The following is a 57671-nucleotide window of genomic DNA, read 5'->3' as shown; positions in this document are numbered from 1 at the left end:
TAAGTACTCATCTCAGAAGATGTCATTGTTGCTTGGTCAAAGTTCGCTTCTGTATAAATTTCAAGATTTTGAGAACTGAAAAGTGCATTATAATCTAATTCTCTACCTCCTGAAAGATAATAGGTTTTAGGAATTAATTGCCAAGCATTACTCGCAGCCGGATCTCTTCTGTATACTAAAACCACATCTGTACTTTCTATATTGATAGGAACTGTAAAAGAATATCCGTTCGCATTAGTAAAACTTCCTGTAACATCTCTCATTTTTGGATAGGTATCACCGTCACCGACAGTATTATCATTATTATCACAGCTGAATATAAATAAGCTTACAAAAGCCATTATTAAAATTGGAAGAAATTTTTTCATTTTATAAAAGTTTAGTTGTTTATTATTTATAAAGCGTATTCAAATCATATACCAAAAATTTCAAAAACTTTGTTTTCATCATTTTTTTAATTGTATTTTTGTTCTTATTCAAAAAATTATGAAGAAACTTATTTACAGTTCACTTTTCATTTTCATATTCTCAAGCTCAAAACTATCTGCTCAATACCAGCCTAAAAACATTTCCAAAGACGATTTGAAAAAGGCAAACCAATGGGTAGATAAAACCTATAAAAACTTATCTCAGGACGAAAAACTTGGGCAGCTTTTTATCGTGGCACTTTACACCAACCGAGGTGAAAATGAAATTGAAAAAGTAAGGAGTATTGTCACCAATGATAAGATCGGAGGATTGATTCTGATGCAGGACGATGCGGCAAGAGAAATCACTTTGGTAAATGAATTTCAGCAAAAATCAAAAGTCCCTTTAATGATCGGGATGGATGCAGAATGGGGATTGTACCAGAGAATCGCTGCGGCGCACAAATTTCCGTGGGCAATGACTTTAGGAGCTATTCAGGATAAAAGTTTAATTGAAAAAATGTCGGCTAAAATTGCGGAAGACTGTCACCGGATGGGCATCAACTGGGATTTTGCGCCTGTTGTGGATGTAAACACCAATCCCAACAACCCGATTATCGGAAACAGAAGCTTCGGCTCGGAAGTCAGCAATGTGGTAAATTCTGCATCGGCTTATGCAAACGGACTTCAGAACAATTCTATTTTAGCGGCAATTAAACATTTTCCTGGACACGGAGATACAAGCACAGATTCGCACACCGATCTTCCGGTGGTAACACACAATCTTGAAAGGCTGAACAATGTAGAACTTGCCCCTTTTAAAACCCTTATGAATAAAGGAATCGGAGGAGTAATGGTGGCACATTTATATGTTCCTGCTCTGGAACCTAACAAAGGAATTCCGGCTTCAGTTTCTAAAAACATCATCACCGGTATTTTAAAAAATAAATTCGGCTACAAAGGCTTAATTATTACCGATGCTTTAAATATGGGCGCTGTTGCCAACAAATACAAACCCGGAGAACTGGATGCAATGGCTTTTAAAGCTGGAAACGATATCATGTTGTTTTCACAGGGAGTTACAGAAGGGAAAAAACTAATTCAGAAAGCTATTGAAAGCGGCGAAATTTCACAATCACGAGTGGAGGAAAGTGTGAAAAAGATCCTTTTAACCAAATATTTTTTAGGACTTGATAAATACACCCCTAAAAATCCTGAAAACATTAATTCAGATTTAAATAATGATTCTCATAAAACTTTAGTTCAGAATCTCTATTCAAATGCACTCACTTTGCTGAAGGATGAAAAAAAACTGCTTCCATTAACCGGAAAACAAATATATTATGTTCCATTGGAAGAATCTCCCTATCAGACATTTGCCAATCGATTAGGTTCAAATATCATCATTAAAAAAGCTGATGAAATTGCTACTATCCCGGCAAATTCCACAGTGATTGTCGGTTTCCATAAAGATAATTCCACGGCTTACAAACCTTATAAAATTTCAGACGCTTCAAAGAAAGTGTTATCCGACCTTACGAAAAATCAGAATGTCATTCTTAACGTTTTCGGAAGCGCTTACGCGTTGAAAGATATTGACATTTCAAAGGTTTCAACCGTTCTGGTTTCGTACGAAAACAATGAAGACTCAATGAATGCGACAGCCGATGCATTAAACGGAAAAACAAAAATCCAGGGCAGGCTTCCTGTTCTGGTAAATGATACTTTGAAGGCAGGAATGGGAATGGATTTAAATAATTCACAAAAATAAATGCAATAAAAAAACACATGATGTCAAAAATTATTCAACTTTTAGCTTTTATCGTTATTTCAGTTTCATTCAACACAAAAGCGCAGCAATTTGATGCTACTTTGTATTTTTTGGATGGAAGCAAAAGAACCGGAAAAGCAGATATGGTATCTAACGAAGAAACTAAACTGGCTTTTATAGAAAATGGCTCTAAAAAAAAGGAGAAGATTAAAATAAATTTGCTGGATAAAGTAGAATACATCAATCCGAAAAACAATGAGACAGTAACTGCGGAATTAAATGAATATATTTATTTCTTTTTATCGGATAAACCTAAAACCACTTTTTGCTGGATGAAAAAAATAAATTCAGGTGAAATTTCAACGTATGTTGCTTACGCCTACGATGGTGGGGTTAATAACGGATATCATTACTCCGTAACGCCTTCTTCTCATGAATATTTCTTCTTTCAGTATAAAAATGAAAAACCGCAGGTCATCTATATTAACAATAGTATTCCGACTCTTAATAAAAAGCAAATGTTAAGAAGACAGGTTAGAAATTTCTTCAAAGATAAATGTCCGCAACTTGTAAGTGATTTTGAAGCAGAAAAAATAGTAATTAAAAATAATAATCCGGAAGTATTACGCCAGTATTATGAAAAAAATTGCAGTACAAACAATTAAAAAATACCACCAAAATAAATGAAAATAGGCATACTTTGCTATCCCACCTACGGAGGAAGCGGAATTGTAGCAACAGAACTCGGAATGTCGCTTGCCAACAAAGGCTATGAAGTCCACTTCATCAGCAGCGCACTTCCTGCGAGATTAGATATTACCAATCCGAATATTTTCTTTCACAGGGTAAATGTTCAGACTTATCCGCTTTTCCAGTATCAGCCTTATGATATTGCGCTGAGCTCGATGATTTACCGTGTAGTGAATCTCTACAAACTGGATCTGCTTCATGCACACTACGCGATTCCTTACGCTTACGCAGCTTTTACAGCCAAACAGATGCTGAAGGAAGACGACAACGATATTCCCTTGGTTACAACGCTTCACGGGACAGATATTACATTGGTCGGGCAGCATCCAAGCTACAAACACGCTGTAGAATTCTCCATCAACCAGTCGGATGCGATCACTTCGGTGTCGGAAAGTCTGAAAAGAGATACGCTCCAGTTCTTTAAGATTAAAAAAGAAATTCAGGTGATTACGAATTTTATCGATAATTCTGAGTTTGACGAGTGCAACGAATGCCAGAGAACACAGTTTGCCAATCCGGACGAAAAAATCCTAATCCACGTATCGAACCTGCGTCCTGTAAAACGTGTGGAAGAAGTATTGCAGATTTTCAAGAATGTTCAGAAAAAGGTAAAATCCAAGCTTATCATCATCGGAGAAGGTCCGGATATGGAGAAAGTAAACCAGTTCCTGGAAGATAACCCGGATCTGATTTCGAAAATCCGTCTTTTGGGTAAAGTAAATGATCTTTACAGAATTCTTCAGCTTTCGGATGTATTCTTACTGCCTTCTGAACAGGAAAGTTTCGGTCTTGCCGCACTGGAAGCAATGGCAGCCAATACTCCGGTCATCAGCTCGAATGCGGGAGGAATTCCGGAAGTAAATATTCAGGGAGAAACAGGTTTTCTTGCCGAGATCGGAAATGTGGAGGCGATGAGCAACTACACCATTAAGTTACTAAGCAACGACGAACTTCTGGCGCAGATGAAAGTCAATGCCAAAGAACAGGCAATAAAATTCGACCTTAAAAATATTCTTCCGATCTACGAAGAAATGTACAGAACCACCATCGAAAATTTCAAAAGTGAGCTTACCAAAGCATAGCATTATATAAAGAAAGTTTTGACTTACCAAAACCTAACAGATTTTAAAAACTTGTTAGATTTATACCATAAAACATAACGGCTGCATTCAAAAGGATGCAGCTTTTTTATACATCGAGTTTTGGAAGATTAATATTTTTCATGCAAATAATTATTTTCTCTGAAAGGATTTATGACTTTTGAATTATTTATAAAATAATTTTCTTATTTAATTGATTTTCAAATATTTAACATTTATGAATCATTTTTATTCTATATTTGTATTAAACACCCATGACCGAAAAACTCTTACAATATCTCTGGAACTATAAAGTGTTCAAGCATTTCGACTTCAAAGATCTTGAAGGCAATCCTATTGAAATTTTAGACTTCGGGAAATGGAATACAGATTCCGGTCCGGATTTTCTGGCGGCGAAGGTGAAGATCAATGAAATTACTTTTGCAGGAAATATTGAACTTCATGTAAAATCTTCCGACTGGATCTTTCACAACCATTCACACGATCCAAACTATCAGAATATAATTCTTCATGTCGTTTTTCAGAACGATTGTGAAATTGAGGAACTGAAAAATAAAAATATTCCCACCTTGGAATTAAAAGATCATATCGACGAAAATATCCTGTGGAAATATGAAAAACTGATCGGCGGAACGCAGTTTATTCCCTGCGAAAATATTTTTGATCCCGATAAAATTCCGGTTCACTTTCATGAAGAAAATGTTCTTAAAAAACTGGCGGAGAAATCTTTAGAATTTGAGAAGAATTTAGCTCAGTTTAAAAATAATTTTGAGGCCGTTTTGTTTCATTCTTTAGCCTATTCTTTCGGATTAAAGGTGAATGCATTTATTTTCAGGCAAATTGCGGAAAGCATAGATTTTACCATCATTAATAAGATCCGGCAAAACGAAACCCAACTGGAAGCTTTATTTTTTGGTGTTTCCGGCTGGCTGGAAAATCCGGAGGATGAAACGATGAAAATCTGGAAGCGGGAATTTGATTTTATCAAGGCAAAATTCAACATTTCCAATCTTAAGTTTCACCCTAAATTTCTCAGATTAAGACCACCCAATTTTCCTACGCTCCGTTTGTCGCAGTTGGCGAATCTCTATTTCACGCATCAGAACTTATTTTCAAAAATCATCCATGTTAAAAATACAGAAGAGCTTTTCGAAATTTTTAGTGATATCAAAGCTTCGGAATACTGGGATGATCATTATAATTTCGGGAAAATATCATCGGTAAATCAGACCAAAGTTGTATCGCGGGATTTTATTGAATTAATTATTTTAAACACCATTTTGCCTTTAAAATATACTTATCATCAATATCACCAAGAAGAAATTGCAGACGAAATTCTGCTTTTTTACAAAAACCTTCCGTCCGAAAAAAATTCAGTTATTGCTGACTGGAAAAAGCTGGGCTTGAAGTGTAAAACAGCACTGGAATCACAAAGTCTGATTTATCATTTTAAAAATTCCTGTGAAGAAAAAAATTGCTTAAATTGCGGTATTGGATTTAAAATTTTAAAAGAATCTTCAAATGCTTGATAATATCCGCCATAAAATGGAAAGAGAATGGTTTGGCGTTCTTACAAGAACGGGCGCAAAACTCGGAATTCCTGTTTCTAAACTGAGAGTATTTTTCATCTACTCTACTTTTGCAACGGCAGGATTTTTCTTTTTAATTTATCTGGGACTGGCATTCACACTTTGGGTAAAGGATATTTTTATCACCAGAAGACCCAATGTTTTTGATTTATAGATATGGAATTTTTACAGATCACTTCTACAGAAGATTACAGGGTTAAGGAAATTTTTGAGGCATACTGCAAAACGTTTCCCGCAGACGAAAGAAGAGACTGGGACAAATTGTCTCCGCTGTTCTCACACCCTAAAGTGAAAATAATTTCTGTACTTCACGAAGCTAAAAATATAGGCTACCTCATCATCTGGGAACTCAGCAATTTTGCTTTTGTGGAACATTTTGAAGTGTTTGAGGAATTCAGAAGCCAGAAACTGGGATCTCACATTACCCGTTATCTTTTTGAAAATTATCCAAGAATTGTTCTGGAGATAGAACACGGGCATTTAACCGAAGATACGAAAAGACGCTATTCTTTTTATCAGAAAAACGGTTTCAGCCTGATTGATGAAATGTATGTTCAGCCAAGTTACGGCGAAGGAAAAAAACCTTTAAATCTATGGCTCCTTGCTAATTATCAACCTGAAAATCTAAAGGAAGTAAAAGACGAAATCTACGATATTGTTTATCATTAAAATATAAAATCCGAAGTTTCAAATGCTTCGGATTTTTTTTCAGTTAAAAACTAATTTACCTGATATTCCAGCTTTATGGTAATACTTGCTTCCTTATCTTTTGAAGCGGTATTGAAGGTTCCGCCATAAGAATAATCTTCATTGGAATTCGGAGCCGTGATCTGGATAACTCCCATCGTTGCTTTTTTCAGATTTCCCAGACTGCTTCCTGAATTTTCAGCAATTTTTTCTGCACGTTCTTTAGCATCTTTTGTGGCAGAGGCAATCATTTCCTGTTTTACCGTTGCTAATTTGGTATAAAAATAATTTGGCGAAGACGATGTAAATTCTATTCCTCTGTTGATGATTTCCGTAATATTTCTTGAAAGATTTTCAATTTTTGCGACTTCTTTACTTTCAATCGATACAGTCTGGGTAAGGTTGTATCCGGTAAATTCATTCTGAACATTGTTCCCATTATTATCTGTATAATTCTTAAACTGTTTCTGGATGTCCACAGAAGAAAAAACAATCTCATTTTGCTTTACTCCTTTTGATAATAAATAATCGTTGATGGTTTTTCGATCTGAAGCCAGTTCATCATAAGCCGATTTCAGGTCAAAATTATTCTTAGAAAAACTTCCCGACCACGTAATAAGATCAGAAGTAAATTGTTTGGTTCCCAAACCCGTAACAGAAATGGTATTTTCAGATTTGTTTCTGTTTTTAATCGCATTTCCTAAAAGTCCGAGACCGATAACGAAACCTAATGCTGCAATGGCAATCGAAAGAATGTTTTTATTCATAAAAATTTGTGAATTTGTTTGTTACAATAATTTTCCGCTTATCCTTAATTAATCATAATGCTAATTTTAACACAAAGTTCTCAAGTTTTTTTAAATATTAGCCGCTTTTTAAGTTCACAAAGGCGTATCACTCAACAAAGAACCCAAAGTTTTTTTCATGATGAAAAATTGCGGACAGCCATAATAATTTTAATGTCTGTTTACTAAACTATTGCATCAATTCTCATTCCAAATTTTAAGATTTTTTTAACATTTATTAAGGTATTTTGCTTTCTTTAATTCTTTTAACAAAAACAGGCATTGCGTCGTCCATTCTGGATAAAGCTCCGGTTAAATTTTTGGCTCTTACAAAAGTTCGCGTTTGTGGTTTATTCACAAATGCAAATTCTATAAATTCCGAAATCCGCTCCGCAGGAATGCCTTCTTTCGTAAAATATTCGTCTTCCACCCTGTTTCTTACCCACAAAATATCTTCCTGAAGATCATCATACCGATATTGACGCTTCATCCTTCTTGCGTCTCCACTGATGAGATCATACAATCCCTGAACATTAAGGCTTCCCAAAAGGATCGGAATTAAAACCTGCTTCACTTCTGCCGGTTTTTCTCGCATTTTTCCTACGGGTTGCGGCAATCCTACCGCATCTTCCACAATTTGCCCTTTATCTGTTTTCGCCACCGCTTTTGAATCTTTATCGAGATCTCCGGTAATTTTAGCCACTTCCACCTCTTCAATGTCTTCCGCAATTCTTGTCAGCTTAATATTCAGCTCTTTGTTTAAACCATATAGTGCTTTTATGGAAGATCTTTCAAAACCGTTTCTTACAAAACGGATTTCGTCATCCGGAGAAGCGATCTCAATAGAAAACGTTCCGTCATTGGCAGTATACGTTTTTTTGTCAGCAGAAACATTCATTACCGTAACGGAGGGTAAATTGATGCCATCTTCATCCGTAATCCTTCCCGAAATTTTCTGTTGTGAAAAGACATTCACAAACATAAAAAACAGAATAATAACTAATCTGAGGTTCATAAGATCATTTATTTTTGAGGCTGCGGCGATTTGTACGCTGAAATTCTTCCCAACACAGCATTTTTAAACCGATTCATATCTGCTTCAGTACAATAGCCGTATTTCAGGATATTTTTTCTTTCAAAACCTGTTCTTAAAATATAAAGGATGAAATGCTGGATCTGTGGTTTAGGAATTTGAAGCCCCTGAAAAAAGGTATCTCCTAAAGAATTTTGCAGATAATTCATCAGATCCACATCGTCCCATTTGTTTTTCACTTTCCCGAAACTGTAAATTCCTTTGGTTACAGGCTGTACAAATTCTCCCGGTCTGGCTGCCAAAACTCCCGGAGCCGACTTTTGTGACATATATTTTGCCAGATCGTTCTTCAGTTTTTCAACTTTTCTTGGCGGATTAAGATTTTTTGCATCGATTTTAATATCTCCCGTTATGTTTTTTTTAATTTCCACTTCTGCAATCAGTTCTGCCGCCCTTATCATTGTTACATTAACCGGAGAAGTAATATTTTCCTGATTAATTTTACTGTTTATACGTTCATAGCCCGATTTTACAAAACGAAGCTCGTCTCCTGCCCTTCCCGAAATCATAAAATGCCCGTCACGATTGGTCAGAACCCGTTCATCAGTTCGGATATTGATTACCGTAACTTCTGGCATCTCATTTTTATCTTCAGAAGTTACTTTTCCGAAAATATAATTCTGAGCATTACAGTTGATGAAAAATAGAGAAGCTAAGACAAAGAATAGTTTTATTTTCACAGGTTATTTTTTATAAAGCAAAACTAAAGTTATTTTTAAACTAAACAACAAGTTTAACCACAGTTAACGTGTTTTAGGATTTCTTTTAGAATTTTATTTTTAAAACTGTTAAATAGCAGTCTGAAATTGTTAAAATTTCACTTAAAAAATAGCTAACTTGCACTTTGAATTCCACTGAAATGCAAAATTCTTATACGGTAATTAATGCTTCGGCAGGTTCGGGGAAAACCTATGCTTTGGTGCAGAGGCTTTTAATGATCTGTCTTCGGTATCCTAATCAGCAGCAGTCGATCAGGAATATTCTTGCGTTGACATTTACCAACAAGGCAGCGAATGAGATGAAGGAAAGAATTCTGACGTGGCTCGGAAATTTTTCGAACGATAATTTTGCAGAAAATCCGGATTTAAAAAATATTCAGAAGGCATTTGAGGAAGAAGGTCTGAAAATAACGATCGATGAACTGCATCACCGCGCAAAAAAAATGCTGGATTATGTGCTTCATAATTATTCTACTCTGAATATCGGAACGATTGACCGTTTTAATTCCCGTCTGGTAAGAAGTTTTTCTTATGAACTGGGACTCGCCAAAAATTTCAATCTGGAAATTGAAGCGGAACCTTTTCTGATTGAAGCGGTTGATAAAATGCTCGATCAGATTGGCGAAAACGAAGTGATCTCCAACTCTTTCATGGATTATGTGGAGTACAGTCTCGAAAATAATGAAAGAATAAACCTGAATAAAAGTCTTTACGGCTCGGCAAAAGAGTTCGTGAAAGATATTCATTACGAACATCTTAAAAACAATAAGGATTTCGACAGCACGAATTACGAGAACATCAAAGATACACTCCGAAAAGAAATTGCCCAGAACAAAAAACAGGCGATTGAATTGGCTACACGATCCATCGAATTATTCAGATCAAGGAATATTGAAATTGAAGATTTTGCACAGGGAAAAAACGGAATCGGAGGATTTTTTACGAAAGTATTAGACTTTTATCATCAGAAAAGACCGGGATTTCCTTTTCCTACGACTGCGGAAGAATCTGTTGTGAATAACTACCGGAAAGGAGCTTCGGCAAAATCAAAAAACAAGGAAGCTGAAATTCTTGAAATTCTCGATCAGCTTCTTGATTACAGAATGCAGCTTATTCGGCTGTACATAGAAACCCAGAAAAAAGAGAAAATTTTATCCGCGCTTCTGCCTTTAAAGGTAAATAAAGATATTCAGGATGAGCTGAAGAAAATTGAGGAAGAAAACGACCTTGTTTTGCTTTCTAAATTTAATATTTTAATTAACGAAAACCTTCGGAATGAGCCTTCGGCTTTTATTTATGAAAAAGTAGGCTCCCAGTTTCAGCACTATTTTTTTGATGAATTTCAGGATACTTCAGAATTGCAGTGGCAAAATTTTATTCCTTTGAGAGATCATGCCATTTCATCAGAAAATACTTCTTTTACGTTGGTTGGAGACCCGAAACAGAGTATTTATCGTTTTCGTGGAGGGGAAAGTAAACTGATGCTCGATATCATCAACAAAAAGGAATTTTCCCCTAAACAGGCAGATTTATTGGTTTTAAAAGACAATTGGCGAAGTGCAAAAAATATTGTTCACTTTAATAACGAACTGTATAAATTTCATTCTGAATCTTTATCGGAAGAGCATAAAAACATTTTCGGAACTGATGCCGAACAAAATCCGAAATCGTCGATCGAAGGACGTGTAAAAGTAAATCTGATAGAAAATCTTACGAATGAGGATTTTTACAACGATACGTCTGAAAGCATGAGGAAAGATATTCAGGAGATTCTGGATAACGGCTTTAAATTTTCAGACATTACGATTCTATGCCGTGGAAATTTTGATATTTTCAGCTATTCTCAAAAACTGGGAAATCTGAAGGTAAATTACAAAGGAGAGGAAACGAATATTAAAACGATTTCCGATAAAGGTCTTACCTTAGAATTATCCAACACGCTTAAAGCCGTTGTTGAATTCCTGCGATGGGAAAGCAATCCTAAGAATAAGCCGAATCTGATCATGATGATGTATTACCTGAACAAACTGGGAAGAATTCAGATGGCAGATTTCACCCTGGAAATGAAGGAAATTTTAGGAATTGAAACGCACGAAGAAACGTTACACTTTATTCAGGAAAAATACGCTCTGAAGCTTAAGCAGGACAATTTCCCGAGATTCAATCTGTACAACTTTGTTGAATATTACATTAATGAATTTTCTGTTGAAAATAAAGAGACTGATTTTCTGCTGAACTTTCTCGAGATGCTTTTCAATTTTACACAAAATGCAGGAGCGAGTACGAAAGAATTTCTGAAATATTGGGATGAGGAGGCTTCTGCATATACGATTCAGGCTTCGGAAAATATTGATGCGATCCAGATTATGACGATCCACAAAGCAAAAGGGTTGGAGTTCCCGATTGTTTTTATCCCGATGATTAATAAAAATCGTGATGCTGAGTTCACCAATTGGTTTGAAACGAGCAATGACAGTGCTTTAAAGTCGGTTAATATTAATCAGTTCAGTAAAAATCTTGAGGTGTATGATGAGGAAATCCAGTATTTCAACTTACAGAATTCTTACAAAAACTTTGTAGACAGGTTGTGTCTGCAGTACGTTGCGACAACGCGGCCTGTAGAACAATTGTACTTTTATATCCAAAAAGCAAATAAAACGTCTAACAATCTGGAATTGCTGGAGTTTTTACAGTCTAAAAATCCTGAAAATCTGGATGAGTTTGATTTGTATAAAGTAAATCCTGAGATGCTGAAAAAACATTCAAAGGACAAAACCTCCCATTTTGAAACGAAGGATATTCAGAATTTAAAAAACATCAACGAAAAAAATACATCGATTAAGATTGCCACTCCGTCAAAAAATTATCAGGTACGGGTTGAAAAAGTAAGAATCGGGCTTTTTGTCCATGAATTACTCTCGCAGATTAATACGGCAAAAGACATCAGAAAAGTTCTGGAATGCTACGTTCTGGATGGTCAGATAACCATTGAGGAAAGCGCAGAAATTGAGAGAAAGTTAGAAGAAATTATAAAAAATAACTCTGAATTTTTTGATGAAAAATGGCAGGTTATCAATGAAAAAGATATCATGATTTCCGAAAACGGTGAAAGCAGCGTGTATCGTCCGGATAGAATTTTAAAGAGTCCTGAAGGCTACGTCATTGTAGATTTTAAAACAGGTGAAGAATCTGAGAAAAATGACAGACAGATTGCCCATTATAAAAATATTCTGGAAAAGCTGGGTAGAAAGGTTTTGAAAACGCAGCTTATTTATTTGTAATGATAAATTGGATCAGAAAATATCATGCTTATTTTTGGATTATTCTTATTGCAGGCTTACTGCTTTACGATAATAATGAAAGAAAACTGTATGCAAAGTTATACAAGAAAGAAGGCATCTGTACCTCAGCCATAATAAATGATGTTAAAGGATACGGAAGAGGCACCGGTTATGATTTTAAATACACTTTCAGAATTAAGAATAAAACGTATCATTCTAAAACCGATATCGGAAATCTAAATATTCATCAGGCAGAAAAACTCAAGAACAAAACTTTTATGGTGGTGTTTTTAAAAAGAAATCCACATATTAACAGAGTATATGTAAAGATTCCTGTTCCTGAAAATTTCGGTCAACTGGAATATAAAAATGTTCTTCTCAAAAAGCCCGGAATAGAAAATATACTGGAAGAAATTCCTTCTTCCAGCTGGTTTTGGGAAAATTACTTTTAAAACAAGTTTCGGCGGTACCTTCGGTGCCGCCGAAACTTGTTTTACGATCTATTTTTCTTAAGTATAAATTAACACTTATTCTGTTTTTCATCACACTTAATCAATATCTTATGACAGTTAATTACTATAACTGGCAGTTTAAACCCAATTCATTTACCTTTAATAAAATCTTAATAAAATCCATTTTAAAGCACTGACTATTAGTGCTTTAAAAATTAAATTCTTATTAATATCAAATACATGAATTATGCCAGAAATTCTATTCAAACCACCTTAGATTAAAAACCTGATCATTAAAAAAAATTTTAACCATTAAACAAAGTATTATGAAAATTAGAATATTTACATTCATCTTATCGCTCTTCATGATCCTGAGCATAAGCGCACAAACAGCTTCTAAGTATTTTTATTACTACAAAGGGAAAAAATATTTCCTTCAATTAGACAAATCATCAATTGCCATTTCAACTACCAATACAGATGTTGTAAGAAATTTTAAAACAACCACCCCGATTGTTGAAAATTTTACCAAAAATTCTCTTTTGAATGACGGAAAAAAAGTGGCACGCGACAAAAAAAGCTATTATGTAGAAATTGAATCCGACGCCAATATTTCAGACGAACAATACATTGCCAATATCGCTGAAAAAAACAAAAATCCCAATGTACTGGTTGCATCCCCTTGTTTTATAAGCGGTGAAAAACAAAAAATGGGAATGTCTAATAATTTCTATGTAAAACTGAAATCAAAAAATGACCTCAAACTTCTGAATGAACTAGCACAGAAAAACAACGTGGAAGTATTAGGTTATAACGAATATATGCCACTTTGGTTTACGATTTCATGTTCTAAAAATTCCACTCTTCCTACGGCAATAGAAATGTCCGCTTTATTTTACGAAACAGGATCTTTTGAAGCTTCGGAACCGGAATTTATGTATCACAATCTGGAAGCTACGGCAGATCCTTCTTATCCCAATCAGTGGTCACTGAAAAATACAGGACAGTTTGGGGCTTCTTATGCGGGAATTGATATAAAAGCTGAATCGGCATGGACTTTATCCACCGGAGCCAACGTGAAAACAGCAATCTTTGATCATGGTTTCGAAATGAATCATCCGGATCTTGCCGCGAATGTTTTCGGATCAGGATATGATGCGCAGACCAATACTTCACCTTCTGTGGTAAGAGGAAGTCATGGTACCGCCTGTGCAGGAATTGCCGGAGCCGTTCAAAACAACAATTTAGGAATCAGCGGCGTGGCTCCCAATACAAAATTAATTTCTATCAGTATCAATCTTACTTTTTCCGATACTCCTCAACAATTGGCTAATGGTTTCAACTGGGCAACAGCAAATGGCGTAGATGTAATCAGCAATTCATGGGGAGGATATGCACCTTCCACCATCATCGAAAACGGAATTACCAACGCTTTGGTAAACGGCAGAGGCGGAAAAGGGATGGTTGTGGTTTTTGCTGCAGGTAATGAAAACAATACCACTATCAGATATCCTGGAAGCTGGAATCCACAGATATTGGTGGTTGGAGCATTAAGTCCTTGTGGTGAAAGAAAAAATCCGGGCTCATGTGACGGAGAAGGATGGGGAAGCTGCTATGGAAGTCAGCTCGACATTATGGCTCCCGGTGTGAAAATGCCTACCACAGACAGACAGGGAAGCAATGGTTATAATGCTTCAGACTATACCCCTAATTTTAACGGAACATCTTCTGCATGTCCTGTTATTGCCGGTGTAGCTGCCTTAATCTTATCTGCAAACCCTTGTTTAACCGCTCAACAGGTAAGAGATATTATAGAACAGACTGCTCAAAAGGTAAGAACAGATCTTTATGCTTATGCCTCCACTTCAGGAAGACCAAACGGAACATGGAATAGCCAGATGGGATATGGATTGGTAAATGCTTATGCGGCAGTTCAAAGAGCTAAATCAACATTCAGTCTTGCTGCATTCGACAGTTCTGCGGATATCGGTCTGGAACCTAACCCTTCTGCAACGACATGGGCAAATATTTATCAGAGTCCTGATATCTGGAACAGACGTACCAACAGTTCTCTATTAAACTTTACCCATCAGGATCCGGGATATCTTGGACCAGGATTTAACGTGATGAGATTCAGAGTTCGAAATATCGGCTGTACAACTTCTGCCCCAAGTTTTGCAAGATTATACTGGACGATGGGATCTACCGGCGAAACATGGCCAAACTCATGGAACGGAATACAGTTAATTAACGGTTTTTCGGCAGGTGGAGAACTTACTACTCCGTATACAGGATTTAATGCCTCGAATACGTATGCAACAGGTCAGGGATTCAGAATTCCGGCTCTGGCTCCGGGACAAACTTACATTATTGATGCCAAATGGAATCCGGTAGATCCTGCAATTTATGGAGGTCTTACCGATAATCAGGTTTGTTTCTTAGGCAGAATTGTATCTCCGGGAGATCCGATGTACAACGAAAATCCGGGTCCGAATGCTCCTATTCAGCCAAATGTTACCAATAACAATAACGTTGTAACCCGAAATACAAGACTGGTAAGCTTAAGCGGAACTTTCCCTAAAAAATCAGGATTCTTCTTCGGAAATTATTTTGATTTTGAAAAGAATTTTGATGTTAAATTCAATTTGGTAAAAGATTCTAACGTACCTTTCAAAAGCGTAGGAAATATTGTAGTAAAACTAAATGATATATCTTGGGAAAGATGGGAAAACGGAGGAAAAGTAATGGAAGGAATGCAGGTGCTGAATTACAATGAACATGAATTTATCATCACAGATCTTCAGAACGCTTCCCTTAAAAATATCAGGCTGAAAGCAGGAGAATATTTCCCTGTTGCGCTTAGTTTCCAACAGGAAAACACAAGCATTACCTCACCGGAAAGCTATGATTTTGCCGCTACTCAAACCATTACAGGAAGTCCTGATGAGTTGTACGGAAGTGTTTGTCATTTCCTGATTACCATCAACCAGAAAGAACCTTCAGACGGAGAGCAGTTCTGCGACGACAAATGCAGACAGGCAAAAGCTCAGTCTGCCATTTTACAGGACGTGAAATTATCTCCAAATCCGGCTTCTTCCAATGCTACTTTAGAATTTAATCTGGCTGAAGATGCAAAAGTAAATATCGTATTGGCAGATTATAACGGAAAAACACTTAAAACGATTTCAGAATCCGAATCTTTAAGAAAAGGAATCAGCAGAAAAGTATTTTCTATTAACGATCTTCCGAATGGAGTTTACGTAGTAAGTATTCTCGCTAATTCTGAGAAAAAATCTATCCATCTGATAGTAAAACATTAAGAATTAAATATAATTATCAATAAAAAAGAGCAGAAATTTCTGCTCTTTTCGTTTTTTATGCTGTAAAATAAATATTAAGCTGTTGTATCCGGTGCAAAAACTCTTTGCGCCAATTCCTGATCAAAGAGATATAAAGCGGATGGATTATCGCTTACCATTTTAATTTTCGTAACCAACTGAGATGCGCTTGCTTCTTCTTCTACCTGTTCGTTGATGAACCACTGCAGAAAAGAAGTTGTTGCAAAATCACCTTCGTCATTTGCATTTTTCACGATATTAAAAATACTTTTGGTTACTTTTTTCTCATGTTCCAAAGCTTTTTCAAAAATGTCGATTGCGTTTGCAAATTCGTGGGGTGGCTTTGCGATTTCACCAATGATGATTTCTCCGCCTACATCATTTAAATAGTCGAACATCTTATCCGCATGCATTAATTCTTCTTTGCTCTGTACACGAAAATAATTGGCAATCCCATCCAGATCTTTACTGGAAAACCATGCAGACATAGAAAGATAATATTGTGCAGCGTATTGTTCGTGGGCTATTTGTTCGTTAATTAATTTTGCAATTCTTTCGCTAACCATAATTCGTAAATTTTCAGTCAAAATTAGGGAATAAAACCCCGAAATCAAAAGTTTTAATAGAATTTAATGAAAAAGGACGGGATAAATCCCGTCCTCTTACACATTAAAAAATCAAAATTATAAACTACTTAATTTGCATCCGGAGCCGCCGTGTTCATTGGTTTATGCATTCTTCCACCTTTCATTCCTCTTTCTTTCATTGCCACTTTTCTCTCTTCCATTTTTGCTTTTCTGTCCGCCTGCCATTTATCATATTGCTGAGGAGTAAGAATCTGTTTCATATCAGCATCCATCTGTGCTCTTTTCGCCTTCATCTCTTCCATTTTAGCCTTTCTCTGATCTTTGTTTTTCTCAAAATCAGCTTTCATTTCAGCTTTTCTTTTTTCGTGAAGTGCTTTAATTTTATCTACCTGAGCCTGATTTAAATTTAAATCTTTCTGCATCTGCGCCATATGTTCCTGTTCTCTCTGCTGAAATTTTTCTTTCATTTCCGCTCTTTTAGCCTGTCTGTCCTGAGGTGTCGGAGTTATCTGCTGTGCCATTGCAAAACTTCCCATTCCGATAAATGCTATTGCTAAAACTAACTTTTTCATTTTTTTAAATCTTTAATTAATTGTTATACATCTTTTTGATTATTAGTTAAAAAGAAAGTTAAAAGATAAACATCATAAAAAATGTTAAATTTTAATATAAAATATTTAATGATAAATTAAAAAAAAGAGCAGATCATAAATATCTGCCCTCACACCACTTAAATATAATATATGAAAATTAATTTTTTGCAAATCCGGTTCGGAATCCGCCGTTTCCTCTGCTTTCTCCTCCCCCTCTGTTCTGTTGTTCTCTTGGAGCAGTGTTTTCATTTCTTCGGAATCCGCCGTTGTTTCTGAAACCTCCTCCATTGTTTTCTATTCTCGGAGCTTCTTCTCTTCTTACTTCTCCTCCTCTGAAGCCGCCACCTCTGGTTCCGCTGTTTTCCGTTCTGTCGTTTCTGAAACCTCCGCTGCTTCTTGTTCCCCCCGCTTCATTACCACTACGGAAACCTCCGTTATTTCTTACTCCGTTATCGTTTCTAAAAACCGGATTATTGTTTCTGTTTTCGGTCTGATTGCGGAAACCACCGTTATTACCGTCTCTTACACCTCCACGGAAACCATTGTTCGGCCTGTCGCTTCCTCTTACAATATTAAAGGTCGGATTATCATATCTGCGGAATCTGGCTCTGTCTACTCTGTAAATATTGATATTTACATTTCTGTAACGCGGCATCGGTCTGCAAATTCCTGCATAATGCGTTCTTCGGTAATTCTGAAAATAGACTATCGGACTGTATCCTCTGTAATAATTATTCTGGAATACCACGAAAACTCTCGGTCCCATAATTCTTTCCAAAGCATAGAATCTGTCATAATACCATCTGTCCGGATTGTATCTGTAGAAATTATTCCATGTGGAGAAACTTACATACAGATTATTCAGCCTTAAGATCTGGTCGATCTGCCAACGATTCAGCCTGTTTTGGGCAAAAAAGCCATTCCAGTTGATGCTTATAATGCTGTTCCTGTAATCATTGTAATTGGTCTGGTAATAATCCTGTGGATAATAATCCTGCGGATAATTGTAGTAATAATCGTCCGGGAAATAATTCTGATCGTCTTCATCACTGTAATATCCTCCGTCATTCTGATAATAGCCGTCATCTTCCCAACCATTATTCGGATACTGCTGAGCAAACGATAAAGTCGCCATGCCCAAAGCAAAACTGATTAATATTTTTTTCATTTCTATAGTCGTTAATTGGTTAATATAGTCGAATTTTCTCTTCTATCTTTTGGATATAAATAAAAAAAAGAAGTTAAATCTTTCGATCCAACTTCTTTTAATTTATTATTAACTAATTGATAATCAAATGTTAAATTTATATTCTTCCACTGTCTTTAATCCAATAAGCGATTTTTTGGTTAAAATCTTTCTGCTCTTTCAGGTCTTCCAGATTAAGATGCATCCTGTATCTCCAGTAATGTGGAAAAACTGCGGGATTGTTGATTCTTTCATTATCCATTTTAGGATTGCTAAGATTTTTATCCGTTGCTAAAAACTCCTGAATCGGGAAAATGGCTAACATTGAGTCATTATAAAGATGCTGTTTCATTATAATTTCGGCTAAATGAGGATCCAGTTCTTCCGGAGCTTTTCCATACTGTACCAACTGCTGATTGAAATACTTTTGTGTAAGCGCCGGATCTTCTTTCCACCACTGTCTCAACGTTGAGCTGTCGTGTGAGGAAGCGGTCACCACATTCAGATAACCTGCATCTTTTGGATTATAAAAAGGTATATTATCCGAAGGCATTCTCTGAACTTTTAATGCAATAATTGCCAGTTCATCCATCACAACAGGAACACAATCCGGAACAAGACCTAAATCTTCCCCGCAGATCAGCATTTCTGTAGCATTAAGAATCATCGGAAGTTTCTCCATCGCTTTTTCATACCAAAGATGATCCTGTCTTTTGAAGAAATAGTCGTGATACAGATCGTAGATCGATTTTTTCTCCCAATCCGAAAGATATTTGTAAGATTCTGTGTTGTACACATTAAATCTCGGATGATAAACAACCTGTCCGTTTCGTTCCTCAATTAAAAATAAAACATTGGCACAAAGAGAAATCAACTGATCTTCAATGGGACCTTGTGGATTTTTCTTAAAAAAGTCGGCTAATTTACGCTGTGTATTGAATTCTTCTTTAAATGAATAGGTTCCGTTCTGATTATTATTGATAAATTCAAGCGCTTTTCCGCTGTTTTCGCCTAAATATTTCCAGAGAATATGATCATTGATAAATGGCTTACAGTATCTGTCAAAATTAAAAGGAATATGTCGTGCACTGAATTCTTCCAGCGTAATAGGAACGGCAGGATAAAAATATCCTAAAATTCCCTGAGTTGCAGAAACCGGCATTCTCCAGATTCTGAAAAACCCTAAAATATGGTCGATTCTCATCGCATCAAAATACTGTTCCAATGCTTTGAACCTGTTTTTCCACCACTTGTAATCATCAGCTTTCATGGCTTCCCAATTGTAGGTAGGGAATTCCCAGTTCTGCCCCAATTCTGTGAACTGATCCGGCGGTGCTCCTGCCTGAAAATCCATTCCGAAAAGTTCAGGTTCTGTCCATGCTTCCACAGAATGTCTGTAGATTCCAATCGGCAGATCCCCTTTTACGGAAATTCCGAGGTTATGCGTATAATCAATCGCATCCTTTAATTGCTTATGAAGCTGATACTGAACCCATGCATGAAGCATAGAAGCATCATAATCTTTACTTTTTGCTGAAAAAAATGCAGAAACCTTTCCTGCAATATATTTTTTATGCGTTTTCCATTCGTTGAAATTCGGAGTCTTGTATTTGTCCCTCAGTACACAGAATGCTGCATAAGGAAGAAGCCAGCTCTCGTTGTCTTTGATGAATTTCCTGAAGTTTCTGTCCTTGTAAATCTTTTCTTTATCTTCATTGAAAACGGCTTTCAGATATTTCCATTTTCCGGAAATCATCTTTTCGTAATCGATTAATTCTAATGAATTTAGCTCTGACTTTTCAGCCTGATAATCTTCAATTAAATCTTTAGGTAACGCAAAATCAAGATTTTCAAGGGAAATATACTGCGGATGAAGCGCATATACAGAAACTGCTGCATAAGGATAAGAATCTGTCCATGAATAATTTGCCGTTGTATCGTTAATCGGCAGAATCTGGATAATTCCGAGATTGGTTTCTTTTGCCCAGTCCGCGAGTTTTTTCATATCGGAAAATTCGCCAACACCGAAGCCGTCTTCCGTTCTCAGAGAGAAGACAGGAACAGCAACTCCTGCATCGTGATACATCTGATACAGTTTGAATTTAAAATAATGATCCGAAACAATCTGTAAAACGTCCTTCGACTGATTAGGCAGAGCAAATCTGTTTTCGCCTGTTTCCACATCGATTACTTTCCCTTTACCGGCATCGTAAAGACAGTATTTATATTGAATAAATTCGTTTTCAGGAATTTCCAGAGAAGTTTCCCAAATGCCGAAATCGGTCTGAGACAGATGGATCGCCTTTTCGTAGTCCCAATTTCCTAATGAAGCCGTACTTCCGAATACAACAATTTTCCAGTCCGGATTATAAATCGGAGCTTCTATTCTGAATAAATGCGTATGCTTTTTCAGCACAGAAACTTTTTCCGGCTTGAATGTATTCAGCTTGTTATAGAGAATTTTATTATTGAGGTAGTTTTCAGGGAAATTTTTGTTATTCCATTCGTCAAAAACCACAAATTCCTTGTAATTGTGCGGAAAAGTAAGATGATGCGGAACAAACTCCTCGCGAAGAATATTTCCTCTTTCATCGATAAGCTGATAGTGATATGATATGGTTTTGGAAAAGTAATCCACCTCACACTTCCACAATCCGTTTTCTCCGTAAAACATAGCATGAGTCTGATGTACAGAGCCTTCATCTTTGATCATCAATTGCAGATTCTCTCCGACTTTCGCACTGTAACCTACATTAAAGTATAGCTTCATTTATATTTTTTTATAAAAATACATTATAATCCTGAAAAATAAAACTTATTGAATATCAAATATTCATTAAAAAAAACCTTTTCAAAATGTCTGAAAAGGTTTCTAAGCTTTATACAAAGTTAAAGATTATTCTGTAACTAAAATTTTCTTGTTTAATAATACTTTTCCGGATTCGTCGGTAATGTTTACCAGATAAGCTCCGCTGATCAGATTTTTAAGATAAACCTGTTGATTTAATGAACTGTCTTTTACAGATAAATTCTGTTTCATCACATTTTTTCCTGACAAATCAAAAACATTCAGTGTAATGTTTCCTTTTACGGCTTTGTCATTTACATTCACATTAATATACTTTTCATCCACTCTTGTCGGATAAATATCCAGATTGGCATAAGCATTATTAGAAATGGTTTTATCATTCGCAAAATATTTACTTGCCAAATCATAAATATGCAGATTCTGCTCTCCTCCAAGCGGTTTTGCCTGTAAAGTAGTAAGATCCACTTCATAAAGAGAAGCTCCTTTTGCACTTGCAATCACCACTTTCCCTTTTGAATTTACGGCAGATCCGTTTACTGAATAATTTTCAGGAATTCCGGCAATTTTTCCTATGAATTTAGCCTTCATTTCCTTTGGAGAAAGTTTGAAAACATTTCCCGAAGCCGAAAAAACATAGAAATTATTTTCTGCATCGGCAATCATATCTCCTCCGAAACCTGTTTCAATAGTAGTGAAAGAATTTTTTCCGTTGGAAGCATCATCTTTAATGATCCCCAAATCGTTAACCACATATTGATTTCCTTTTCTGCTGATCTGCAAAAACTGTGTTCCGGAATTGTTGATCGCGTAAATATTTCCGTCATAACCTGTTGTCATTCTCGTTACATGAGAATTGATGTCACACGAAGTAACTCTTGCAACATTGTTTTCCACCAGAGTAATTTCTTTCGTTTTTGCATTTAAAACGTAAATATTGGAAGAAAACATTGGCATATAGATCAGATTATTATTGTAAGAATCATAAGCCAGCGTTGCCATATTTACAGCCTGCGCGTTATTGTAGGTATTCTTATCCTCGGTTACAGCGCCGTTCCTGCTCTGTGAGAAAACTCTTGCAGAAGAATCTGCATTAAAGATCTGTTCTCCGGAAGTTCCGCTTGTTCCGTCGATGGCACGAAAATCATTGAAAACAATACTCTGAGTATCTTTTCCGACCAAAGCAAAAAAATCCTGCTGTGCCGAAGCATTTGCGCCCATCAACAACAGAAATAAAGGGAATAAATGTTTTTTCATAGTCTATCCATTTAAATTTTTAATCATTTTATTATGACTAAGTTACGTAATTTTTGGATTGAATATGAAAAAAAATTAAGATTGAGATTTAAATCTAAGAATTAGTTTTTAACGCAAAGTCGCAAGTTTTTTTGAAAATGTCTGAGCATATTTTCGTTCGCGAAGGCGTTTGACTTCGTCGAATCTTCGATTTCACAGCGAAGTTATTTACAAAATTTGTCATGCTGAAAGCATCTCTACAATTATATTTGGTAGATTTCTCCTTCGTCAAAATGACAGTATTATGTATAAAAAAACTCCCGCAGATTTTGCGGATTTAGCAGATAAATTGGTTTAAAATCTTCGTAATCTGTACAATATGCGGGAGATAAAAAAAATTAAAACTTTTAATTCAAAATTTCTGAAAATACCTTTCGTTCGCAAAGGCGTTTGAATACGTTGAATCTTTGATTTCACTCAGCAAAATCATTCACAAAATTTGTCATGCTGAAAGCATCTCTACAATTATATTTGGTAGATTTCTCCTTCGTCGAAATGATAGAAGAGTATATAAAAAACTCCCGCAGATTTTGCGGATTTAGCAGATAAATTTGTTTAAAATCTGCGTAATCTGTACAATATGCGGGAGATAAAAAAGTTTAAAACTTTTAATTCAAAATGTCTGAAAATACCTTTCGTTCGCAAAGGCGTTTGAATACGTTGAATCTTTGATTTCACTCAGCGAAATTATTCACAAAGTTTGTCATGCTGAAAGCATTTCTGCGATTATATTTGATAGATTTCTCCTTCGTCGAAATGACAGTATTATGTATAAAAAAACTCCCGCAGATTTTACAGATTTGGCGGATGATTCTGTAAAAAATCTGCGCAATCTGTAAAATCTGCGGGAGATATATTAAAAGCCCTGAAGCTTTATTTTAATTCAAAACATAAGAAGTTCCGTCTCTTCCGTCTTTCAGTTCGATGCCTTCAGCAAGAAGCTTATCGCGGATCTGATCGGAAAGTTCGAAATTTTTTGATTTTCTTGCCTGATTTCTCAACTCGATTAAAACTTTCAGGGTCTGATCCAGTTTTTCATTGTTGTTCTCCTCAATCGTCTGAAGTCCCAAAACGTCGAAAACCAAAGCATTTAAAGTAGATTTCAGTTCCTCTAAATCTTTCGTTGAGATTGTTTCCTTTCCATCATTTAAAGCAAAGATATATTTTACCGCTTCAAATAAATGTGCAATTAAAACCGGAGAATTGAAATCGTCCGTTAATGCATCATACGCTTTATTTTTCCATTCTTCAAGACTGAAACCGGATTGTTTTTCGCCATTAGGAGTGATGCTGTCCAGTACTTTAATGGCTTCCATCAATCTCGTGTATCCTTTTTCACTCGCAATCATGGCATCATTTGAAATGTCTAAAACACTTCTGTAATGTGCCTGCAAAAAGCAGAAACGAACGATGGAAGGATGGAAAGGTTTTTCAAAGAAATCGTTTTCTCCTGTCACCAACTGCATCGGCAAAATATAATTTCCTGTGGATTTGCTCATACGCTGAGAATTCATCGTCAACATATTGGCGTGCATCCAGTAATTTACCGGAGAAGCATCATTGCAGGCTTTTCCCTGTGCGATTTCACATTCATGGTGCGGAAATTTAAGATCCATTCCGCCTCCGTGAATATCAAAAGTTTCTCCTAAATATTTTGTACTCATTGCAGTACATTCCAGATGCCATCCCGGAAAACCTTCTCCCCAACGCGAATTCCACCTCATGATGTGTGCCGGAGAAGCTTTTTTCCACAATGCGAAATCCTGCGGATTTTTCTTTTCACCCTGTCCGTCGAGATCACGGGTATTGGCAAAAAGTTCTTCGATATTTCTTTTTGAAAGTTCACCATAGTTTAAGCCTCTTCTGTTGTATTCCAACACATCGAAATACACAGAACCGTTGCTTTCGTAGGCGAATCCTCTTTCAATTAATTTTTGAGTAAGTTCGATCTGCTCTACGATATGACCGGTTGCAGTCGGTTCAATATTCGGAGGAAGTAAATTGAACATATCCAACACTTTATGAAAATCTACCGTGTATTTCTGTACGATTTCCATTGGCTCTAACTTTTCAAGACGAGTCTGTTTTACGAACCTGTCATTATTCACGTCGCCGTCGTCGGTAAGGTGACCTGCATCGGTAATGTTTCTTACGTAACGAACTTTATAGCCCAAATGCATTAAACTTCTGTAGATGAAGTCGAAAGAAAGGAAGGTTCTTACATTTCCCAAGTGTACATTGCTGTAAACGGTCGGTCCGCAGACGTACATTCCTACATTTCCTTCTAAAATCGGCTTGAATATTTCTTTTTCTCCCGCAAGCGAGTTGTATATTTTTAGTTGCATGATTTCTTATGAATGATAATTGATGATTAATTAATGATTTTTTTTAATTTAATTCAGGATAAGTCTTTCACAACAAATAATTGTTGTAATAAAAATTTTATCTGAAACTTTTTTAAATTTTATCATTATTAAATAGCTTTTAAATGATGTTGTAAATGACTAATATAATCATTAATGATGAATTCCAAAGTAAAAATCTGAGGTTCTGTTTTCGTCATATCACAGGTTCTCTGTAAATCTTCATCCGGAATATTTTCAACTACATGTACAATCTGAAGATTCAAAATCTTCCAAAGACTGATGATATCCGACGTTGGAATATTCTGATAATTCTGGGCTTTTACCCAAAAATCCTGATCATAGACAATATTCTCATTTTCTTTGTATTGTGTGATTACAAATCTTCTGATATTGGATAAAGCACTGTCACAAAGATGACCTAAAATTTCTTTTTTTGACCATTTTTCTGGTGAAATTTTATATGCCCAATCTTCTTCATTAATTTCTTCGAATTTAAGAAGTTCTTCTTCAACAATATTTTTAAGAATCTGATAGTCCATTCATTTAATTACTTTAATCCAATTTCGCATGGCTTCCCACATAATGAAGAAATTCCTGTCTTGTGATAGGATTGGTTCTGAAAATCCCGCTTAATTCTGCGGTAATGGTAGAACTTGCGGTATCTTTTATTCCTCTGCAATTAACGCAGAGGTGTTTTGCATCGATGATACAGGCAACATCTTTTGTTCCTAAAGCTTCTTTTAAAGCGTTTACAATCTGCATCGTCAGTCTTTCCTGAACCTGCGGTCTTTTTGCATAATAATCCACAATCCTGTTAATTTTTGAAAGACCTATAACTTCTCCGTTCGAAATGTAAGCAACGTGTGCTCTTCCGATAATCGGCAGGAAGTGATGTTCACAGAACGAATAAACGGTGATATCTTTTTCCACCAACATTTGGCGGTATTTGTATTTATTTGAGAATGTGGAAATTCCCGGTTTGTTTTCTGGAAGAAGTCCTCCGAAAATTTCATTTACGTACATTTTAGCAACACGTTTCGGAGAGTCTTTTAAAGAATCGTCGGTCATGTCTAAACCCAGCGTTTCCATGATTTCCCCAAACAGTTCGGTAATTTTTTCTATCTTTTCTTCCGGTGATTTATCAAAAGCATCTTCCCTTATAGGCGTATGTTCTTTTCCTGTGAAAATATCATCGTCGTTATCCGTAAAATCAACCATTTTTATTTAATTTGCACAAAAATACGGATAAAATCTGTTCGTCATATTTAATTTGGGCGAAAAACATTATCTTTTACCCCCACTATCATTTTACACCATGATTACTGCTGAAGAAGTACAAAACCAATCTCAGAGAAAGGAATTTTTAGAATTTCCGGCAAGGCTTTATCAAAAGGACAAAAACTATATAAGACCCCGAAATATTGATATCGAAGATATTTTTAACCCTCAAAAAAACAGATTTTTTAAAAACGGCGAATGTGCAAGATTTTTGTTTAAAAATAAAGAAAATAAAACCGTAGGCAAAGTTGCGGTTTTCATTAACGAAACGTATCAGCAAAAACAGCCGACCGGTGGAATCGGGTTTTTCGATTGTATCAATGATCAGGAAACTGCAGACTTTATTTTTGATCACTGCAAAAACTGGCTTCAGCAAAGAGGAATGGAAGCAATGGACGGACCGATTAATTTCGGGGAGCGCGACAAATTCTGGGGACTGGTAATTGATGGTTTTATCGAACCTCTGTTCGGAATGAATTACAATTTTCCTTATTACAAAGATCTCTTTGAAAACTACGGGTTTAAAATTTATTTTGAGCAGCTTTGTTTTTCAAGACCTATTTTCGCTGAAGTTTCGAGACTTTTTACGGTTATGCACGCCAAACACAGTAAGAATCCAGATCTTTCCGCAAAACCGATGACGAAAAATAATCTGGAGAAATTTGCCAGAGATTTTACGGAAATTTATAATAAAGCGTGGGCTGCACACGGCGAAGGAAAATGTATGCAGGAATCTAAAGTGCTGAAAATGTTTAAAACGATGAAACCCATCATTAATGAACATATTTCATGGTTTGTTTACGAAAATGAAAAACCGATTGCAATGTGGATGAATCTTCCGGATACGAATCAGTGGTTTAAATATCTGAACGGGAAATTCGGGATCTGGGAAAAGCTGAAGTTTCTCTGGATTAAACAGTTTAAGAAGAACGAAAAAATGGTGGGTCTGGTTTTCGGCGTTGTTCCGGAATGGCAAAGGAAAGGTGTTGAAGGCTACATGATCTGGGAAGGAACGCAACATTTAAGGAAACATACAGATTTTAAAATCACTGAAATGCAGTGGATCGGGGATTTTAATCCTAAGATGATTAAAATTGCGGAAAATCTTGATACTACGGTCACCCGAAAATTAGCGACGTACCGTTATCTTTTTGACAGGAATAAGGAGTTTGAGAGGCATCCTGTTTTGTAATTTATAGGGTTTCGGCGGCTTCGCCGCCGAAACCCTATAAAAAAGTTCTGCAAAAATGCAGAACTCCAATCAAAAATTCACTTTTCAGTTTATTAGAATAGCGCTCCCGCTACTTTTTTAATATTATCACTTTTCCCCATGGAATAGAAATGCAGAACCGGAACTCCGAATTCCAGCAATTCTCTGCATTGTGCGATTGCCCATTCGATTCCGATTTGTTTTACGGCTTCATTATTTTTGGCATTCTCCACTTCGTTTATTAAATCTTCCGGAAGATCAATTTTAAAAACCTGAGGTAAAATCTTTAAATGCTTTTTCGTGGCAATTGGTTTAATTCCCGGGATAATAGGAACTGTAATCCCCATTTCTCTGGCTTTCTGAACAAATTCAATGAATTTTTTATTATCGAAAAACATTTGGGTCACGATATAATCTGCTCCCGCATCCACTTTTTGTTTCAGCCATTTCAGATCATAATTCATTGAAGGTGCTTCCATGTGCTTTTCAGGATATCCGGCAACACCGATGCAGAATTTATTATGTTCATCACAAATTTCATCCTGATTATGCAGATATTTTCCTCTTCCCAGATCGTTAATCTGGTGAACCAGTTCCATTGCACTTCCGTGACCTCCCTGAGTTGGCTCAAAATACTGATGTCCTTTCATCGCATCTCCTCTGAGAGCCATCACGTTATCAATTCCGAGATACATACAGTCTACCAGAAGATATTCTGTTTCTTCCTTGGTAAAACCTCCACAAAGCAGATGCGGAACGGTATCTACATTGTATTTATGCTGAATCGAAGCACAGATTCCCAACGTTCCGGGACGCATTCGGGTAATTCTGCGCTCCATTAATCCGTTTCCTTTGTCGATATAAATATATTCTTCTCTGGAAGTCGTAACGTCGATGAATGGCGGTTTAAATTCCATTAAAGGATCAATATTTTTATAAAGATCTTCAATTCCGATTCCTTTTTGCGGCGGAACGACTTCAAGAGAGAATAACGTTTTTCCGTTTGCGTTTTTTATATGGTCTGTGATTTTCATTTATTTATAGCTGATAATTTGTATGGGTTTTAATTTTTATAAATCCATTCTGTTGTTAAAATATTCGATTCTCCACACTGATTATAAGAATCTAAAGGAAAAGAAACTTTAAAACGGTATTTTCTGTTTTTGAAACTGTCAAAAAACTTCTCGCTTTGCAGCACTTCAAATTCTGACTTCATATTTACCTCATAAAAATGATTTTTATTTGGTTGGAGATTTCTGCTCTTATCTTTAAATGCGAAGCAGTCAATATCCTTATTTGCAAGGTTTGCTTTTTCAAAAGCCTGACTTTCCTCATTGTAAAATTCGAGAGCCACCAATCTTATGTTACAAAAATTAATGATTTTAGGAATTTTAAAAGACTTTTGGTCTATATTCGTAATCTTCAGATTAAACTTCCCTGTTTCATTAAAGCCTTCATTGTTTACATTCACAGTATATTTACAATTCTGTGAAAACAAAAAACAGTTTATGATTAAAAATAAAAAAGAGAAATTATTTTTCATATTAAATTCCGTCTGCCAAATTAGGATTCAGCCATTTTCTCGCTTCCTGCAAAGCAATTCCTTTTCTTACCGAATAATCTTTCAACTGATCTTCTGCAATTTTCCCCAATCCGAAATATTTGGCGTGCGGACTTCCGAAATAGTACCCGGAAACCGAAGCAGTCGGGAACATCGCTAAACTTTCCGTCAGATAAACTCCGATATTTTCTTCCACTTTCAGTAGATCCCAGATTGCGTGTTTTTCTAAGTGATCCGGACACGCAGGATAACCCGGAGCGGGACGAATTCCTTTATACTTTTCAGCAATCAATTCTTCGTTGGTTAAATTTTCCTGATTGGCATAGCCCCAATATTCCGTTCTCACTTTTTTATGCAGAAATTCTGCATAAGCTTCTGCAAAACGGTCTGCCAAAGCTTTTACCATGATCGCGTTGTAGTCGTCATTTGCTTTTTCGTATTCCTGCGCCAGTTCATCCGTTCCGAAACCGGTTGTTACACAGAAAGCTCCCATATAATCGGTTTTTCCTGAACTTTCAGGGGCAATAAAATCGCTTAACGCCAGATAATCTTTCCCTTTTGAACGCTGCGCCTGCTGTCTCAAGGTAATGAACTTCGTTTTCTGATCGTTGTTTTCATCAAAAATTAAAATATCATCCGTTTCGTTGGAATTGGCTTTGAAAATTCCGAAAATAGCTTTTGCCGTTAATAACTTTTCATCCAAAATTCTTTTTAAGATCACCTGAGCATCTTTGAACAATTCTTTTACCTGAACTCCTACAACCTCATCTTCCAAAATATTAGGATATTTGCCGTGAAGATCCCAGCTTCTGAAAAACGGCGACCAGTCGATGAAAGGCAATAATTCTCTCAGATCCTGATTTTCAACAACGGTAATTCCTAACTGATTGGGTGTAAAAATTTGTTCATTTTCCCAGTCGATTTTAAATTTATTCTGTCTGGCTTCTTGAATAGAAACATAGTCTTTTTCTACCTGTCTGTTCAGGAACTTTTCACGGAATTCAGAATATTCGCTTTTTAGATCATCAACATATTCTTTATTTCGGTCGCCCAATAATGAACTTACCACGTTTACCGCTCTGGAAGCATCATTGACGTGAACTACTGCATTTTTATATTTTAAATCAATTTTTACGGCCGTATGTGCTTTTGAAGTTGTTGCACCACCAATCAGTAAAGGGAAATTTAAATTCTGTCTTTCCAGTTCCTGAGCGATGTACACCATTTCATCCAGACTTGGTGTAATCAGTCCGCTAAGTCCAATCACATCCACTTTTTCTTCAATCGCGGTCTGAATAATTTTTTCAGCCGGAACCATTACGCCAAGATCCACAATTTCGTAGTTGTTGCATCCTAAAACTACACTCACAATGTTTTTACCAATATCATGAACATCTCCTTTTACCGTTGCCATCAGGATTTTTCCGTTGGCAGGTTTTGTTCCGTCTTTTTCAGCTTCGATGAATGGCTGTAAATACGCCACCGCTTTTTTCATGACCCGCGCCGATTTTACAACCTGCGGTAAAAACATTTTTCCGCTTCCGAACAGATCTCCCACAACGCCCATTCCGGTCATTAAATTAATTTCAATGACATGAAGCGGTTTTTCTGCCTGTAATCTTGCTTCCTCCACATCTTCCTCGATAAAACGGTCGATTCCTTTTACTAAAGAATGGGTAATCCTTTCCTGTAAAGGTTTTGTACGCCATTCAAGTTCTTCAACTTTCTCTTTTTTAACTGATTTATTTTTTTCAGAATAGTCAAGAAGGCGTTCTGTTGCATCCTCTCTTTTATCAAGAATGACGTCTTCAACAAGCTCCAAAAGTTCTTTATTGATTTCATCATATACTTCCAGCATCGCAGGATTTACGATTCCCATATTCATTCCTGCCTGAATGGCGTGATACAGGAAAACCGAGTGCATCGCTTCTCTCACCGTATCATTTCCACGGAACGAGAACGAGACATTGGAAACTCCACCACTTACGGATGCATACGGAAGATTTTGGCGAACCCATCTTGTTGCTTCAATAAAATCGATGGCATTTCTTCGGTGTTCATCCATTCCCGTTGCCACAGGGAAAATATTTAAGTCGAAAATAATATCTTCGGCAGGGAAATTTAAACGGTTCACTAAAATATCATAGGAACGTTTTGAAATTTCGATTCTGCGTTCGTAGGTATCGGCTTGTCCCACCTCATCAAAAGCCATGACAATAACGGCTGCTCCGTATCTTTTGATGGCTTTTGCCTGTTTGATGAATTCTTCTTCACCACCTTTTAAGCTGATGGAATTGACCACACATTTTCCCTGTGCAACCTGCAATCCGGCTTCCAGAATTTCCCATTTTGAAGAGTCGATCATAAGAGGGATTCTTGCGATGTCCGGTTCTGAGGCAATCAGGTTTAAAAATTTAATCATGGAAGCCTTTCCGTCGATCAGTCCATCGTCAAAATTAACGTCGAGAATCTGCGCACCGCCTTCAACCTGATGGCGTGCAATATCGAGCGCTTCCCCGAATTTTTCTTCTTTTATTAATCTTAAAAATTTCTTTGAACCGGCAACATTGGTTCTTTCCCCAACGTTGATAAAGTTACTTTCCGGTGTAATAATCAAAGGCTCAAGCCCCGATAATCTTAAATATTTCATCAATTTATTCTTCTAAAATAAAATATGCATTATTTGCATTTTGCTTCAGCAAATCGACATGTTTGCCCAAAGCGGTGGTCATTGGAAATCTTTTGTATGCTAAGCCGTGTTCTTTGGCAAACTGCTCGATTTCTTCTGTAATTTCATTATAATAGGCATAACTGTAATTCGGAAAAAGATGGTGGGCAACATGAAAGTTGAAATTCCCCAAAATATTCCGCACAAACCAGTTATTTTCTTTTAAATCGTTGGTGACTTCAAACTGATGATGAAGCCAACTGTAAGGAAGTTCGTTTTTCTCATCCAGTTTCGGAAAGGCATTATCGGGAAGCGGATGCAAAGGCAACAGGACAAAAAGCGCAAAAATACTCGCTGCAATTACCTGTAAAAACCATGCTCCCAAAGCCAAGCCTAAAGAGACTTTAAAAAACAGAACGGGAACGCCAATCTGATAGAAAAAGTAAAACAGTTTATACGCCACCATTTTAATTTTTTCTTTTACAGGAATCGCTCCCTGCGTTTTCAAGATCACTCTTTCATTATCGAAAAAATCTCTGAAATCACGAATAAACATCCAGTTGAACAGATATAAAGGATAGACCAGAAAGAAAAAGCGGTGCTGGTATTTCTGAATCCCTTTTGCTTTGATCCACGGAACGATTAACAGCAGTCCGCTCTGCTCAATATCCGTATCCCAACCGTCCACATTCGGATATGCGTGATGGCTTGCGATGTGTCTTTTTTTCCAGATGTAGGAATTGGCTCCCACAAAATCGAAAATCTGTAAAACCAGACTGTTCAGTGTTTTACTTTTAAAAATATTATTGTGAGCCGCTTCATGAATTAAATTCAGATAAATTAAAACCAGAGAAAACCCCATCAGAATGAAACTCAGGATATAAACTCCAGACTGATCTGCATGTAGAAGTGCAAAGACATATAAACCGAAATAGACCAAAGGCAGAATAACTGCTTTGATCTGAATATAAATGTCCCTGTTTTCGGGAATGGCTTCTACTCTTTGGTTCACTTTTTTTCTGAGTTCATTAAACAATTTGGCATCCTCTGAATTTTTAAAGTAAATAGGTTTTTCCATTATATTTAATTTTGTGTGATAATTAAATATAATATTAAAAACTGTTCCTTTTTTTTACTGTTTTAATTAAAAAATTCTATTCATTCAGACCAATTCTCTCAATTTTCTTGGCGGATATTGCGAAACCAGATCTGCAATTGCCTTGATGTGTTCCGGCGTTGTTCCGCAGCAGCCTCCAATGATGTTGATTAATCCTTTTTCGACGTATTCTTTGATCTGACTCGCCATATCTTCCGGAGTTTCATCATACTTCCCGAAAGCATTTGGTAGACCTGCGTTCGGATAAGCTGAAACAGCAAATTCTGAATTGTGGGCTAAAGTCTCCAGATAAGGCGTCAATTGGTTTGCTCCCAAAGCGCAGTTAAAACCTACACTTAAAAGGTTTAAATGGGAAACTGAGATCAGAAATGCTTCTGCTGTCTGTCCGCTCAATGTTCTTCCTGAAGCGTCGGTAATGGTTCCTGAAACCATGATTGGAATCTTGATATTTCTTTCGTCCTGAAGTTCGTCAATGGCGAAAAGGGCTGCTTTTGCATTCAATGTATCGAAAATGGTTTCTACCAAAAGAATATCTGATCCTCCGTCCAATAAAGCTTCGCACTGTTGTTTGTAAGCGATTCTCAGTTCATCAAAAGTAATGGCTCTGTATCCGGGATCGTTTACATCGGGACTTAAACTTGCGGTTCTGTTGGTTGGACCGATAGAACCTGCCACAAATCTTGGTTTATCCGGATTTTTCGCGGTGTACTCGTCGCAGGCTTTTCTTGCAATTTTTGCAGATTCGTAATTCAGTTCGTAAACGAGATCTTCCATGTGATAATCTGCCATGGCAATGGTTGTTCCTGAAAATGTATTGGTCTCGATGATGTCTGCTCCCGCTTCAAGGTATTTTTTGTGAACTTCTTCTATTGCGTGGGGCTGCGTTAAAGACAACAAATCATTGTTTCCTTTTACCGGATGTTCCCAGTTTTTGAAACGTTCGCCACGGTAATCTTCTTCTTCGAATTTATACCGCTGAAGCATGGTTCCCATCGCTCCGTCAAGAATTAAAATTCTTTCGGATAATGCTTTGTATAGTTGTTCTGAATTTTTCATTTATTATATTTTTTCCATAGGTTGCACCTACGGTTATTATTGTTGAACCCTTCGGGTTTTATAATGCTGAATCTTTCGCAGCCCGACTTGAGCGGAGCTCTTTTTGCTGTAGCGAAGCGGAGGCAAAAAAGCGGGAGCCCTTCGATAGACTCAGGATAAACTACATGCGGATAAAGCTGCCCAAATCAAATTAATCCAATGCCTGTCTTAAATCTGCAATGATATCTTCCACATTTTCCAGACCTACTGAACAACGAACCAGACCTGCAGTAATTCCGACTTCATTTCTTTCTTCGTCTGATAGTTTAGAGTGCGTTGTAGAAGCAGGATGTGTTACAATGGTTCTCGTATCGCCTAAGTTTGCGGAAAGGGAACACATTTTTATTTTATCTAAAAAGTTTCTCCCCCCTTCAATTCCGCCTTTGATTTCGAAGGCAACGATGTTTCCGCCTAATTTCATCTGTTTTTTTGCAATTTCATAGCTTGGATGAGATTTTAAGAACGGATATTTTACCAGTTCTACATTTGGATGATTTTCAAGAAACTCAGCTACTTTTAAAGCGTTCTCGCAATGTTTTTCTACACGAATTGCCAGTGTTTCGAGACTTTTAGACAAAACCCAGGCGTTGAAAGGCGACATGGCAGGACCTGTATTTCTGGCGAAAAGATAGATTTCACGAATCAGATCTTCTCTTCCAACCGCTACTCCTCCTAAAACACGACCTTGTCCGTCAATTAACTTGGTTGCGGAATGCACAACGATGTCTGCTCCGTATTTTATCGGTTGTTGCAGATAAGGTGTCGCAAAGCAGTTATCCACAATAAAAATTAAGTTGTGTTTCTTCGCAATCTGTCCGAAAAACTCTAAATCCAAAACCTCAATCGCAGGATTGGTAGGTGTTTCCAGATACAGAATTTTTGTATTGGGCTGAATATATTGTTCAACATTCTCGGCGTCTTCTGCTTTAAAATAGGTTGTTTCAATATTCCATTTCGGGAAATATTTTGTGAATAAGGTATGAGTAGAACCGAAAACCGACTGACAGCTTACAATATGATCTCCGGCATTTAACAAAGTCGCAAATGTGGAGTAAATCGCTGCCATTCCTGTGGCAAAAGCATACCCTGCTTCTGCGCCTTCCATTTTGGCAATTTTATCGGTAAATTCTGTTACGTTCGGATTTGAAAAACGGCTGTATAAATTTTTTGGTTTTTCTTCCGCAAAGCTCGCTCTCATGTCTTCCGCATCCTGAAAAATAAAGCTGGATGTGAGATACAAAGGCGTGGAATGTTCATCAAACTGGGTTCTTTCAGTCTGGGTTCTTATGGCAAAGGTTTCAAAATTTTCGTTTTCCATATAGTTTAAAATGTAACAATGTATCGGTTTAGCAATGTAACAATAAGGTGCTTCGACAAGCTCAGCATGACAATTGTAATGAATATTGGTAACTGCTACATTATTAAATTGTTATATTATTATTTCGTTCCATAGTTCCATAGATTTTACCTACGGCTATTAATGTTTTATTTTTTCCATAGGTTTTCACCTACGGCTATTAATATTGAACCCTTCGGGTTTAAACGCTGTTTTATTTCGTTCCATAGGTTCTACCTACGGCTATTAATATTGAACCCTTCGGGTTCATAGGTTCTTCTATTTCGTTTCACTTACTCTTAAAATGTCTCCGAATACACCTCTTGCCGTAACTATTGCGCCGGCTCCGGCTCCCATGATGACAATTGGGTTTTCACCGTAACTTTCAGTGTAGATTTCGAAGATTGAATCTGAGCCTTTCAGTTGTCCTAACGCGGAAGTTGCCGGAACGGAAATTAATTTCACATCGAGTTCTCCTTTTTCTTTCTGCAAATCTCCGTGAAGATCTCCCACATATCTTAAAACGTGTCCTTCTTCCTGATTTTCTTTGATTTTCTGATATTCCGCATCTAATTCGTCCAGTCTTGAAAGGAATTCTGATTTGGAAACAGAAAGCAGATTTTCCGGCACCAGATTCTGAATTTTAATATCTTCAAATTCGTTGATTAGGTCTAATTCTCTCGCCAGAATCAATAATTTTCTTGCCACATCGTTTCCTGACAGGTCTTCTCTCGGATCGGGTTCTGTATATCCTTTTTCAAACGCTTCATTGATGATGGTGGAAAACTTATCGTCTCTTAAAGAAAAATTATTGAAAACATAGCTTAATGTTCCCGAGAAAACGCCTTTAATTCTGGTAATATTTTCTCCTGAAAGATGTAGAAGTTTAATGGTGTCGATCAATGGTAAACCTGCTCCCACATTGGTTTCGTAGAGATATCGTCTGTTGTTTTTGTTCAACGTATATCTTAGTTGACGGTATTCTGAAATGGGAAGGGTGTTGAAAATTTTGTTGGAAGAAACGAGATCGAAGCCGTTTTCTGCCAAAGTGTGGTAATTTTTTACGAAGTCTTTGCTTGCGGTGTTATCCACAACGATTAAATTTTCAAGCTGATTTTCTTTGGAGAAATTAATCAGCTCCTGAACATCGGAAGGTTTTTCTGCCGTTAAAACCTCATCATTCCAATTGCTGTCGAATCCTTTTTTGTTGAATGCTATTTTCCTGGAATTGGCGACTGCAACAACTTTCAGGTCTATTTTTTTTCGTCTTTTAATTTCTTCCGAAGATTCCAAAACCTGCTGTATTAAGGTTTTCCCTACGTTTCCGTGACCGATGATTGCCAGATGAACGGTTTTCGGTTTTTTGGAAATTTCAGATTCGATGATATTTTTTGCTTTTTCGTCCTGTGAAGATGTCACAACGATATTTACACGTTTTTCGGCTGCAATCTGGTTCAAAAGCAATGGAAAGACATTATTTCTTGCGAGTTCCGCCAATACTTTGTTGAAGTCCTCTGCAACAAATCCTAACACCGACACATTATTGATGCTGTAAATCTGGGAAACTTTCCCCGATTTTCTTTCTGGTTCAAATTCGTCAATCAGACAATTGACTGCTTTTTCGGAATCGTTTTCATGAACTAAAATGGAGATTCCGTTTTCAATTGCCTGCTGGGAAATTACTCCCACACTGATTCGCGCCAAAGTAAGCGCTTTAAAAATTCGTCCGTCAATCCCGATTTCACCCAAGAAATCTTCTCCTTCAAATTTGATGATGGATCTGTTTTTTAAAAATTTTATTTCTTTAGCATTAATCTTACTCATTTTTCAAAATATTTTTAATGATCGTATTTAATTGTTTATATTCCATTAAGAAGGCATCGTGCCCATGAACTGAGGTGATCTCGTGATAGAAAACATCTTTGTTTTTCTCTTTCAGCTTTTCAAAACACATTCGGATTTCTGAAGCAGGGAAAAATAAATCTGTATCTACAGAGATCATGTGCATTCGCGCCTGAATTTTTTCCAAATGTTCTTCATTGGTATTGATGTTCATCAGCAAATGATTCATGAGCTTATATGATTTTAAACTAAATCTTTCGTTTAAAGCTTTTCCGTGATAAACAAGCCAGTCTTCCGACTCTAATCTCTGCTTTTCTTCACTGTATCTGTTTTGAAATCTGCTATTTAACGATTCAGGAGTCCTGTAACACAACATTGCATGAATTCTGGCTTTCTGTAAAGGTTCATCGTTTTGGTTTAACAAGAATTTCTGAACCAGACACTGTGCATGAAGCCAGTCGTGGGTTTTAAAATCGCAGGCTACCGGGATGAAAATTTCGGCAAGATGTGGCTTTTTTACCAGCATTTCCCAACCGATTCCGCCTCCTAAAGAACCTCCAATAATGGCGTGTAAACTTTTGATATTTAAAATTTCAAGACCTTTCAAAAATATGTTTGCTATATCTGAAGGCGTGAAATCTTCACATTCATCAATAAAAAAATCATCAAATCCGTTTCCGGGAATATTGAAGCACAGAACTGTATATTGGTCGGTATCGATTACCTGATGTTCTCCAACCAGTTGTTTCCACCATCCTTTTTCTCCGGAAACATTGGAATTTCCGGTTAAAGCATGATTCACTAAAATGATCGGGGCAGAAAACAGGTCTTTCCCGAAAAGCTGATAGCTCAACGGGATATTGTATTCCTTTTGGGAATAGGTACGATACGAAAAATTAATATGTTTAAGTTCTGTTTTCAATTCTATTATTTTAATACAATTGAAAATGCCACAGGAAATGGCTGAAAGAACTTCAGTGAGTTATCTGTCCAAAATAATTCTGGTAGAACGTAGCACCTTCATTGCTTGCGCAAAGGGTTGCTAAGGTTTCATAGGGTCTAATCCCTCAACCTTTCTTGATAACATTTTCAATATTTGAATGAACGAATGGTGCAAAGATAAAACTTTTCTTTTAAATATTTATAAAAATTTAATTTAATCTTACAAACCTCGATAAACAGAAGGCTTTCAGGGAAATATTAATAATAATTCAAATTTCATGAGTTGGAATTTTTTCGCAAAAAAACTAACTTCGTAATGAAAATGATGAGATATGATTGCTGAAAAACAAAGATTACAAGACACAAACTGGAAAAACTGGGGACCTTACGTGAGTAACCGGCAATGGGGAAATGTACGCGAAGACTACAGCCCAAACGGCGATGCATGGAATTTCGCCAATCACAATAACGCAGAAAGCTATGCCTACCGTTGGGGAGAGGAAGGGATAGCGGGAATTTCTGATGCAAAGCAGCTTTTCTGTTTTGCGCTTTCGTTCTGGAACAAAAAAGATAAGATGGTGAAAGAGCGCTTTTTTGGACTGAGCAATCCACAGGGAAATCACGGAGAAGACATTAAAGAACTATTTTATTATCTGGATAATACACCTACTCACAGCTATATGAAAATGGTGTACAAATATCCGATTAATGCGTTTCCGTATGATGAACTGCTTTCTGAAAATGGAAAAAGAAGTAAAAAGGAAGCGGAATATGAAATTTTCGACACCGGAATTTTTGATCAGGATGAATATTTTGATATTTTTATAGAGTACGCTAAAGCAGAATACAACGATATTTTAGTAAGAGTAACGGTCTGCAACAGAAGCAATATAGTGGCTCCGATTGTAGTGGCTCCCACGGTGTGGTTCAGAAATAACTGGAAATGGGGTTACAATACGTATAAAGGACAAATCAATGCTTCTCATGAAGGCTGCATCACCATCAACCACGACAGTGTCCCGATAAAAAAGTTTTATTCAAGAAATATTTCTGCGGAAAGTGTTTTCTGTGATAATGAAACCAACAGTCCGAAATTATATGGAACACCCTATCCGGGAAATACTTATTACAAGGATGGCATCAACGATTATATTACTTACGGAAGCAACACCGTGAATCCTGAAAAGAGAGGAACAAAAGCTTCTTTTTTAATTGACGAAGTTATTGAAGCCGGACAATCGAAAACGTTTGATTTCAGATTGTCTCCCAATGAACTGGAGAATCCGTTTTATGAATTTGATGAGATCTTTAGCAGCAGAGTTGCTGAAGCGGATGAATTTTATGCCGAAATTCAGAATGATGTTTCTGATGACGATGAAAAAAACGTGCAAAGACAGGCTTTTGCGGGACTTCTCTGGAACAAGCAGTTTTATCACTATAATGTCGGAAAATGGCTGAAAGGCGATCCGAATTTTGAAGCTCCAAGAAATTTTAACCATTATGTACGAAATACAGAGTGGAATCATATGCACAATAAAGACATCATCTCGATGCCTGATAAATGGGAATATCCCTGGTATGCAACTTGGGATCTTGCCTTCCATTGTGTTCCGTTTGCGATTATTGATGCGGAATTTGCGAAAGGGCAGCTTCTTTTATTAACAAAAGAATGGTATATGCATCCGAACGGACAGCTTCCTGCCTACGAATGGAATCTGAGCGATGTAAACCCGCCCGTTCATGCGTGGTCGTGCTTCCGAGTATTTAAAATTGATGAAAAGCAAAACGGCAAACCTGATCTTTTATTTTTAGAAAAGGTTTTTCAGAAATTACTGCTGAATTTCACCTGGTGGGTAAACCGAAAAGATAAAAACGGAAAGAATATTTTCGGGGGAGGTTTTCTCGGGCTTGATAATATCGGGGCTTTTGACCGGAATATGGTGTTAAAAGACGGACAGCATCTGGAGCAGGCCGACGGAACGAGCTGGATGGCAATGTACGCTCTGAATATGATGCGAATTGCCATGGAACTGGCTCAGTATTATCAGGTGTATGAAGATATGGCGATTAAATTTTTTGAGCATTACCTTTATATCGCTGAAGCCATGGAAAATCTGGGTGAAGGCACAAAAGGACTCTGGAACGAAGAAGACGGCTTTTTCTACGATGTGCTTCAGCTCGGGAACGGCGACAGTGTTTCCCTGAAGCTGAGAAGTATTGTAGGATTGATTCCTATGTTTGCCGTGGAAATCATAGATCATCATCTGTTGGATAAAATGCCAAACTTTACCACCAGAATGGATTGGATTCTGAAAAACAAACCTGAACTCACGAAACTTGTTTCGCACTGGGAAGAGGAAGGGCATGGAAGAAAGCATCTGATGAGTATTCTGAGGAAAAACCGTCTGACAAAAGTTTTGACCAGAATGCTTGATGAGAAAGAATTTTTAAGCCAATACGGAATTCGGGCAATGTCTAAGGTATATGAAGAAAAACCGTTCAAATTTTCTGTTCACAGCACTGAAAATGTAGTTTATTATACGCCTGCAGAAAGTGACAGCCGAATGTTCGGGGGGAACAGCAACTGGCGCGGTCCGATCTGGTTCCCGATCAATTTCCTGATTGTAGAAAGTTTGCAGAGATTCCATTTCTATTACGGAAACAGCATGAAAGTGGAATTGCCGACCGGAAGCGGTGAGAAGAAAAATCTGGATGAAGTCGCTCACGATATCAGCAACAGACTTTGTTCTATTTTCCTAAAAGACGAGAATGGAGAACGTGCTTTCAACGGAGGAAATGCTAAATTTAACTACGATGAAAATTTTAAAGATTACATTACCTTTTTCGAATATTTTCACGGTGATAACGGACGCGGCGTAGGAGCTTCTCACCAGACGGGATGGACAGCTACGGTTGCCAAGCTTTTGAAGCCAAGATTATTGATTTAATATTATTTAGATATAAATTTTAAAAAGGGTATTTCAGTTTTGAGATATCCTTTTTTTATTATTCATCGCATAACATAAATATCATCAATTGATATTTTTAAAGACAATAGCTAAAATCTATTTTCTCATTAGTACAAAATAAATTTTTATGCATTTTATATAAAAAATCAATATTTATAAGCAAAAATAATTATTAATTTAATACCTAATAACTATATTAGCAGAATAAAATCTAATAATTATTTCATGAAAGTAAAACTACTACCTATTGCAACTTTTTTAGTTTCATCGTTATTCGCAACCCATTTAAAAGCACAGAATTATCAGCCTTTATTTATTCAGAGCGGATATAATGCAGATGTAGTCGCCAACGGTGTGGGTTCATCGGCTTCTTCCACCAATAATGATGTTGATGGCGTAAGCTACGCATTTGTCTCAAGAGATTTTCAGTTAACGGCTTCAAGTTCGCAACTTACTTACGGACTGCCTGTGAATGGAATTATCAATTCTGTAGTTTCTTCGACTCCGGGACTTTCCTATCAACTGGCATCTTACAGTTCAAACAATGTTTTAAGGCTGCAAAACAGTGGCGATAACGGAACTTTACAATTTTCCAACCCCCTTTCAGCAAACACCCTGTATATGTTGGCAACAGGAGGAAGCGGATCCTGTACCGTAGATGTGGATGTAAATTTTACAGACAATACTTCTCAGACGTTTACCGGCATCAATATTTCCGACTGGTATTACGGGAGCAATTTTGCCATTCAGGGAATCGGAAGGATCAACATCAGCAATAACAATCTTGAATCCGGTTCCGGAACAGATCCCAGACTTTACCAGATTCCTTTATCAATAAATCCTACAAATTTATCCAGAGTCATTAAAAGTGTTACGGTAACCAAATCCGGTTCGGGAGGTATTCCGAATATTTTTGCTTTTGCAGCAGATTCTTATAATCCCTGCGAAGCGCCTACCAACATTACCGCGGTTACTACCATGAACGGAGCGACGTTAAGCTGGACAGCTCCTTCCAGTGCGCCGTCTTCGGGATATCAATATTACTACAGTACTTCTTCTATCCCACCAACAGCCAGTACAACACCTACAGGAAGTGTACCTTCGGGAACTTCAGTTACTCTGAACAGTTTATCAACAGGACAAACCTACTATTTCTGGGTAAGATCATATTGCGGAGGTTCATCATATGGATTCTGGAAAATGAAGCAGTTTGCACCGGGACAAATTTCTGCGACTTACACAGGCGGAGATATCAGTACGGAATTCAACTGGGGACCGGATAATACAACAACAACTAACTGTGCAGGAAGTGTATCTATCAATATTCCGAATGGGTACAAAGTTGTATCTACAGATGTGAGCTATACGATGACAACGGCAAGCAACGGATGGATGTCTGAACAGAAAAGTTTATTGGTATGTTCTTCTAACGGAACAGCAGAATCATCTGTAAGTTCAGGATCAGGATCAAACGGAGGAACGTTTTCTTATAACAGAACGGGACTCAACATTGCCAATAATTTAACAGGAACGGTAAATTTTGATCTGCGAGCATGGAGAACTTACGGAGGCTCCGGTTGCAGCGTAGATTACAACAAAGTGGATAACGGAACTTTTACGGTAACCGTAACTGTTCAGCCTGTTGTTTTGGCAACCGGTGAGGTGACTGCTAAAGAGAAAGAAAGAATTGCCTATCCGAATCCTTTTGCTGACGTTCTTTATCTTGAAAAACCTGAAAATTTGAAAAAAGCAGTAATTACGGATGCTTCGGGAGTGGTGGTACAAACTGTTGAAAATCCTTCTTCATCCCTATTCCTTGGAGGAATAAAATCCGGAATGTATATTCTGAGTTTAACCATGAAAGACGGATCTGTAAAAAGTATGAAAACCATGAAAAAATAAATAACCATTGGCAACGAAAATCGCGGGCAGAAATAAATTTCTGCCCGCGATTTGTTTTTAATATTGTAAGTAAAGATTACGCTTCTGCGATCTCTCCGTTTACAAATACTTCATAGCCTATTTCTACATTCGGTTCCAGTGTTTTGGAAACCGAGCAGTATTTTTCGAAAGACAACTGAGCTGCTTTCTGCGCTTTTTTAGGATCAATATTTCCTTCCAGAAGAAATTTAACTTTTATCGATTTGAAAGGTTTTGCATCATCTAAAGGAATTCTTTCGCCTTCTACTTCTGCTTTAAAATCTGTGATTTCCTGTCGCTGTTTTTTCAGAATAGAAACAACGTCTATTCCGCTGCATCCCGCAACTGCCATCAGAACGCTTTCCATAGGAGAAACGCCTTTCGCTCCGGGTTGTGTTGTATTATCTAAAAGAATTGAATTTCCCTGAGAATTGGTACATTCAAATAAAAAATCGTCGTTGATTCGGTTAATTGATATTTTCATTTTTAAATTTATTTTTTAGATGTGGCAACCCCGATCATGACTCCGAAGTTTCCGTCTTCCTGCGTCCATTTCTGTTCGGGGCAATAGGTTCTGGAAACAAAGCCATCGAGGTACAAAGCTTTTACGCAGCCTGATTCTTTAAATACGGAAGCAAAATTATAAAAATTAACCTCTTTTTTAGACATTATAAAAACTATATTTCCATCTTTTAGAATTCCGACTCCGTTTCTGATGTTGAGGTTCTTTGACTCTTTTTTAAATATTGGATTTATTTTCCCATCAATCAGCAATATCGGTCTGGATTGTGTTGCATATTTTATTTCAGAATTATTTCTGAAAGCTTTTGTTTCAACAATTTCAGCATCGTTATTCTTCGTGAGGTAAAATATTCCGTTAGGATGGAGATAAAAATTTCCTTTACCGGATAAAGTATCTGTTTTATTTAGGATTTTAAAATTTTCAATATACAATCCTTTGGGAAAGTTATTGGGTTCAAACATTCCGCCGTTCATGGCAAATATTAATTCTTTATTTTCCTGCTCTGTTTTATTCTTTAAATGAGCAATGCTTTTAAGAATTGTTCCGTTATCATCTTTCCAGTAGAAAGCGACATTTTGTATTTTAGGATTTACTTTAAAAATTACAAAATCATCCTCATGTTTTATTTTCTTATCGCAGGATAAAAAACAACAGAGACATACGATGAACAATGCAATTTTTCTCATTTATAAATTTGCTTAAATCATTTGTAAATTTTGCGGTTCATTTTGAAATGAAATCCCTGTTTAAAAATTACAAAATCCCTCTCGCTTTAATTTCCAGATATTTATTGATGACATCAATATTCAGATTTTCCGGTAAAGTGTACACTGTGTAAATTCCGTATTTGCGGAGTTCCTGAATGATCAGCTTCTTTTCAAACTCAAATTTTTCTGCAATGATTTCGTCATACACTTCCTGCATACTTTCAGGATTTTTATGAATCAACGTCTGCAATTCTGAATTTTTGAAGAAAACCACAACCAATAAATGGTTTTTAGCGATTCCACGAAGATATTTTAACTGACGGTTTAAGCCATCCAACGTTTCAAAATTCGTAAATAAAAGAATCAAACTTCTCTGGTTCAGCGAATATTTTACATCCTGATATAATCTGTTAAAATCACTCTCAAAGAAATCCGTTTTAATGTTATAAAGCGCTTCCGAAATTTTTCTAAGCTGTCCCGATTTATTTTCTGCCGCAATTTTATTTTCAGTTTTTTTCGAAAAAGTCATCATTCCGGCGCGGTCGCCTTTTTTCAGAATGATATGTGATAAAGCCATCGTTGCATTAATGGAATAATCCAAAAGACTCAGCCCTTTGAAGGGCATCTTCATCGTTCGTCCTTTATCAATCAGCATAAAAATACGCTGCGATTTTTCGTCCTGAAACTGATTAACCATCAATCGGTTTGTTTTGGACGTCGCTTTCCAGTTGATCGTTCTGATGTCATCTCCCGGAACATATTCTTTAATCTGCTCAAACTCCATCGTATGTCCCAGTTTTCGGATTTTCTTGATTCCGCCCAACAGAAATTCACTCTGCAAAGCCATCAGTTCATATTTTCTTAGATGAATAAATGACGGATAAGCCGGTAAATTGGCATCTTTCTGAAAATTAAACCGTTTTGCGACAAAACCTAAAGGTGAAGAAACATACACATTTAAACTTCCGAAATTGTACTCTCCTCTTTCCTTTGGCTCCAGAATATATTGAAAAAATGTATTTCTTCCCGGTTCTATCTGTTTTTCGATTAAAAAATCTCTCTTCTGAAACTGAAACGGAATTTCGTCAATTACTTTCACATTGATTTTGAAAGCATAGTTATTTTTAATATCAACTTTTACAGGATTTTCATCACCATTGGATAATTTTTCGGGCAATATTCTCTGTGCAGAAATCCCTTCTTTCCTGTTGAAAACAAAAAGATAATCCACCATTGCCGCCAAAAAAACCAGAAGCAAAACGATGTGCGCTACCCACATGAGTAACGGAAAGAAAAAAGCGAAAACATACAGAATCCCCACTCCGATGAGCGTGAAGAAAAAGCGTGTATTGAGGTATAAGTTTTTCATTTTTTACCAGATCAGCGATTAAGGCTTTGTCCAGAAAAGATCAGGATTATTGGTTTTATAGTTGGTAAAAGTAACCCCTGTCTGATTATTTTTCACCATTTTTTTTTGTGGTTCCTGAACAAGTCCATCCAAAGGAAGAAGTTCTACATATTCTATGCTTTTTCCATTCTTCCATGTTTCAGAATCATATTGGCTTATAACGGGAGTTTCCAGACGATAAAGATTTTTAGCCATATAATTTTCCAAATATTCTTCCTTTGTCTGCAATACATTCCTGTTCCGGTTTGCATCTGCATTCAAAACCAATGGTAATCCTTTGACCAATCTTTCTCTGACTTCCTGAATTCCCAAAAGATTTCCTTTATCGTCCATAACGTATGCATCAAAAGTAGGATCAATCCAGATCCATTTATTAAGTTCGCTGCTATATACCATATTAATTACATGGCAGTCATCAAACTGAGTTTCCTTTGGCATACATGTAATGTAGCGCGATTTAATACCCAATGACAAATAACATTCATTAAGAATTGTTGCCAACATTCTACAATTTACACCACGATTTTCTGTTTTACAAACCCTGATAAGATCAATAGCATTTTTCAGCGTTGGATTATTACTGCTTCCATCATGTCTTACAAGATTATGTACCCAATGCATCAGATTAAAAATCTTCGAAAGCTCACTTCCATTTCCTGCGATTGAATCCAATTTAAGATCTTTTCTGATTCTTTTTAAATCTGCATTATCCTGAGACTGATAAGCAAATTTTGGAATAAAGCGATCATCAGAGAAATTATATTTTCCGGCATTTTTAAGAATATCCAGTCTTGAAGGCTCATATTTAATCTGCGTTCTGGCGGAATCTTTACCTTTTAAAATGATAAAATCAAATATGGATCCCGGTTTTAAATTATATGAAATGGAATCTGAATCTGTGTAAAAAGTAACTTTTTTTCCGGAAGTCGTATAAACATCCAGTTTTTCTTCAGGTACAATTGTCCATGCATTTTTTATTCTTTTTCCATCCACTTTAATATCCACATTCTCGGAAACAGCTTTTATAACAGGTAGCTTTTTCTGTCCTGCTAATTTCACTCCAAAAATCAGAAAAGCTGAAAGAAGTATAATGTTTATTTTCATAGTTCATGTAATTAAATCTACCTTGGAATCTCTATTCCTTCTAAAATCTGCCTGATAATTTCATCCGCGGTAAGACCTTCCATCTCTCTTTCCGGCGATACAATAACTCTGTGTCTCAGAACAGCATAACTGGCTTCTTTAATGTCTTCCGGCGTTACGAAATCTCTTCCTCTTAAAGCTGCAAATGCTTTTGATGCGGTTAACAAAGCCAGACTCGCTCTCGGAGAAGCTCCTAAATACAGGAACTGGTTTTCTCTGGTGTTGATGATAATTTTAGCGATGTACTCCATCAGTTGAGATTCAACGATGATTTCTTTTACCAGATGCTGATAATTTTTCAGTTGCTGGGCAGTAATCACTTTGTTAACAACCTCCGTTTTATCTTCCTGCTTGCTTTCGTGCTGGTTTCTGATGATGGCAATTTCCTGCTCCAGATTCGGATAACCCACATTTATTTTAAACAGAAAACGGTCAAGCTGGGCTTCCGGAAGTCTGTATGTTCCTTCATGCTCAATCGGGTTCTGGGTTGCCACCACAAGGAAAGGTTCTTCCATCGGATAGCGGGTTCCGTCCATCGTGATCTGCCTTTCTTCCATCACTTCAAACAAAGCCGCCTGAGTTTTTGCCGGAGATCGGTTGATCTCATCAATCAGGATGAAATTAGAAAAGATAGGTCCTTTTTTAAATTCAAATTCAGAATTTTTTACGCTGAAAACGGAAGTTCCCAAAATATCGGAAGGCATCAAATCGGGCGTAAACTGAATTCTGCTGAATCCTACATCGATGGTTTTTGCCAGTAATTTTGCCGTGATGGTTTTGGCAACTCCTGGAACACCTTCAATAAGAACGTGACCGTTCGAAAGAAGTGCCGCCAAAAGATGTTCCACCATGTTTTCCTGACCGACGATTACTTTTGCAATTTCGGCTTTTACTTTTTCAAGACTTGTACGAAGCTCGATCATATCGATTCTCGACTGAAACTGATCTTCTTTTTTATCTAAGCTGATAGAAAATTCGTTTTCTATATTTGGGTTTTCAAAGTTTTCCATATCCTATAATTTATCAATAGAACAGTGTATCCAATTACCAATTACATTGAGAATTACCACACTGTTATATTTTCAGATTGTTACATTTTTTTAAATAATTTCATCCAAAATTTTATTCATTCTCACAAGATCTTCCTTCATTACGTGCGCGTAAGGATCTTGTCCTTTTTTAATCAGCCCAATGGCTTCATCAATTATTTCCATTGGTTTTCCGGTTTTCAGATGGAGTTTTTTTGCAAATTCTTCATCCAGTTTCTGGGTATCGATAAGGAGATCCATTCTTACTTTGTTCAGGAAGTACTGGGCTTTTTTCGACATCATATCATGGAAATCGCCTTCCTGAAGATAAAGATTTCCGATACTTTTCACAAAATCTACCGAGTTATTTTTCAGCGGTTCCACAATAGGGACAATGCGCTGTTTTCTTTTGGCATTAAAGAAAATAAACAAAGCCAGACCGCCCAGAAGAACCCACCAAGCATATTTCAAAGCAGGGTTTGAAAGGATAAACCTCAGCAGAAACTGGGAAGATTTCGAATTGCTTTCCAGAAACCACAATGTTTCTTTATCATCCAGATAAGAAAAAACGTCCTGTGCATATTTTACATTGCCGGGTTTCAAAAGATAGTAATTGGTAATAAAAAGCGGTTCGCAATGGACATAAAAGTAACCTTCCCCGAATTTTATTTTAACAAAGTTTGCCTGATCGTCATTATTTTTTTCCACTGTCTTTCCTAAGACTTCAGATCCCGGTTTAATGAAAGTAAAACCTCTTCCGGATGGAAACTTATCCAGTTTAATGAAATCGTTCTGGTATTTCGTGTCGGTAAGTTTTAAAACATTTTCGTCCCGAAAAGAAATCATAGAATCATAATAACCGATGCTGTCGGAAATTTCTTTCGGCATTTCGCTGATAATCAACATAGCGTTGGAACCTTTGGAAACTTCTTCCAGAATTTTATTCCACGATTCTGTATCTACTTCATGCTCGATGACAAGGATATTATGACTTCCTTTTTCTTTATTCTGGGTATAATAATCGTAAGGAGTCTGATCTATTTTTTTAACTTTATTCTTAAAAAGATCTTTGATCTCGTTATTAAAAACATACAATCCGAACGGTGATTTCTGATAAGTCTTGAAATTCTTCCTCCAATCCGTACTTTCTGTTTTGTTGACTTCAAACAACGCCAGAATAATCATCACTACGACGAAGATTACAGCATATATTTTGAAAGTTTTGTTCATGATAACAATTAATTACGGTTTAAAGGATTGATATTGGTTTTTAAATTTCAGGTAGTTTTCTTCATCAATAGAGAATTCTCCGTACCAGACATAATCGAAAATATAGGCAAGATCGTAAAAACTTTCTTTTAAGTGCGGTGCTTTCAGCTCTGCCGCATAATCTTTATTGGTTTTTTCCGGATTCCAGACGATGAGTTTCTTATCGCTTAATTTTTTTAAGACAAATAAAAACTGATAACGCACTGCCGAACGGAAATCGCCCGATTTTTCAAATTTCAGAATACTTTCCGGAAAATTAATTTCATGAATATTTTCATGAAGCTCTTCTTCGCGGATATCCACTTTCCGGTTTTTCTTTCCGAAGAATGAAATTCCGCCGTTCCCGATGAGATATTTAATGATGAAATACAGCAGGAAACCAACAAGAACAATTACAAAAAGACGCACTAAAATCCCTGCGAAATTTCCGGATTTTGTAAATACGGTTTCCCCGAAAATACTGTCTAACAATTCTGCGAGCTTCTTCATCAGCTTCTGCCCGAAAGACATTCTGGGTTTTACCGTAGTATAGTCGAAGTCTTTGTCTTTGTATCTTGAAGGAATGTTGTCTTTAAATTTTTTAGGATAAACGGTGTTTTCCGTTACCGGATTTTTATACAATACAGAATCTGCACGGTACATATTCCTGTAATGTCCCGTTTCTATTGAGTCCAGAAAAACTGCTTCTTCAGGAGGCAGATCGTCCTGCTGCTGAGAAAAAACAGTTCCGAAGCTGAAAAAAAGCAGTAAAAGAAGAAGCCTATTCATTATTTCCTATTGTTTCTATTTCTGCCAGTTCCATTTTCTGATGAAGATCGGTGCGGCTGTCGTAATACATCAATCCTGAATTTACATACAGAACATTCATTAATATGGTTGAAACCAATGTTGAAAGTCCGTAGATAAAGAATATAACAATTCCGAAATTTCCGGAGAAAGGATTCTGTTCAAAATTCGCATCCGGAGCGGTTGTTGAAAGTTTAAGAATGTATAAAACCATCGGAACTCCGGATAAAAATCCGCTTACAATATAAAAAAGCAGTCCCAAAATAATGGTTGCTCCCCAATATTTCCAGTAGGGAGATTTTTCTCTTCCGTTCGGATAAGAAAACTGAGATCTTACGGCATAACTGAGACTTTCGAAAAAACCTTTATTTCCGTTAAAATAATCGTAGCAGAGAAAAGTGATAATGCTGAATAAATTCGGAAGGATAAAAAGCAGCAGAAAAATTCCAATGAAAAAAAACACCAACAGATAAGAGAATCCGAAAATAGCCGTTGCAACAGGCATTACCAAAAAGGTAAGCCCGAAATAGGCAATGAAAACTTTTTTAGAATTCACTTTAAAATCACTGATGATATCGTCTGTTTTTATTTCTTTCTGCCCTTCCGCAGCTCTTTTTACATAAAATACAGGAAAAAGCAGATTAACCGTCATTAAAGCTGTGGAAAGCACAAAAAGCACAATTCCCGCGATGATAATCAGTCCTAAATTATCCTGAAAATACTGTTCAAAATAATAGCTTTGTCCGCTCATATTAGACCCGAAAATGGCACCGAAGAATTCTCTAAATCCTACCACCATAACAACAACGGTTAAAATAAGCAGCAAGCCGTTCAGCAGAATAAAATTTTTAAAATAATTCTTACCGTATAATTTGAAAAAAGCAAAAGTATCGCTGATGAAACTTCCGAAATCTCTTTTTTTATAAAACTGCATCCTGAATCTGGTTATTAATTTTTTTGCTGACAACAGATGGGTAAATACAGTAATAAAACCCGATGATTGCCAAAGACCCGAAAATAATAATTAAATTTAAAATTAAAGGCATTTTCAGGGCGTGTCTTGTTACATATCCTTCAATAATTCCTGCACAGATGGTAAAAGGAACGGTACTCAGGAATATTTTGAATGAATCTTTAAATCCGCTTTTGAAAGAATTAAATCTGGACAGTGTTTTCGGAAATAAAATAGAGGCTCCCAGAATAAGACCGCACATGGCTTCCACTACCATAGCAAAGATTTCAAAAACTCCGTGAAGCCAGATTCCTCTTGCGCTGTCTTTCAGTGCGCCGTAATCATAAAAGAAATACTGGAAAGAACCGAGCATCACACTGTTGTTCAGCAAAGCCCACAAAGTTCCTACTCCGCCTGCAATTCCGTAGATGTACAGTCTTGCACCTACTTTTATATTGTTGAAAATAATCCCGATCGTACTTCCCCATGTAGAGCCGCTCTGGTAAACTCCTACCGCATTTCCTGCCTTAATGTTTTCAATCGTCTGGTTCACATATTCTTCACCCAGAATAACCTTGGCGAAATCTTTATCGTAAATTCCGGAAAGCAGACCGATTAAGGTAAATAATGTAAAGAACAGAAAAGCATATCCCAAATATCTTCTGTACTGGTACACCAGCAAAGGAACTTCGGTTTTGAAGAAATGCAGAAACCTGTTTTCTTCTACCCTTTTGGTTTTATAAATTTTCTGGAAGATCTGTGCAGACAAATGGTTAAGATAAACCGTGGTATTACTTTTCGGGTAATACGTCTGTGCAAAAGAAAGGTCGTTAACGAGGTTGATGTACAGCGAAGAGAGATCATCAGGATTTTTTTTAATTTTCCCCTGAATAACCTGTTCTATTCCCAACCATTTTTCTTTATTTTGTTTAATGAAATAAACTTCTCTCATAATTGTAAGGCTAAAATAATAAAAATAATGTCTCAAATCGCGATAAATACTTCACAAAATGTAAATATTAATTTCAACATTGCGGGTGTTGGAGAAAGACTTCTTGCTTATATTATCGATCTTCTTATTCAAATTGCGTACACCATCGCTATTCTGTATCTTTTTTTCAATATTCTGAATCTGGGATATGTAATGGACGGGCTGGATCAATGGTCGATTATTGCTATTTACAGCATTCTTCTTTTCCCGACTGCGATTTATCCGCTTGTTCTGGAAAGCCTGATGGAAGGGCAGACTCCGGGAAAGAAAGTCATGAAAATCCGTGTGGTGAAAATCGACGGTTATCAGGCGGGATTCGGAGATTATATGATTCGCTGGGTTTTCAGGATTATTGATATTTCTATTATCGGTCTTATCTCTGCAATTGCTTCCAAAAACAACCAGCGTTTGGGAGATATTGCATCGGGAACCGCTGTTATTTCTTTAAAAAATAACATCAATATTTCGCATACGATTCTGGAAAACATTAAAGAAGATTATGTTCCTACTTTTCCGCAGGTCATTGCTTTAAGCGATAATGACATGAGAATCATTAAAGATAATTATCTGAAAGCTTTACGAGTGGACGACCGACAAATCATCAGCAAACTTTCCGACAAAATTAAAGGAATTCTGAAGCTGGAAGTAGATCCTACCAAAATGACTGAAAGACAGTTCATCGGGGTTGTTATTAAGGATTACAATTATTATACGGGGAAAGACAGTTAGAAAGACGATTTTAAAATATTTAAAAACAACTCAGCTTATAAAAACTCCCGCAGATTTTGCGGATTTTGCAGATGATGCTGTAAAATTCGACAAATAATTTTTATTAATTTGATTTAGAAACTGCAATCTAAACGCAAAGGAAAAAGTTTTCACCTTATTAAAGTGGTGCAAAGATACTCCGTCGCAGACGGATGATGAAGCGTGCTTCTTAGCAGATGAAATCTGCCTTCACTTTGCTGCCTAAATATATTCATTCTCAAAAGAAAAACTTTGCGTTTAGATAATCCTGAGCAAAGTTTGTCATGTTGAAAAGCATCTCTACCATTATATTTAATAGATTTCTCCTTGGTCGAAATGACATAATAGATGTATAAAACTCTCGCAGATTTTGCGGATTTTGCAGATGATTCTGTAAAAACCATCAAAACTTATGCTTTTTATTAATTTGATTTAAAACTGCAATCTAAACGCAAAGGAAAAAGTTTTCACCTCATTAAAATTCCGTCGCAGACGGATGATGAAGCGCGCTTCTTAGCAGATGAAATCTGCCTTCACTTTGCTCCCTTAATATATTTCATTCTCAAAACAAAAACTTTGCGTTTAGATAATCCGGAGCAAAATTTGTCATGCTGAAAGCATCTTTAGGATTGTATTTGATAGATTTCTCCTTCGTCGAAATGACAGAGCTGTTTATGAAAGCTCCCGCAGATTTTAAAGATTTGGCAGATGATTCTGTAAAAACCATCAAATGCTTATACAAACATTTTTTATTGATTCGATTTAAAACTGCAATCTAAACGCAAAGGAAAAAGTTTTCACCTCATTAAAGAGAAGCAAAGATATTCCGTCGCAGACGGATGATGAAGCGCGCTTCTTAGCAGATGAAATCTGCCTTCACTTTGTACCCTAAAAATATTCATTCTAAAAATAAAAACTTTGCGTTTAGATAATCCTGAGCAAAGTTTGTCATGCTGAAAGCATCTCTAAGATTATATTTGATAGATTTCTCCTGCGTCGAAATGACAGAGCGGTGTATAAAAAATCACTCAGATTTTGCGGATGATTCTGAAAAAACTAAAAACTTAAAAACCTTTTTCAAGAATCAAAGCCTTTTCTGAGTGAATCGATATTTACAATCAACAAAAAGTATTCAAAAAAAAATAAAATTTAGCATTAATCTTATTTATATCATTCTAAAACTACGCGTGTAAAAGAACTGAGCAACCATCGCCAAAATCAACAGGACAAAATGCAATACTCTAATTTTGAGTTCATATCTACGGATGATGCAAAGAAAAATGATGTTGATAACGGATGTAAAAAGTATCGCCACATCATGCATATTTTTCACTTCAGAAATATCAATATATAAAGCGCAGCGCCTTACCGTTCCAAAATTGAACCTGCAAAAATGAATGAAAAAAGACAACATACACGAGAGGTATAAAATAATAACGTGTTCTGAAAAATCTTTTACAAAATGGTTTCTTTCTTTACCAATCAGAGCAAAACCTAAATTTACAAACGACAAAAGTAAACAGGACGTTATGGTAAAAAGAATATCATAATTCCCAAAATTCAGAAGATGGTACACCACAAAATACTGAATGGAAATATACAATGCTTCCACCGTTACAGGAAGCCAAAAGAAATGATAAGCGAAATAATTTAAATTTGATCTTTCCGGCATTTTAGTTTTTTATAATGTTAATATTATTCAGAATTTCAATAAGATATTCTGTTCCATATTCATTAGATTTTGCTTTGTAAACTGTAGAAATCTTACAATGTGAATCTTTGTGAAATGATAAGAGGGCATCTAAATTTTAGAAAGCCCTCTTTTGTTTAATTAAATTTAGTCTAAAAAATTATTGATATTTCTAATATTCCTGATGATGGCTTCTTCGCTTCCTTTTGGCGGAAGTTTTCCGAAAGTTCCAAAAAATGAACTTAAAGGATCATCCATTCTTTCTTTTCTTTTTTTGTAGAACTTCTCGTAAGTTGTATCAATACCATTGGGTAAAGATCCGATAGGTTTTTTAGTGTTTTTCAAGCCAACTAAAGAAAAATTAAAATAATTTTTATCATCATATATTTCTAAAATTAAACCTGGTAATCCTTTAAAGGAGTAAGGTCCTTCCTGAATTGGAATTTCGTCTGTATACCATGCTATCATAATTTTTTTTCTGTATTTACATACAGCTTTTTTACATTGATAGCCCTGTATTATCTTCGATCCGGATTCCAGCTTCCACTCTATTTTATTATTGAGATCATAGCGATATCCATCTCTTGATATATTATCATAAATGGTTACTTTTCCATCACTATAAAAAACTTCCGGTTTAAATTTAGCCGAAGGAAGAGCAGAAGCATTGATTACAACCTGTCCATCAACAGGATTATTCATACTTTTTTCAATCATTTTAATTCCTAAAGAATCTGCAAATGCTTTTTGATTGCTTTTGAAAATAGACGATTTCCTGCCGATCAATAAAGATGCAATTTCTTTTTTCTGAGTTTTAATATTGGCTGTATCAATTAAAAAGGTAACTAAATATTTACATTCAATATAAGAGCTGTCCGCTTTTTGGGAAAACAAAAAATTATTGCAAAATAATATGAAAAATAGATATAACTTTTTAGACATCATTTAAAAATTTTAACCACCATAATCAGGCGAACCACAAACATATTCATTGTACAAAGCTCCGTTTTCTCTCATACAGGCATAGGCATGTGCTTTGGAATCTGCATCGCCCAGTTCATAACAAACCGTATCTACGGCATTTGCGCTAGAATTACACCAAACTACCATCAGATAAGATTGGCAATACTGCTGCGGAGTAGATTCCTTTTCACATTTTTCATTTTTGGTCTCTTCTGTTTGCTTGGATGGTTTCTTTTCCTCCGTGTCTTTTGCACTTAAAAATCCTACAAAAGAGACGGTTGCAATTAAAAATAATTTTTTCATCTGCTTTTTTTTCATTTGTTAAACAGATCAAAAATAAAAATTTAGTACAATAAAATATAATTTTCTTTTTGCGATTTTATTGCGATTTTTCGCAAAAAATTTATCTTTACACTAAACTTTACAGAAATGGAAAAAACAAAACTCATCGAAGCCCGCAAAAGAAGAAACTTCAGCCAGGAAAGAATGGCAGACATCCTTTCTATGGATGTTTCCAACTACAACCGAAGAGAGAAGGGAACGGCAAAAATTTCTTTACCGGAATGGCAGAAAATTGCAGAAGTATTGGACGTTCCAATTGAAGACATTTTTGAAAATGAAGAAAGTTTAGTTTTTATATTTAATGATAATTCTACAGGTAACGGAAATGGTATTGGAAATACCAATAATTACAACATTCCGCTTTCTTTGTGGGAATCTCAGAAGAAATACATCGATAAACTGGAAGCAGAGATTGAAACACTAAAAGCAGAAATCGCAAAATACAAATAACCTTTCGCGGTGCAGTTTTTGTATTTTACACTTCATAAAAGTTTAAGTTATGAGATTTGAAAATAATAAATCGGGAAACGGCGGTGTAATTACTTTAAATAATGAAGTAAAAGAAATCGGAAGATTAACGTACACTATTTTCCCCGAAGACAGCAAATTCATTATTTCCTTCGTTCTGGTTCACCCCGAATTTGAAGGTCGCGGAATGGGAAAATATCTGGTAGAAGAAGCCATAAAGTTTGCCCGCGAAAACAACTGGAAAGTCTATCCGCACTGTTCTTACGCGCGATCTGTGATGATGAGAATGAAGGACGTGGAAGATATCTTTTTACAGCGTTAAAATGTTATAACGATAACTAAACTAACCACAACTTGATCTTGCGGTTGGTTATAAATACATGTCGGTCATTAGATATTTCCCTTACTTCCAGAAGTAAGGTTTTTTGTTTCTAAATAAATGATGTTTCCATCTATTTGTAGATTTTCTCTTTAAAAACGTTTGCAGGTATTTTTTCCTGTATGATTTCTATCCTGTTTTAATACTTAAAAATGATTCTATTTAACATAAAAAAATAATTTGAAGAATTATTGATTCACATAAATGTGATTAATAAAAATATTGTAAAATTGTAAAAAATATAAAAATGAAGAAGATTTTTTTTGGTGGAATATTTATTTCTAATCTCTTTTATATCTCTGCTCAAAGTAAGGCTGTAACGGAGATTATTTATGAGACCAAACTAGTTTCTGATAGCTTAAACAGAAACAGTTTTAAAATTTTCAATTCAACCTTATTATGTAATAGCACAGAGTCTGTTTATTTTAACAGAGAAGCAAAAGCATTTTATGAAGGAACATCTAAAGAGAGCATTAGCACTAGCGTGGGTGCAATTCCTAAATATCCAAAGTCGGTAGCAAGTGTATACAGATCAAACAATACTATTACCGCCTCTTTGCCTGTAGGAAAATACGTTTTTACTTTTGAAGAACCTAAGCTAAATTGGGAAATATTAAATGAGACTAAAAAAATTAAAGGATTTCAATGCCAATTGGCAAAAACAGTAACTGATACCGGAGATACCTATTTTGCATGGTTTACAAAAGAAATTCCTTTTCAGGAAGGACCTTTCCGGTTTAAAGGTTTATCTGGTTTAATATTGGAGGTTATTAATAAAAATAAAACGATTGAGATATACGCTGTTGAAATAAAAAAATCCGAAGAAATAATTCAGCCCCTTCATTATGGTGATGATATAAAAACAAAATCTAAAAAACAATTTTTGGAAGCCCGAAAGAATTATCAGGAAAATCCATCTATGTACAATGGAAATTTAAAAATTGTAGATTCTAATGGAATTGATAAAACAAAAAAAATGGCAGACAGGATAAAAAGCATTAATACATTTCTTGATTGAATCATAACATTTTAAATAAAAACTTCAAACTATGAAAAAATTATTATTGGCAGGTGCATTAGCGTATTCTACATTGTCTTTTGCTACTACGAAAGAAGATGTAAAAGCAGGTGCAAAAAAAGAAACTGAGACTTCAAAGAAAACTGACGTAACCGAACTTACAAAAGAACAAAAAGAAACATTGGCTTTAATTATCAAATGGTGGGGAGTAAGTTTTACTAATTCTTGTGGAGAAAAAGTAACCGCCTATTTTCAATCAGATAATCCAGACGGCAGTCCTGCATTTATCCGAGAATTAGCTTATGCAGTAAATACTTTTTATGAAGACTGTTAAAAAAATCGCCTTTTTAAGGCGTTTTTCATTTATTCATCAAAATTTTCCATCTCATCTTTATTTACGCAGTAAGAATTTAAGGAAATATAGCGGACTCATTATAAAAAGTCTTATCTTAGCTGTATGAGTTATAGTTTAGATTTTCGTAAACAAGTGTTTAAAATAAAAGAACAGGAAAA

General features: G+C 36.2%; 49 protein-coding genes and 1 riboswitch (1 of these 50 running past the window's edge). Of the genes, 17 read left to right on the top strand and 32 right to left on the bottom strand.

What is annotated here, in order from left to right:
- Nucleotides 1-368, bottom strand: partial view of a hypothetical protein gene (locus BW951_RS16990; RefSeq protein WP_076395083.1) — the 5' portion only. Its footprint begins 145 nt before the window's first position; only the first 368 of its 513 coding nucleotides appear in the window; the start codon lies at nt 366-368; the stop codon falls past the left edge of the window.
- A 118-nt stretch (nt 369-486) separates the two neighbouring features.
- On the opposite strand from BW951_RS16990, the gene BW951_RS16985 reads away from it, so the two are divergent.
- The 6 genes from BW951_RS16985 to BW951_RS16960 all read left to right on the top strand — a co-directional run bounded on the left by BW951_RS16985 (nt 487) and on the right by BW951_RS16960 (nt 6286).
- Nucleotides 487-2178, top strand: coding sequence for a glycoside hydrolase family 3 protein (locus BW951_RS16985; protein WP_076395081.1), 1692 nt, complete (start codon nt 487-489; stop codon nt 2176-2178).
- 20 nt (nt 2179-2198) lie between these two features.
- On the top strand, nt 2199-2843 hold the full coding sequence (locus BW951_RS16980; protein WP_139326198.1) for a hypothetical protein: 645 nt from the start codon (nt 2199-2201) through the stop codon (nt 2841-2843).
- Nucleotides 2844-2861: 18 nt separating this feature from the next.
- Nucleotides 2862-4010, top strand: coding sequence for an N-acetyl-alpha-D-glucosaminyl L-malate synthase BshA (gene bshA / locus BW951_RS16975; protein WP_076395077.1), 1149 nt, complete (start codon nt 2862-2864; stop codon nt 4008-4010).
- Between the two features lie 272 nt (nt 4011-4282).
- Entirely contained in the window at nt 4283-5557 is a 1275-nt protein-coding gene (locus BW951_RS16970) for a DUF2851 family protein (protein ID WP_076395076.1), read from the top strand.
- The gene (locus BW951_RS16965) at nt 5550-5771 is read left to right on the top strand and encodes a PspC family transcriptional regulator (RefSeq protein ID WP_029297636.1); all 222 of its coding nucleotides are present in this window, start codon (nt 5550-5552) and stop codon (nt 5769-5771) included. Before BW951_RS16970 ends, BW951_RS16965 begins: the two co-directional genes overlap by 8 nt.
- 2 nt (nt 5772-5773) lie before the next feature.
- The gene (locus BW951_RS16960) at nt 5774-6286 is read left to right on the top strand and encodes a GNAT family N-acetyltransferase (protein WP_076395074.1); all 513 of its coding nucleotides are present in this window, start codon (nt 5774-5776) and stop codon (nt 6284-6286) included.
- A 50-nt stretch (nt 6287-6336) separates the two neighbouring features.
- Here BW951_RS16960 and BW951_RS16955 read toward each other — a convergent pair whose 3' ends face one another.
- The 3 genes from BW951_RS16955 to BW951_RS16945 all read right to left on the bottom strand — a co-directional run bounded on the left by BW951_RS16955 (nt 6337) and on the right by BW951_RS16945 (nt 8862).
- Nucleotides 6337-7071 carry an SIMPL domain-containing protein gene (locus BW951_RS16955; protein ID WP_076395072.1) on the bottom strand — a complete coding sequence of 245 codons (735 nt, stop codon included), beginning with the start codon at nt 7069-7071 and terminating at the stop codon, nt 6337-6339.
- Between the two features lie 256 nt (nt 7072-7327).
- Nucleotides 7328-8104, bottom strand: a complete 777-nt coding sequence (locus BW951_RS16950) for a carboxypeptidase-like regulatory domain-containing protein (protein ID WP_076395070.1) — start codon at nt 8102-8104, stop codon at nt 7328-7330.
- Nucleotides 8105-8112: 8 nt separating this feature from the next.
- A complete protein-coding gene (locus tag BW951_RS16945) occupies nt 8113-8862 on the bottom strand; it encodes a carboxypeptidase-like regulatory domain-containing protein (RefSeq protein WP_076395068.1) in 750 nt (249 codons plus the stop codon).
- A gap of 179 nt (nt 8863-9041) precedes the next feature.
- On the opposite strand from BW951_RS16945, the gene BW951_RS16940 reads away from it, so the two are divergent.
- The 3 genes from BW951_RS16940 (at nt 9042) to BW951_RS16930 (ending at nt 15954) form a co-directional block, all read left to right on the top strand.
- A complete protein-coding gene (locus tag BW951_RS16940) occupies nt 9042-12182 on the top strand; it encodes a UvrD-helicase domain-containing protein (RefSeq protein ID WP_076395066.1) in 3141 nt (1046 codons plus the stop codon).
- On the top strand, nt 12182-12634 hold the full coding sequence (locus BW951_RS16935) for a hypothetical protein (RefSeq protein WP_076395064.1): 453 nt from the start codon (nt 12182-12184) through the stop codon (nt 12632-12634). The genes BW951_RS16940 and BW951_RS16935 overlap by 1 nt, the downstream gene beginning before the upstream one ends.
- 326 nt (nt 12635-12960) lie before the next feature.
- The gene (locus tag BW951_RS16930; protein ID WP_084196476.1) at nt 12961-15954 is read left to right on the top strand and encodes a S8 family serine peptidase; all 2994 of its coding nucleotides are present in this window, start codon (nt 12961-12963) and stop codon (nt 15952-15954) included.
- 74 nt (nt 15955-16028) lie between these two features.
- Here BW951_RS16930 and BW951_RS16925 read toward each other — a convergent pair whose 3' ends face one another.
- The 8 genes from BW951_RS16925 to folE form a co-directional block, all read right to left on the bottom strand.
- Entirely contained in the window at nt 16029-16538 is a 510-nt protein-coding gene (locus tag BW951_RS16925; protein WP_076395060.1) for a ferritin, read from the bottom strand.
- Nucleotides 16539-16666: 128 nt separating this feature from the next.
- Entirely contained in the window at nt 16667-17131 is a 465-nt protein-coding gene (locus BW951_RS16920; RefSeq protein ID WP_076395058.1) for a hypothetical protein, read from the bottom strand.
- Between the two features lie 178 nt (nt 17132-17309).
- On the bottom strand, nt 17310-18320 hold the full coding sequence (locus BW951_RS16915) for a hypothetical protein (RefSeq protein WP_076395056.1): 1011 nt from the start codon (nt 18318-18320) through the stop codon (nt 17310-17312).
- 136 nt (nt 18321-18456) lie between these two features.
- Complete coding sequence (locus BW951_RS16910) at nt 18457-21108, bottom strand: 4-alpha-glucanotransferase (protein WP_076395054.1); 2652 nt, start codon at nt 21106-21108, stop codon at nt 18457-18459.
- A gap of 126 nt (nt 21109-21234) precedes the next feature.
- Nucleotides 21235-22401, bottom strand: a complete 1167-nt coding sequence (locus BW951_RS16905; RefSeq protein WP_076395052.1) for a T9SS type A sorting domain-containing protein — start codon at nt 22399-22401, stop codon at nt 21235-21237.
- 917 nt (nt 22402-23318) lie between these two features.
- Nucleotides 23319-24785 (bottom strand): cysteine--tRNA ligase, encoded by a 1467-nt coding sequence (gene cysS, locus BW951_RS16900; RefSeq protein WP_076395050.1) that lies wholly within the window; start codon nt 24783-24785, stop codon nt 23319-23321.
- Between the two features lie 128 nt (nt 24786-24913).
- Nucleotides 24914-25345 (bottom strand): DinB family protein, encoded by a 432-nt coding sequence (locus BW951_RS16895; protein WP_076395048.1) that lies wholly within the window; start codon nt 25343-25345, stop codon nt 24914-24916.
- A 13-nt stretch (nt 25346-25358) separates the two neighbouring features.
- Nucleotides 25359-26024, bottom strand: a complete 666-nt coding sequence (folE, locus tag BW951_RS16890; protein WP_076395046.1) for a GTP cyclohydrolase I FolE — start codon at nt 26022-26024, stop codon at nt 25359-25361.
- A 52-nt stretch (nt 26025-26076) separates the two neighbouring features.
- Here folE and BW951_RS16885 point away from each other — a divergent pair, with 52 nt between their 5' ends.
- Entirely contained in the window at nt 26077-27276 is a 1200-nt protein-coding gene (locus BW951_RS16885; RefSeq protein WP_338076392.1) for a hypothetical protein, read from the top strand.
- 92 nt (nt 27277-27368) lie between these two features.
- On the opposite strand, the gene metF is transcribed toward BW951_RS16885, so the two are convergent.
- The 8 genes from metF to BW951_RS23275 all read right to left on the bottom strand — a co-directional run bounded on the left by metF (nt 27369) and on the right by BW951_RS23275 (nt 37835).
- Complete coding sequence (gene metF, locus BW951_RS16880; protein ID WP_076395042.1) at nt 27369-28328, bottom strand: methylenetetrahydrofolate reductase [NAD(P)H]; 960 nt, start codon at nt 28326-28328, stop codon at nt 27369-27371.
- Between the two features lie 29 nt (nt 28329-28357).
- Complete coding sequence (locus BW951_RS16875; RefSeq protein WP_139326197.1) at nt 28358-28765, bottom strand: hypothetical protein; 408 nt, start codon at nt 28763-28765, stop codon at nt 28358-28360.
- 73 nt (nt 28766-28838) lie between these two features.
- Entirely contained in the window at nt 28839-31505 is a 2667-nt protein-coding gene (gene metH, locus BW951_RS16870; protein ID WP_076395038.1) for a methionine synthase, read from the bottom strand.
- A 4-nt stretch (nt 31506-31509) separates the two neighbouring features.
- Nucleotides 31510-32601, bottom strand: coding sequence for a fatty acid desaturase family protein (locus BW951_RS16865; RefSeq protein ID WP_076395036.1), 1092 nt, complete (start codon nt 32599-32601; stop codon nt 31510-31512).
- Between the two features lie 84 nt (nt 32602-32685).
- Complete coding sequence (locus BW951_RS16860; RefSeq protein WP_076395034.1) at nt 32686-33696, bottom strand: homocysteine S-methyltransferase family protein; 1011 nt, start codon at nt 33694-33696, stop codon at nt 32686-32688.
- Nucleotides 33697-33886: 190 nt separating this feature from the next.
- Nucleotides 33887-35053, bottom strand: coding sequence for an O-succinylhomoserine sulfhydrylase (locus tag BW951_RS16855; RefSeq protein ID WP_076395032.1), 1167 nt, complete (start codon nt 35051-35053; stop codon nt 33887-33889).
- Between the two features lie 297 nt (nt 35054-35350).
- Nucleotides 35351-36895 carry an ACT domain-containing protein gene (locus BW951_RS23280; RefSeq protein ID WP_076395030.1) on the bottom strand — a complete coding sequence of 515 codons (1545 nt, stop codon included), beginning with the start codon at nt 36893-36895 and terminating at the stop codon, nt 35351-35353.
- A complete protein-coding gene (locus BW951_RS23275; RefSeq protein WP_076395028.1) occupies nt 36888-37835 on the bottom strand; it encodes an alpha/beta fold hydrolase in 948 nt (315 codons plus the stop codon). Before BW951_RS23275 ends, BW951_RS23280 begins: the two co-directional genes overlap by 8 nt.
- 57 nt (nt 37836-37892) lie before the next feature.
- Nucleotides 37893-38000, bottom strand: a riboswitch (SAM riboswitch).
- 187 nt (nt 38001-38187) lie between these two features.
- Here BW951_RS23275 and BW951_RS16840 point away from each other — a divergent pair.
- Together BW951_RS16840 and BW951_RS16835 are read left to right on the top strand one after the other, a co-directional pair.
- Nucleotides 38188-40803 carry an MGH1-like glycoside hydrolase domain-containing protein gene (locus BW951_RS16840; protein WP_076395026.1) on the top strand — a complete coding sequence of 872 codons (2616 nt, stop codon included), beginning with the start codon at nt 38188-38190 and terminating at the stop codon, nt 40801-40803.
- A gap of 246 nt (nt 40804-41049) precedes the next feature.
- Nucleotides 41050-42726 (top strand): T9SS type A sorting domain-containing protein, encoded by a 1677-nt coding sequence (locus BW951_RS16835; protein ID WP_076395024.1) that lies wholly within the window; start codon nt 41050-41052, stop codon nt 42724-42726.
- 76 nt (nt 42727-42802) lie between these two features.
- Here BW951_RS16835 and BW951_RS16830 read toward each other — a convergent pair whose 3' ends face one another.
- The 9 genes from BW951_RS16830 to BW951_RS16790 all read right to left on the bottom strand — a co-directional run bounded on the left by BW951_RS16830 (nt 42803) and on the right by BW951_RS16790 (nt 51512).
- Nucleotides 42803-43228, bottom strand: a complete 426-nt coding sequence (locus tag BW951_RS16830) for an OsmC family protein (RefSeq protein WP_076395022.1) — start codon at nt 43226-43228, stop codon at nt 42803-42805.
- A gap of 8 nt (nt 43229-43236) precedes the next feature.
- On the bottom strand, nt 43237-43953 hold the full coding sequence (locus tag BW951_RS16825) for a phosphodiester glycosidase family protein (protein WP_076395020.1): 717 nt from the start codon (nt 43951-43953) through the stop codon (nt 43237-43239).
- Between the two features lie 67 nt (nt 43954-44020).
- Complete coding sequence (locus tag BW951_RS16820) at nt 44021-45343, bottom strand: DUF58 domain-containing protein (RefSeq protein WP_076395018.1); 1323 nt, start codon at nt 45341-45343, stop codon at nt 44021-44023.
- Between the two features lie 18 nt (nt 45344-45361).
- Nucleotides 45362-46486 carry a transglutaminase domain-containing protein gene (locus tag BW951_RS16815; RefSeq protein ID WP_076395016.1) on the bottom strand — a complete coding sequence of 375 codons (1125 nt, stop codon included), beginning with the start codon at nt 46484-46486 and terminating at the stop codon, nt 45362-45364.
- Nucleotides 46487-46503: 17 nt separating this feature from the next.
- Nucleotides 46504-47535 (bottom strand): AAA family ATPase, encoded by a 1032-nt coding sequence (locus BW951_RS16810; protein ID WP_076395014.1) that lies wholly within the window; start codon nt 47533-47535, stop codon nt 46504-46506.
- Nucleotides 47536-47625: 90 nt separating this feature from the next.
- Nucleotides 47626-48783: a hypothetical protein gene (locus BW951_RS16805; protein ID WP_076395012.1), complete on the bottom strand. Its 1158-nt coding sequence runs from the start codon at nt 48781-48783 to the stop codon at nt 47626-47628.
- 12 nt (nt 48784-48795) lie between these two features.
- Nucleotides 48796-49590 (bottom strand): DUF4129 domain-containing protein, encoded by a 795-nt coding sequence (locus BW951_RS16800; protein WP_084196475.1) that lies wholly within the window; start codon nt 49588-49590, stop codon nt 48796-48798.
- A complete protein-coding gene (locus tag BW951_RS16795) occupies nt 49583-50542 on the bottom strand; it encodes a DUF4013 domain-containing protein (RefSeq protein ID WP_076395008.1) in 960 nt (319 codons plus the stop codon). The genes BW951_RS16800 and BW951_RS16795 overlap by 8 nt, the downstream gene beginning before the upstream one ends.
- Nucleotides 50529-51512, bottom strand: coding sequence for a stage II sporulation protein M (locus tag BW951_RS16790; RefSeq protein WP_076395006.1), 984 nt, complete (start codon nt 51510-51512; stop codon nt 50529-50531). The genes BW951_RS16795 and BW951_RS16790 overlap by 14 nt, the downstream gene beginning before the upstream one ends.
- Before the next feature lie 27 nt (nt 51513-51539).
- Here BW951_RS16790 and BW951_RS16785 point away from each other — a divergent pair, with 27 nt between their 5' ends.
- Complete coding sequence (locus BW951_RS16785; RefSeq protein WP_076395004.1) at nt 51540-52280, top strand: RDD family protein; 741 nt, start codon at nt 51540-51542, stop codon at nt 52278-52280.
- A gap of 1183 nt (nt 52281-53463) precedes the next feature.
- Here the strand turns inward: BW951_RS16785 and BW951_RS16780 are convergent.
- The 3 genes from BW951_RS16780 to BW951_RS16770 form a co-directional block, all read right to left on the bottom strand.
- Nucleotides 53464-53970, bottom strand: coding sequence for a hypothetical protein (locus BW951_RS16780; protein ID WP_076395003.1), 507 nt, complete (start codon nt 53968-53970; stop codon nt 53464-53466).
- A gap of 165 nt (nt 53971-54135) precedes the next feature.
- Nucleotides 54136-54930: a GLPGLI family protein gene (locus BW951_RS16775; RefSeq protein ID WP_175608840.1), complete on the bottom strand. Its 795-nt coding sequence runs from the start codon at nt 54928-54930 to the stop codon at nt 54136-54138.
- A 12-nt stretch (nt 54931-54942) separates the two neighbouring features.
- On the bottom strand, nt 54943-55254 hold the full coding sequence (locus BW951_RS16770; protein WP_139326196.1) for a hypothetical protein: 312 nt from the start codon (nt 55252-55254) through the stop codon (nt 54943-54945).
- A gap of 126 nt (nt 55255-55380) precedes the next feature.
- Here BW951_RS16770 and BW951_RS16765 point away from each other — a divergent pair, with 126 nt between their 5' ends.
- The 4 genes from BW951_RS16765 (at nt 55381) to BW951_RS16750 (ending at nt 57492) form a co-directional block, all read left to right on the top strand.
- The gene (locus tag BW951_RS16765; RefSeq protein WP_076394997.1) at nt 55381-55743 is read left to right on the top strand and encodes a helix-turn-helix transcriptional regulator; all 363 of its coding nucleotides are present in this window, start codon (nt 55381-55383) and stop codon (nt 55741-55743) included.
- A 49-nt stretch (nt 55744-55792) separates the two neighbouring features.
- Nucleotides 55793-56083, top strand: a complete 291-nt coding sequence (locus BW951_RS16760) for a GNAT family N-acetyltransferase (protein WP_076394996.1) — start codon at nt 55793-55795, stop codon at nt 56081-56083.
- 304 nt (nt 56084-56387) lie between these two features.
- On the top strand, nt 56388-57158 hold the full coding sequence (locus BW951_RS16755; protein WP_084196474.1) for a GLPGLI family protein: 771 nt from the start codon (nt 56388-56390) through the stop codon (nt 57156-57158).
- A gap of 31 nt (nt 57159-57189) precedes the next feature.
- Nucleotides 57190-57492: a hypothetical protein gene (locus BW951_RS16750; RefSeq protein WP_076394994.1), complete on the top strand. Its 303-nt coding sequence runs from the start codon at nt 57190-57192 to the stop codon at nt 57490-57492.
- The last annotated feature ends 179 nt before the right edge of the window (nt 57493-57671 follow it).

Origin of the sequence: Chryseobacterium gambrini (genome assembly GCF_900156825.1) — a bacterium.
Classification (GTDB): Bacteria; Bacteroidota; Bacteroidia; order Flavobacteriales; family Weeksellaceae; genus Chryseobacterium; species Chryseobacterium gambrini.
Note: the sequence above shows the minus strand (reverse complement) of the source record. Positions and strands in the feature narration are given on the sequence as shown.

Coding starts and splice junctions, on each gene's coding strand:
- BW951_RS16915 (WP_076395056.1), bottom strand. CDS start 18,320: ATGAAAAAAATATTAATCAGTTTTGCTTTGGGCATGGCGACTTTATCG.
- BW951_RS16965 (WP_029297636.1), top strand. CDS start 5,550: ATGCTTGATAATATCCGCCATAAAATGGAAAGAGAATGGTTTGGCGTT.
- BW951_RS16970 (WP_076395076.1), top strand. CDS start 4,283: ATGACCGAAAAACTCTTACAATATCTCTGGAACTATAAAGTGTTCAAG.
- BW951_RS16790 (WP_076395006.1), bottom strand. CDS start 51,512: ATGAGAGAAGTTTATTTCATTAAACAAAATAAAGAAAAATGGTTGGGA.
- BW951_RS16895 (WP_076395048.1), bottom strand. CDS start 25,345: ATGGACTATCAGATTCTTAAAAATATTGTTGAAGAAGAACTTCTTAAA.
- BW951_RS16860 (WP_076395034.1), bottom strand. CDS start 33,696: ATGAAAAATTCAGAACAACTATACAAAGCATTATCCGAAAGAATTTTA.
- BW951_RS16765 (WP_076394997.1), top strand. CDS start 55,381: ATGGAAAAAACAAAACTCATCGAAGCCCGCAAAAGAAGAAACTTCAGC.
- BW951_RS16785 (WP_076395004.1), top strand. CDS start 51,540: ATGTCTCAAATCGCGATAAATACTTCACAAAATGTAAATATTAATTTC.
- BW951_RS16985 (WP_076395081.1), top strand. CDS start 487: ATGAAGAAACTTATTTACAGTTCACTTTTCATTTTCATATTCTCAAGC.
- BW951_RS16810 (WP_076395014.1), bottom strand. CDS start 47,535: ATGGAAAACTTTGAAAACCCAAATATAGAAAACGAATTTTCTATCAGC.
- BW951_RS16855 (WP_076395032.1), bottom strand. CDS start 35,053: ATGGAAAACGAAAATTTTGAAACCTTTGCCATAAGAACCCAGACTGAA.
- BW951_RS16835 (WP_076395024.1), top strand. CDS start 41,050: ATGAAAGTAAAACTACTACCTATTGCAACTTTTTTAGTTTCATCGTTA.
- BW951_RS16905 (WP_076395052.1), bottom strand. CDS start 22,401: ATGAAAAAACATTTATTCCCTTTATTTCTGTTGTTGATGGGCGCAAAT.
- BW951_RS16825 (WP_076395020.1), bottom strand. CDS start 43,953: ATGAGAAAAATTGCATTGTTCATCGTATGTCTCTGTTGTTTTTTATCC.
- BW951_RS16815 (WP_076395016.1), bottom strand. CDS start 46,486: ATGAAAATAAACATTATACTTCTTTCAGCTTTTCTGATTTTTGGAGTG.
- BW951_RS16940 (WP_076395066.1), top strand. CDS start 9,042: ATGCAAAATTCTTATACGGTAATTAATGCTTCGGCAGGTTCGGGGAAA.
- metF (WP_076395042.1), bottom strand. CDS start 28,328: ATGAAAATCACAGACCATATAAAAAACGCAAACGGAAAAACGTTATTC.
- BW951_RS16795 (WP_076395008.1), bottom strand. CDS start 50,542: ATGCAGTTTTATAAAAAAAGAGATTTCGGAAGTTTCATCAGCGATACT.
- bshA (WP_076395077.1), top strand. CDS start 2,862: ATGAAAATAGGCATACTTTGCTATCCCACCTACGGAGGAAGCGGAATT.
- BW951_RS16805 (WP_076395012.1), bottom strand. CDS start 48,783: ATGAACAAAACTTTCAAAATATATGCTGTAATCTTCGTCGTAGTGATG.
- BW951_RS16950 (WP_076395070.1), bottom strand. CDS start 8,104: ATGAACCTCAGATTAGTTATTATTCTGTTTTTTATGTTTGTGAATGTC.
- BW951_RS16865 (WP_076395036.1), bottom strand. CDS start 32,601: ATGGAAAAACCTATTTACTTTAAAAATTCAGAGGATGCCAAATTGTTT.
- BW951_RS16800 (WP_084196475.1), bottom strand. CDS start 49,590: ATGAATAGGCTTCTTCTTTTACTGCTTTTTTTCAGCTTCGGAACTGTT.
- BW951_RS16770 (WP_139326196.1), bottom strand. CDS start 55,254: ATGAAAAAATTATTTTTAATTGCAACCGTCTCTTTTGTAGGATTTTTA.
- BW951_RS16935 (WP_076395064.1), top strand. CDS start 12,182: ATGATAAATTGGATCAGAAAATATCATGCTTATTTTTGGATTATTCTT.
- BW951_RS16830 (WP_076395022.1), bottom strand. CDS start 43,228: ATGAAAATATCAATTAACCGAATCAACGACGATTTTTTATTTGAATGT.
- BW951_RS16840 (WP_076395026.1), top strand. CDS start 38,188: ATGATTGCTGAAAAACAAAGATTACAAGACACAAACTGGAAAAACTGG.
- BW951_RS16755 (WP_084196474.1), top strand. CDS start 56,388: ATGAAGAAGATTTTTTTTGGTGGAATATTTATTTCTAATCTCTTTTAT.
- metH (WP_076395038.1), bottom strand. CDS start 31,505: ATGAAATATTTAAGATTATCGGGGCTTGAGCCTTTGATTATTACACCG.
- BW951_RS23280 (WP_076395030.1), bottom strand. CDS start 36,895: ATGAGTAAGATTAATGCTAAAGAAATAAAATTTTTAAAAAACAGATCC.
- BW951_RS16980 (WP_139326198.1), top strand. CDS start 2,199: ATGTCAAAAATTATTCAACTTTTAGCTTTTATCGTTATTTCAGTTTCA.
- BW951_RS16925 (WP_076395060.1), bottom strand. CDS start 16,538: ATGGTTAGCGAAAGAATTGCAAAATTAATTAACGAACAAATAGCCCAC.
- BW951_RS16780 (WP_076395003.1), bottom strand. CDS start 53,970: ATGCCGGAAAGATCAAATTTAAATTATTTCGCTTATCATTTCTTTTGG.
- BW951_RS16920 (WP_076395058.1), bottom strand. CDS start 17,131: ATGAAAAAGTTAGTTTTAGCAATAGCATTTATCGGAATGGGAAGTTTT.
- BW951_RS16960 (WP_076395074.1), top strand. CDS start 5,774: ATGGAATTTTTACAGATCACTTCTACAGAAGATTACAGGGTTAAGGAA.
- BW951_RS16820 (WP_076395018.1), bottom strand. CDS start 45,343: ATGAAAAACTTATACCTCAATACACGCTTTTTCTTCACGCTCATCGGA.
- BW951_RS16775 (WP_175608840.1), bottom strand. CDS start 54,930: ATGTCTAAAAAGTTATATCTATTTTTCATATTATTTTGCAATAATTTT.
- BW951_RS16930 (WP_084196476.1), top strand. CDS start 12,961: ATGAAAATTAGAATATTTACATTCATCTTATCGCTCTTCATGATCCTG.
- folE (WP_076395046.1), bottom strand. CDS start 26,024: ATGGTTGATTTTACGGATAACGACGATGATATTTTCACAGGAAAAGAA.
- BW951_RS16955 (WP_076395072.1), bottom strand. CDS start 7,071: ATGAATAAAAACATTCTTTCGATTGCCATTGCAGCATTAGGTTTCGTT.
- BW951_RS16910 (WP_076395054.1), bottom strand. CDS start 21,108: ATGAAGCTATACTTTAATGTAGGTTACAGTGCGAAAGTCGGAGAGAAT.
- BW951_RS16760 (WP_076394996.1), top strand. CDS start 55,793: ATGAGATTTGAAAATAATAAATCGGGAAACGGCGGTGTAATTACTTTA.
- BW951_RS16750 (WP_076394994.1), top strand. CDS start 57,190: ATGAAAAAATTATTATTGGCAGGTGCATTAGCGTATTCTACATTGTCT.
- cysS (WP_076395050.1), bottom strand. CDS start 24,785: ATGCAACTAAAAATATACAACTCGCTTGCGGGAGAAAAAGAAATATTC.